56 protein-coding genes and 1 other RNA gene (2 of these 57 running past the window's edge) are annotated in these 54050 nt (G+C 66.5%); 19 read left to right on the top strand and 38 right to left on the bottom strand.

What is annotated here, in order from left to right; genetic code table 11:
* From XaplCFBP3123_RS04960 to XaplCFBP3123_RS04920, 9 genes are all read right to left on the bottom strand, one after another.
* On the bottom strand, nucleotides 1–424 hold the beginning of the coding sequence (locus XaplCFBP3123_RS04960) for a symmetrical bis(5'-nucleosyl)-tetraphosphatase (RefSeq protein ID WP_104532997.1). It extends 536 nt beyond the left edge of the window; the window shows 424 of its 960 coding nt (coding positions 1–424); the start codon lies at nucleotides 422–424; its stop codon lies off the left edge, out of view.
* A gap of 28 nt (nucleotides 425–452) precedes the next feature.
* Nucleotides 453–836, bottom strand: coding sequence for a Co2+/Mg2+ efflux protein ApaG (gene apaG / locus XaplCFBP3123_RS04955; RefSeq protein WP_104532996.1), 384 nt, complete (start codon nucleotides 834–836; stop codon nucleotides 453–455).
* Nucleotides 837–872: 36 nt separating this feature from the next.
* On the bottom strand, nucleotides 873–1661 hold the full coding sequence (gene rsmA / locus XaplCFBP3123_RS04950; RefSeq protein WP_104532995.1) for a 16S rRNA (adenine(1518)-N(6)/adenine(1519)-N(6))-dimethyltransferase RsmA: 789 nt from the start codon (nucleotides 1659–1661) through the stop codon (nucleotides 873–875).
* 114 nt (nucleotides 1662–1775) lie between these two features.
* A complete protein-coding gene (gene pdxA / locus XaplCFBP3123_RS04945; RefSeq protein ID WP_104533286.1) occupies nucleotides 1776–2744 on the bottom strand; it encodes a 4-hydroxythreonine-4-phosphate dehydrogenase PdxA in 969 nt (322 codons plus the stop codon).
* A gap of 4 nt (nucleotides 2745–2748) precedes the next feature.
* Nucleotides 2749–4149, bottom strand: a complete 1401-nt coding sequence (locus XaplCFBP3123_RS04940) for a peptidylprolyl isomerase (RefSeq protein ID WP_104532994.1) — start codon at nucleotides 4147–4149, stop codon at nucleotides 2749–2751.
* The gene (lptD, locus tag XaplCFBP3123_RS04935; RefSeq protein WP_104532993.1) at nucleotides 4146–6578 is read right to left on the bottom strand and encodes an LPS-assembly protein LptD; all 2433 of its coding nucleotides are present in this window, start codon (nucleotides 6576–6578) and stop codon (nucleotides 4146–4148) included. Before lptD ends, XaplCFBP3123_RS04940 begins: the two co-directional genes overlap by 4 nt.
* 126 nt (nucleotides 6579–6704) lie before the next feature.
* A complete protein-coding gene (locus XaplCFBP3123_RS04930) occupies nucleotides 6705–7613 on the bottom strand; it encodes a histone deacetylase family protein (RefSeq protein ID WP_104532992.1) in 909 nt (302 codons plus the stop codon).
* Between the two features lie 37 nt (nucleotides 7614–7650).
* A complete protein-coding gene (locus tag XaplCFBP3123_RS04925) occupies nucleotides 7651–8208 on the bottom strand; it encodes a cob(I)yrinic acid a,c-diamide adenosyltransferase (RefSeq protein WP_104532991.1) in 558 nt (185 codons plus the stop codon).
* A 1-nt stretch (nucleotide 8209) separates the two neighbouring features.
* Nucleotides 8210–8788 carry a hypothetical protein gene (locus XaplCFBP3123_RS04920; RefSeq protein ID WP_104532990.1) on the bottom strand — a complete coding sequence of 193 codons (579 nt, stop codon included), beginning with the start codon at nucleotides 8786–8788 and terminating at the stop codon, nucleotides 8210–8212.
* Between the two features lie 285 nt (nucleotides 8789–9073).
* Between XaplCFBP3123_RS04920 and ubiH the strand changes: the two genes are divergently transcribed.
* The 5 genes from ubiH (at nucleotide 9074) to XaplCFBP3123_RS04895 (ending at nucleotide 13982) form a co-directional block, all read left to right on the top strand.
* On the top strand, nucleotides 9074–10282 hold the full coding sequence (gene ubiH / locus XaplCFBP3123_RS04915) for a 2-octaprenyl-6-methoxyphenyl hydroxylase (protein WP_104532989.1): 1209 nt from the start codon (nucleotides 9074–9076) through the stop codon (nucleotides 10280–10282).
* Nucleotides 10279–11460, top strand: coding sequence for a UbiH/UbiF family hydroxylase (locus XaplCFBP3123_RS04910; RefSeq protein ID WP_104532988.1), 1182 nt, complete (start codon nucleotides 10279–10281; stop codon nucleotides 11458–11460). The genes ubiH and XaplCFBP3123_RS04910 overlap by 4 nt, the downstream gene beginning before the upstream one ends.
* Nucleotides 11461–11575: 115 nt before the next feature.
* Nucleotides 11576–12298, top strand: a complete 723-nt coding sequence (locus XaplCFBP3123_RS04905; protein ID WP_104532987.1) for an alpha/beta fold hydrolase — start codon at nucleotides 11576–11578, stop codon at nucleotides 12296–12298.
* Nucleotides 12299–12383: 85 nt separating this feature from the next.
* Nucleotides 12384–12815 carry a nuclear transport factor 2 family protein gene (locus tag XaplCFBP3123_RS04900; RefSeq protein WP_104532986.1) on the top strand — a complete coding sequence of 144 codons (432 nt, stop codon included), beginning with the start codon at nucleotides 12384–12386 and terminating at the stop codon, nucleotides 12813–12815.
* A 132-nt stretch (nucleotides 12816–12947) separates the two neighbouring features.
* The gene (locus XaplCFBP3123_RS04895; protein ID WP_104532985.1) at nucleotides 12948–13982 is read left to right on the top strand and encodes a SphA family protein; all 1035 of its coding nucleotides are present in this window, start codon (nucleotides 12948–12950) and stop codon (nucleotides 13980–13982) included.
* Nucleotides 13983–14149: 167 nt separating this feature from the next.
* Here XaplCFBP3123_RS04895 and XaplCFBP3123_RS04890 read toward each other — a convergent pair whose 3' ends face one another.
* Entirely contained in the window at nucleotides 14150–14824 is a 675-nt protein-coding gene (locus tag XaplCFBP3123_RS04890) for a GntR family transcriptional regulator (protein ID WP_104532984.1), read from the bottom strand.
* Nucleotides 14825–15059: 235 nt separating this feature from the next.
* Between XaplCFBP3123_RS04890 and XaplCFBP3123_RS04885 the strand changes: the two genes are divergently transcribed.
* From XaplCFBP3123_RS04885 to XaplCFBP3123_RS04875, 3 genes are all read left to right on the top strand, one after another.
* Nucleotides 15060–15965 (top strand): gallate dioxygenase, encoded by a 906-nt coding sequence (locus tag XaplCFBP3123_RS04885; protein ID WP_104532983.1) that lies wholly within the window; start codon nucleotides 15060–15062, stop codon nucleotides 15963–15965.
* A 10-nt stretch (nucleotides 15966–15975) separates the two neighbouring features.
* The gene (locus tag XaplCFBP3123_RS04880; protein WP_039523676.1) at nucleotides 15976–16335 is read left to right on the top strand and encodes a protocatechuate 3,4-dioxygenase; all 360 of its coding nucleotides are present in this window, start codon (nucleotides 15976–15978) and stop codon (nucleotides 16333–16335) included.
* A gap of 66 nt (nucleotides 16336–16401) precedes the next feature.
* Complete coding sequence (locus tag XaplCFBP3123_RS04875; protein WP_104532982.1) at nucleotides 16402–17403, top strand: LysR substrate-binding domain-containing protein; 1002 nt, start codon at nucleotides 16402–16404, stop codon at nucleotides 17401–17403.
* A 185-nt stretch (nucleotides 17404–17588) separates the two neighbouring features.
* Here the strand turns inward: XaplCFBP3123_RS04875 and XaplCFBP3123_RS04870 are convergent, their stop codons facing one another.
* The 7 genes from XaplCFBP3123_RS04870 to XaplCFBP3123_RS04840 all read right to left on the bottom strand — a co-directional run bounded on the left by XaplCFBP3123_RS04870 (nucleotide 17589) and on the right by XaplCFBP3123_RS04840 (nucleotide 24626).
* Nucleotides 17589–19067, bottom strand: coding sequence for an AMP-binding protein (locus XaplCFBP3123_RS04870; protein ID WP_104532981.1), 1479 nt, complete (start codon nucleotides 19065–19067; stop codon nucleotides 17589–17591).
* A 206-nt stretch (nucleotides 19068–19273) separates the two neighbouring features.
* Nucleotides 19274–20743 (bottom strand): aldehyde dehydrogenase, encoded by a 1470-nt coding sequence (locus XaplCFBP3123_RS04865; protein WP_104532980.1) that lies wholly within the window; start codon nucleotides 20741–20743, stop codon nucleotides 19274–19276.
* Between the two features lie 83 nt (nucleotides 20744–20826).
* On the bottom strand, nucleotides 20827–21654 hold the full coding sequence (locus XaplCFBP3123_RS04860) for a p-hydroxycinnamoyl CoA hydratase/lyase (RefSeq protein ID WP_104532979.1): 828 nt from the start codon (nucleotides 21652–21654) through the stop codon (nucleotides 20827–20829).
* 34 nt (nucleotides 21655–21688) lie between these two features.
* Nucleotides 21689–22162 (bottom strand): MarR family winged helix-turn-helix transcriptional regulator, encoded by a 474-nt coding sequence (locus XaplCFBP3123_RS04855; protein WP_104532978.1) that lies wholly within the window; start codon nucleotides 22160–22162, stop codon nucleotides 21689–21691.
* 144 nt (nucleotides 22163–22306) lie between these two features.
* On the bottom strand, nucleotides 22307–22702 hold the full coding sequence (locus XaplCFBP3123_RS04850) for a hypothetical protein (RefSeq protein WP_104532977.1): 396 nt from the start codon (nucleotides 22700–22702) through the stop codon (nucleotides 22307–22309).
* 217 nt (nucleotides 22703–22919) lie between these two features.
* Nucleotides 22920–23642, bottom strand: coding sequence for a hypothetical protein (locus XaplCFBP3123_RS04845; RefSeq protein WP_104532976.1), 723 nt, complete (start codon nucleotides 23640–23642; stop codon nucleotides 22920–22922).
* Nucleotides 23643–23723: 81 nt separating this feature from the next.
* Nucleotides 23724–24626 (bottom strand): SMP-30/gluconolactonase/LRE family protein, encoded by a 903-nt coding sequence (locus tag XaplCFBP3123_RS04840; RefSeq protein WP_104532975.1) that lies wholly within the window; start codon nucleotides 24624–24626, stop codon nucleotides 23724–23726.
* 259 nt (nucleotides 24627–24885) lie between these two features.
* Here XaplCFBP3123_RS04840 and XaplCFBP3123_RS04835 point away from each other — a divergent pair, with 259 nt between their 5' ends.
* Nucleotides 24886–25995, top strand: a complete 1110-nt coding sequence (locus XaplCFBP3123_RS04835; protein ID WP_104532974.1) for a Gfo/Idh/MocA family protein — start codon at nucleotides 24886–24888, stop codon at nucleotides 25993–25995.
* 302 nt (nucleotides 25996–26297) lie between these two features.
* On the opposite strand, the gene rlmM is transcribed toward XaplCFBP3123_RS04835, so the two are convergent.
* The 6 genes from rlmM to XaplCFBP3123_RS04805 form a co-directional block, all read right to left on the bottom strand.
* A complete protein-coding gene (gene rlmM, locus XaplCFBP3123_RS04830) occupies nucleotides 26298–27341 on the bottom strand; it encodes a 23S rRNA (cytidine(2498)-2'-O)-methyltransferase RlmM (protein WP_104532973.1) in 1044 nt (347 codons plus the stop codon).
* Between the two features lie 36 nt (nucleotides 27342–27377).
* Nucleotides 27378–27938: a nucleoside deaminase gene (locus tag XaplCFBP3123_RS04825; protein WP_104532972.1), complete on the bottom strand. Its 561-nt coding sequence runs from the start codon at nucleotides 27936–27938 to the stop codon at nucleotides 27378–27380.
* On the bottom strand, nucleotides 27938–28351 hold the full coding sequence (locus tag XaplCFBP3123_RS04820) for a hypothetical protein (RefSeq protein WP_104532971.1): 414 nt from the start codon (nucleotides 28349–28351) through the stop codon (nucleotides 27938–27940). The genes XaplCFBP3123_RS04825 and XaplCFBP3123_RS04820 overlap by 1 nt, the downstream gene beginning before the upstream one ends.
* Nucleotides 28352–28526: 175 nt before the next feature.
* Nucleotides 28527–28724, bottom strand: coding sequence for a hypothetical protein (locus XaplCFBP3123_RS21460; protein ID WP_172453015.1), 198 nt, complete (start codon nucleotides 28722–28724; stop codon nucleotides 28527–28529).
* 115 nt (nucleotides 28725–28839) lie between these two features.
* On the bottom strand, nucleotides 28840–29769 hold the full coding sequence (locus XaplCFBP3123_RS04810) for a DMT family transporter (RefSeq protein WP_104532969.1): 930 nt from the start codon (nucleotides 29767–29769) through the stop codon (nucleotides 28840–28842).
* A 220-nt stretch (nucleotides 29770–29989) separates the two neighbouring features.
* Nucleotides 29990–31729, bottom strand: coding sequence for a glutamine--tRNA ligase/YqeY domain fusion protein (locus XaplCFBP3123_RS04805; protein ID WP_104532968.1), 1740 nt, complete (start codon nucleotides 31727–31729; stop codon nucleotides 29990–29992).
* Nucleotides 31730–32042: 313 nt separating this feature from the next.
* Here XaplCFBP3123_RS04805 and XaplCFBP3123_RS04800 point away from each other — a divergent pair, with 313 nt between their 5' ends.
* A complete protein-coding gene (locus XaplCFBP3123_RS04800; protein ID WP_104532967.1) occupies nucleotides 32043–32684 on the top strand; it encodes a glutathione S-transferase family protein in 642 nt (213 codons plus the stop codon).
* Between the two features lies 1 nt (nucleotide 32685).
* The gene (locus XaplCFBP3123_RS04795; RefSeq protein ID WP_016900736.1) at nucleotides 32686–32916 is read left to right on the top strand and encodes a DUF2007 domain-containing protein; all 231 of its coding nucleotides are present in this window, start codon (nucleotides 32686–32688) and stop codon (nucleotides 32914–32916) included.
* A gap of 92 nt (nucleotides 32917–33008) precedes the next feature.
* On the opposite strand, the gene XaplCFBP3123_RS04790 is transcribed toward XaplCFBP3123_RS04795, so the two are convergent.
* The 3 genes from XaplCFBP3123_RS04790 to XaplCFBP3123_RS04780 are packed head-to-tail and all read right to left on the bottom strand — an operon-like array spanning nucleotide 33009 to nucleotide 36084.
* A complete protein-coding gene (locus XaplCFBP3123_RS04790) occupies nucleotides 33009–33473 on the bottom strand; it encodes a response regulator (RefSeq protein WP_104532966.1) in 465 nt (154 codons plus the stop codon).
* Nucleotides 33470–35380: an ATP-binding protein gene (locus XaplCFBP3123_RS04785; RefSeq protein WP_104532965.1), complete on the bottom strand. Its 1911-nt coding sequence runs from the start codon at nucleotides 35378–35380 to the stop codon at nucleotides 33470–33472. The genes XaplCFBP3123_RS04790 and XaplCFBP3123_RS04785 overlap by 4 nt, the downstream gene beginning before the upstream one ends.
* The gene (locus tag XaplCFBP3123_RS04780; protein ID WP_104532964.1) at nucleotides 35377–36084 is read right to left on the bottom strand and encodes a helix-turn-helix transcriptional regulator; all 708 of its coding nucleotides are present in this window, start codon (nucleotides 36082–36084) and stop codon (nucleotides 35377–35379) included. Before XaplCFBP3123_RS04780 ends, XaplCFBP3123_RS04785 begins: the two co-directional genes overlap by 4 nt.
* Before the next feature lie 124 nt (nucleotides 36085–36208).
* Here XaplCFBP3123_RS04780 and XaplCFBP3123_RS04775 point away from each other — a divergent pair, with 124 nt between their 5' ends.
* Together XaplCFBP3123_RS04775 and msrA are read left to right on the top strand one after the other, a co-directional pair.
* Entirely contained in the window at nucleotides 36209–36724 is a 516-nt protein-coding gene (locus XaplCFBP3123_RS04775) for an SgcJ/EcaC family oxidoreductase (protein WP_104532963.1), read from the top strand.
* 82 nt (nucleotides 36725–36806) lie between these two features.
* Nucleotides 36807–37457, top strand: coding sequence for a peptide-methionine (S)-S-oxide reductase MsrA (gene msrA, locus XaplCFBP3123_RS04770; RefSeq protein ID WP_104532962.1), 651 nt, complete (start codon nucleotides 36807–36809; stop codon nucleotides 37455–37457).
* A gap of 262 nt (nucleotides 37458–37719) precedes the next feature.
* On the opposite strand, the gene XaplCFBP3123_RS04765 is transcribed toward msrA, so the two are convergent.
* The 6 genes from XaplCFBP3123_RS04765 to ahpC all read right to left on the bottom strand — a co-directional run bounded on the left by XaplCFBP3123_RS04765 (nucleotide 37720) and on the right by ahpC (nucleotide 43934).
* On the bottom strand, nucleotides 37720–38289 hold the full coding sequence (locus tag XaplCFBP3123_RS04765) for a type 1 glutamine amidotransferase family protein (RefSeq protein WP_104532961.1): 570 nt from the start codon (nucleotides 38287–38289) through the stop codon (nucleotides 37720–37722).
* Between the two features lie 326 nt (nucleotides 38290–38615).
* Nucleotides 38616–39581: a transaldolase gene (locus XaplCFBP3123_RS04760; RefSeq protein WP_104532960.1), complete on the bottom strand. Its 966-nt coding sequence runs from the start codon at nucleotides 39579–39581 to the stop codon at nucleotides 38616–38618.
* A 75-nt stretch (nucleotides 39582–39656) separates the two neighbouring features.
* A complete protein-coding gene (gene rnk, locus XaplCFBP3123_RS04755; RefSeq protein ID WP_104532959.1) occupies nucleotides 39657–40079 on the bottom strand; it encodes a nucleoside diphosphate kinase regulator in 423 nt (140 codons plus the stop codon).
* A 459-nt stretch (nucleotides 40080–40538) separates the two neighbouring features.
* Nucleotides 40539–41480, bottom strand: coding sequence for a LysR substrate-binding domain-containing protein (locus XaplCFBP3123_RS04750; protein WP_104532958.1), 942 nt, complete (start codon nucleotides 41478–41480; stop codon nucleotides 40539–40541).
* Between the two features lie 79 nt (nucleotides 41481–41559).
* A complete protein-coding gene (gene ahpF, locus XaplCFBP3123_RS04745) occupies nucleotides 41560–43152 on the bottom strand; it encodes an alkyl hydroperoxide reductase subunit F (RefSeq protein WP_104532957.1) in 1593 nt (530 codons plus the stop codon).
* A 218-nt stretch (nucleotides 43153–43370) separates the two neighbouring features.
* Nucleotides 43371–43934, bottom strand: coding sequence for an alkyl hydroperoxide reductase subunit C (gene ahpC / locus XaplCFBP3123_RS04740; RefSeq protein ID WP_003488826.1), 564 nt, complete (start codon nucleotides 43932–43934; stop codon nucleotides 43371–43373).
* A 200-nt stretch (nucleotides 43935–44134) separates the two neighbouring features.
* Between ahpC and prmC the strand changes: the two genes are divergently transcribed.
* Nucleotides 44135–44986, top strand: coding sequence for a peptide chain release factor N(5)-glutamine methyltransferase (prmC, locus tag XaplCFBP3123_RS04735; RefSeq protein WP_104532956.1), 852 nt, complete (start codon nucleotides 44135–44137; stop codon nucleotides 44984–44986).
* A 4-nt stretch (nucleotides 44987–44990) separates the two neighbouring features.
* Here prmC and XaplCFBP3123_RS04730 read toward each other — a convergent pair.
* Nucleotides 44991–45053, bottom strand: a non-coding RNA gene (locus tag XaplCFBP3123_RS04730) — sX9 sRNA.
* A 169-nt stretch (nucleotides 45054–45222) separates the two neighbouring features.
* On the opposite strand from XaplCFBP3123_RS04730, the gene pip reads away from it, so the two are divergent.
* A complete protein-coding gene (gene pip / locus XaplCFBP3123_RS04725) occupies nucleotides 45223–46164 on the top strand; it encodes a prolyl aminopeptidase (protein WP_104532955.1) in 942 nt (313 codons plus the stop codon).
* A gap of 251 nt (nucleotides 46165–46415) precedes the next feature.
* On the opposite strand, the gene XaplCFBP3123_RS04720 is transcribed toward pip, so the two are convergent.
* From XaplCFBP3123_RS04720 to XaplCFBP3123_RS04705, 4 genes are read right to left on the bottom strand one after another with little or no spacing between them, the layout of a single operon-like run.
* Nucleotides 46416–47213, bottom strand: coding sequence for an N-formylglutamate amidohydrolase (locus XaplCFBP3123_RS04720; protein WP_104532954.1), 798 nt, complete (start codon nucleotides 47211–47213; stop codon nucleotides 46416–46418).
* Nucleotides 47194–47745, bottom strand: coding sequence for an NUDIX hydrolase (locus tag XaplCFBP3123_RS04715; protein WP_172453079.1), 552 nt, complete (start codon nucleotides 47743–47745; stop codon nucleotides 47194–47196). The genes XaplCFBP3123_RS04720 and XaplCFBP3123_RS04715 overlap by 20 nt, the downstream gene beginning before the upstream one ends.
* Nucleotides 47742–48737, bottom strand: a complete 996-nt coding sequence (locus XaplCFBP3123_RS04710) for a 5'-3' exonuclease (RefSeq protein ID WP_429001614.1) — start codon at nucleotides 48735–48737, stop codon at nucleotides 47742–47744. Before XaplCFBP3123_RS04710 ends, XaplCFBP3123_RS04715 begins: the two co-directional genes overlap by 4 nt.
* Nucleotides 48725–49300, bottom strand: a complete 576-nt coding sequence (locus XaplCFBP3123_RS04705) for a nitroreductase family protein (protein WP_104532951.1) — start codon at nucleotides 49298–49300, stop codon at nucleotides 48725–48727. The genes XaplCFBP3123_RS04710 and XaplCFBP3123_RS04705 overlap by 13 nt, the downstream gene beginning before the upstream one ends.
* Nucleotides 49301–49431: 131 nt before the next feature.
* Between XaplCFBP3123_RS04705 and XaplCFBP3123_RS04700 the strand changes: the two genes are divergently transcribed.
* On the top strand, nucleotides 49432–49743 hold the full coding sequence (locus XaplCFBP3123_RS04700; protein WP_253254132.1) for a DUF1631 family protein: 312 nt from the start codon (nucleotides 49432–49434) through the stop codon (nucleotides 49741–49743).
* A gap of 221 nt (nucleotides 49744–49964) precedes the next feature.
* Entirely contained in the window at nucleotides 49965–52319 is a 2355-nt protein-coding gene (locus XaplCFBP3123_RS04695) for a DUF1631 domain-containing protein (protein WP_104532950.1), read from the top strand.
* Nucleotides 52320–52365: 46 nt separating this feature from the next.
* Here the strand turns inward: XaplCFBP3123_RS04695 and XaplCFBP3123_RS04690 are convergent, their stop codons facing one another.
* Entirely contained in the window at nucleotides 52366–53229 is an 864-nt protein-coding gene (locus tag XaplCFBP3123_RS04690) for an alpha/beta hydrolase (protein ID WP_104532949.1), read from the bottom strand.
* A 137-nt stretch (nucleotides 53230–53366) separates the two neighbouring features.
* Between XaplCFBP3123_RS04690 and XaplCFBP3123_RS04685 the strand changes: the two genes are divergently transcribed.
* Together XaplCFBP3123_RS04685 and XaplCFBP3123_RS04680 are read left to right on the top strand one after the other, a co-directional pair.
* Nucleotides 53367–53963: a TetR/AcrR family transcriptional regulator gene (locus XaplCFBP3123_RS04685; protein ID WP_104532948.1), complete on the top strand. Its 597-nt coding sequence runs from the start codon at nucleotides 53367–53369 to the stop codon at nucleotides 53961–53963.
* 60 nt (nucleotides 53964–54023) lie between these two features.
* A protein-coding gene (locus XaplCFBP3123_RS04680; RefSeq protein ID WP_104532947.1) for an NAD(P) transhydrogenase subunit alpha crosses the window boundary here: on the top strand, nucleotides 54024–54050 show its beginning. Its footprint extends 1065 nt past the window's final position; the window shows 27 of its 1092 coding nt (coding positions 1–27); its start codon is at nucleotides 54024–54026; its stop codon lies off the right edge, out of view.

Here is a 54050-nt window from a genome sequence, read left to right as displayed (position 1 = left end):
CGACCTCGCGTGCATGTTTCTCGGCCATCTGCGTGGTCCACTTCGGCGCCAGTCCGGCATGGATCATCATCCAGCCCAGCTCACGGTCCACGTGCGCCAGCTTCTGCATCCGCAGCCAGTCGAGCAGCAGGTCGCGGTCTTCGGCCAGCACGATGCGCAGCAGATCCGGATTGACCTTGCGCTGTTCCTCTTCCGAACGCGCGCCGATCGCCAGCAGCGACAGATCATGGTTACCCAGCACCACCGCGCTATGCGCACGCAGCGAATGCACCAGACGCAGCGTTTCCAGCGATTGACCGCCGCGGTTGACCAGATCGCCGCAGAACCACAACGTGTCCTGCGCGGGGTCGAAGTTGATTTTTTCCAGCAGGCGCTGGGTGATGTCGTAACACCCCTGCAGATCGCCAATTGCCCAGACGCTCATCGCGTGCGCTCCATCAGTCCAGCATCCATCAGTGCAGTGTCCTGGGTACGCTCAGCACGAAGGCGGCGATCGGGGCGGTGAATTCGGTGCCATCGTCGGCCACCATGTCGTAGTGACCTTGCATCTGTCCCTGCTCGGTCTCCAGCAGCACACCGGAGGTGTAACTGAACGCCTCGCCGGGACGCAGCCAGGGTTGCTCACCGACCACGCCTTCGCCATCCACCCGTTCGGTGCGTCCGTTGGCGTCGGTGATCTGCCAGTGGCGTGCGACCAGGCGCGCAGGCACGGCACCCGCGTTCTGGATGCGGATGCTGTAGGCGAAGGCATAGCGGCCTTCGTCGGGGGTCGATTGATGGGCGAGGAAGCGGGGCGACACCTCGACCTCGACCCGGTAGCGCGGATCATCGTGCATGCGGAAAGTCTAAAGAAAACCGTGTGGGAGCGGCGCTCAAGCCGGCTCGACATTGGCCAGACGGATGAAATCCGCGACCTCGAGTTGTTCGGCGCGTGCATCCGGGCGCACCTGCGCGGCCTCGAAATGGGCGGGCTCGCAGACGCTGGACAAGGCATTGCGCAGGGTCTTGCGACGCTGGCCGAAGCCGGCGCGCACCACGTCGGCAAACCGCCGCCGATCCCTGATCAGCACCGTGGCCGGATCGCGCGGCACCAGCCGTACCACCGCCGAGTCCACCTTCGGTGGCGGCCGGAACGCGCCCGGCGGCACCACGAACAGCGCGGTCACCTCGCAGTACGCCTGCAGCATCACGCTCAAGCGCCCGTACACCTTGCTGCCGGGGCCGGCGGCCATGCGGTCGACCACTTCCTTTTGCAGCATGAAGTGCATGTCGGCCACCGCTGCGGCATGGTCCAGCGCATGGAACAGGATCGGCGAGGAGATGTTGTAGGGCAGGTTGCCGACCAGCCGGATCGGCGTGCCATCGGCCAGCGCGGTGAAATCCACACTGAGCACATCGCGATGGATGATGCTCAGCGCACCGATCGGTGCGGCGGCATCGGTCAATGGTGCGATCAGGTCGCGGTCGAATTCGATCACGGTCAGTGCGCCGTGCTTGCGCAGCAGCGGAAAGGTGATCGCGCCCTGACCAGGGCCGATTTCGACCAGGTGCTGGCCGGCGCGCGGGTCCACCGCCTGCACGATGCGGTCGATGTAATACCGGTCGGCAAGAAAGTGCTGGCCAAGCGACTTCTTGGCCGGTGCGCTGAAAGAATGATTCATGCGCGCAGTTTAACGTGGCAGCGCCTGCACGCGGCGCCGGTTACGTGCCTGCAAGACACGACAGATGGGCTGCGTGCACGCTGCGCACCGTCCAACGCGGCAATCGCCCCTCGCTCAGCCGCGTGCTGCCAGACGCGCGCACAGGTCGGTGGCCGCCATCAGGCTGGACGGGTCGGCGATCCCGCGCCCGGCCAGTTCCAGCGCGGTGCCATGATCGACCGCCACGCGCGGATAGGGCAGGCCGAGCGTGATGTTGACCGCCTGCTCGAAGCCGCTGTACTTGAGCACCGGCAGGCCCTGGTCGTGATACATCGCCACCACTGCATCGAAACCGGTGAGCTTCTGCGGCAAAAATGCGGTGTCGGCCGGCAGCGGGCCGATCAGCTGCATGCCGTCGCCGCGTAGCTGCTCCAGCACCGGGATGATGATGTCCAGTTCCTCGCGGCCCAGGTGCCCGTCTTCGCCGGCATGCGGGTTGAGGCCAAGCACCGCGATGCGGGGGCGTTCCAGGCCGAAGTCGCGTCGCATCGCGGCGTCGGTGATGCGCAGGCAGCGCGCAACGGCGTCGGCGGTGATCGCATCTGCCACTGCGCGTAGCGGCAAATGGGTGGTTACCAGGGCGACGCGCACGATGGCATTGGCCAGCATCATCACCACCTGGCAGCCCGCCTGTTCAGCCAACAGCTCGGTGGTGCCGGTGTAGGGGATGCCGCCGGCATTGATCACTGCCTTGTGCACCGGGCCGGTGACGATGCCCTGCAGCTTGCCGGACAGGCAGTCGCCGGCAGCGCCGCGCAGGCCGGTAATGACCGCTGCCGCATTGGCGGGGTCTGCGGTGCCGAAACGTGTAGGCACGGCTTGGCGAATCGGATGCAGCGGCAGGTCGCCGGGGGCATGCGCGCGCTGATCCGGATCGAGCAGCCGCACAGACAAAGACAGCGCCTTTGCGGCGCTGTGCAGGGTGTCCGGATCGGCGTAGGCGATCAGGTGGGCGTCGGAGCGCGGCCGCTGGGCGAGCCGGACGCACAGTTCCGGCCCGATCCCGGCCGGCTCGCCTGGCACCAGCGCGAGCGACGGGAGCATCGAATCAGCGCGTCGGCTGTGCCGGCGGCGGCGTCGGTGCGGCAGGCGCCGCAGGGTCGGCGGGCTTGGCTGGCGCAGCGCTGGCATCGCCATCGGCGCGGTCGCCGGTGCGGAAGCTCACATACGCTTCGCCACGCAGTTCCTGCAGGTAGCGGTTGTACTCTTCTTCCAGCTTGCGACGGCCGATCGTTTCACGGATCTGCGCACGCTGGCTTTCGGCACTGACGTCGGTCTGACGGCTACCCACGCGCTGCACGATGTGCCAACCCGCCTGGGTGCGGAACGGTTCGGACACCGCGCCGTCGGCCAGGCCTTCGACCTGCTTGCCGAAGTCCGGGCCGAACGCATCGGCCGGGAACCAGCCCAGATCGCCACCCTGACCACGGCTGTTGGTGTCTTCGGAGGACTCCTTGGCGGTGGCCTGGAAATCGGCGCCGCCGGTGATGCGCGCACGCAGCGTGTCGATCTTGGCCTTGGCCTGGGCCTCGGTCTGGTTGTCGCCGATGCGCACCAGGATGTGGCGCGCGTTGTATTCGGTGACCAGCTTCTTTTCGCCGCCGGCATTGGCGTCGCGCATTTCCACCAGCTTGAGCAACTGGAAACCGCTCGGACCACGCAGCGGACCGGCGATCTGGCCAGGCTGCATGTCGCGGATCAGCTGGGCGAATGCGTTCGGGATTTCGTCCAGGCTGCGCCAGCCCAGGTCGCCGCCTTCCAGCGCATTCGGGCTGTCGGAATACCGCACTGCCGCTGCCGAGAAGTCCAGCTCGCCCTTGTCGATCAATGCCTTCACGCCATCGACCTTTTTCTGGCCGGTGGCGATCTGATCGGCCGTCGCGCCTTCCGGCAGGCCGACCAGGATGTGCGCCAGGTGATATTGGCTGCCGGTGGTGGCCTGCTGCGCCAGCGCTGTGTCCACTTCACCTTCGCTCACGCTGATGCGGCTCTGCGCGAAGCTCTGACGCAGGCGCTGCACGATGATTTCGTCGCGCACCGAGGCGCGGAAGTCGCCATAGCCCATGCCGTCTGCCGCCAGCTTTTGACGCAAGCCGTCCACGGTAGTGCCGTTCTGCTGGGCGATGCTGGCGATGGCGCGGTTGAGTTCCTCGTCGCTGACGCGGATACCGCTGCCGTCGGCGCGGCCGACCTGCAATTTGACCAGGACCAGACGCTCGAGCACCTGACGCTGCAGGACATCGTCCGGCGGCAGCTGGTTTTCCCGGCCGGCGTACTGCGACTTGACGTTGCGCACGGCGCGATCGAGTTCGCTCTGCAACACCACGTCTTCATCGACGATGGCGGCAATGCGATCCAGCGGCTGGGATTGCTGCGCCGAGGCCAACGGCGAGAGCGTGCTGGTGAGTACCAGCAGCGAGGCGAGAACAACAGAGAAAGGCTTGGTCATGGAATCAAGTTCGGATCGTAATCGTCCGGATTAGTCGTGGTGTTGCTGGGCGGGACCAGGTACAGGTCGTCGCGGTAATAGCCGAGAATAGCACGGCGCAAAGTGCGGTCCGTGTTCTGGCCGAACGAGCTCAGGCCCTTCAATACGAACTCGAACTGGATGGAATTGTCCATCTCGCCATCGCGGTTGCGCACGAACCGGCGCACCAGCGCGCGCACCGCCAGGCAGCAGCTGTCCCACTGCACGCCGCCGATCATCTCCAGCGGTTTGCGATCCAGCAGCGAGTAGTAATAGCGGCCGACCGCACTCCAGGTGGGGTTGATCGGGTACAGGAACGAGAAGTCGGCCTGCTCGAGCTGGTCGCTGTTATTGGTCGGATTGCGGCGATAGCGATACGCCAGATTGATGATGCCGTCGTTATTGAGCAGATAGCGCGTGCGCAGGCTGGCCAGATCTTCCTTGCGCGAGTTGGGGTTCCACTGATACGTGGCACCCATCGACCAGCGGTCGTTGATCATGTAGTTGGCATCGGCCACCCAGGCGGACTTGCCCTGCTCGATGGGTTGTTCGCTGCCGGCGGCCGAATTGGTGCTGTTGTTGATGGTGACCAGCGAATCGTTGAAGTACAGGATCTGGCCTGCACTCAGCGACAACTTCTCGCGACCATCGTCCTGGCGCAGCCAGCGCGAGGTCACCGCCAGGGTCAGCTGGTTGGCATCGTTCTGACGGTCGGCACCGGTGTAACGCGAGTCACGAAACAGCTGCCCGTAGCTGAAGGTGAACGGACGCGTATCGAAGACCGGCAGGTCGTCCTGGTCGCGGTACGGCACGTACAGGTAGTACATCCGCGGTTCCAGCGTATTGAGATAGTTGGTACCGAACAGCGAGGTCTCGCGGTCGAAATACAGGCCGGCGTCCAGCGAGGCGATCGGCAGGCTGCGCGAGGGGGAACGATCACCGGTCAGCGGCGCGGTGTTGGCCAACGTCGAATCCAGCTGATACGTGGTGTAGCGCCATGCCACGGTCGGGGTGAAGAACCAGGCTGCGCCGGACAACGGCATCGAGATGTAGGGCTTGATGTCAAGGCGCGACCCGCTGCCGTACTCCTTGTTGCGGATGTTGGTGCGGACATAATCGTCGTCATCGTCATTACCGCTGGTGCTCCCGCTCAACGGGGGCCTGACGAAGTAAGAATCATCGTGAGTGAACCGCACCGCTTCGGCATACACGCCCGCCTCGAAGATGCCGAACGGCTTGTCCCAGGTGAAATACGCGCGCGGCTGGCGGTTGTAGGGCAGCGACTGCTCGTCCAGGGTGTAGTCGGTAAGCTGCCAGCGATCCGCCATCAGGCCGGCGGTCCAGGTCTCGCCGGTGCCGTAGATGCCCACGGTGCTCTGCAGGCTGGAGGCCGAGCCCATGCCGTTCAGGCGGCTGGTGAAGTCTTCCACATAGCGCGTATCGCTGACCCAGGAGATGCTGCTGCGCGCCTGCCAATATTTGTCGATGTCATGGTAGCCGCTGTAGAAGACGCTGCCACGGTCCTTGTCGCGCAACTTGTCGTTGGGCAGATAGTTGCCGGTGATCTCGCCGCGACCATTTTCGTACAGATAGCGGAACTCGGTGCCGAACATGAAACCGCGCTTGCTCATGTAGCGCGGCAGCAGGGTCGCGTCGTAGTTCGGCGCCAGGTTCAGGTAGATCGGCTGCAGGTAGTCGAAGCCGTTGCGGCCGGACAGGCCGAACTGCGGGAACAGCAGGCCGGTCTGGCGACGATCGTCGATCGGGAACTTGAACCACGGGAAATACAGCACCGGCACCTTGCCGATCTGCAGCACGGCGTTGCGTGCGGTGCCGAAGCCTTCTTCGTTGTCGACGTCGATCTCCGGCGCGCGTACCCGCCAGATCGGCTGCGAGGGATCGCAGGTGGTATAGGTCGAACGGTGCATCTGCCCGACCTGGCCCTGCAGATCCACCGAATCCGCGGCACCGTTGCCGCGCCGGTCCACCAGCTGGTACTGGATGTTGGTGACCTTGTGGGCGTCGGTGTCCTGATTGCCTTCGGCGCGGTCGGCGACCATGCGGAAGGAGGTGTCCTGATAGCGGACATTGCCTTCGGCGATGTAGTTGCCGGTCTCGGTATCCATGCGCAGGTTGTCCGCGCCCAGGAACTGGTCGCCGCGCTTGAGCGCCACATTGCCCTGGTACTGAGGGGTGGTGCTGGTGCCGGACAGCTGGTCGCCTTCGATGTCGGTCGGCAACTGCTGGCGCATCTCGGCGGCCTTGGCATCGGCGGCGGGGGCGCCGTCGAAGCCCGGCAGCGGATCCACGGCCGGGCACAGTCCCCAGTTCAACGGCTTGTCGGCAGCCATGGCCGGTAGGCAGATGGCGATGCTCAAAGGCAGGGGCAGCAGGCGGAGAACTCGGCGCACGCGTGATTCAACCAGTAAAATGGCGACTAGCTTGCCGTATACCCCGCATAGGGGCAATGAAAAGCTCCCTGGTCGGGAGGGCGAGGTTCATCGCAATGGGGGGCGCGAGCAACGCGCCGGCGGGGTTCAACGCAGCGCGGCCACGTGCGCCACGCTGCTTTCGCGCAAGGCCTGCAGGTCGTAGCCGCCTTCCAGCATGGACACCACCCGGCCACGGGCATGCCGCTCGGCCAGGGTGCGCAGCGCGCCGGTCAACCAGGCGAAATCGTCGGCATCGAGCATCAGATCGGCCAGCGGATCGCGCAGATGCGCATCGAAGCCGGCCGAGATCAGGATCAGCTGCGGGCGGAAGGCATCGATCAGCGGCAGCATCTCGTCCTCCCATACATTGCGGAAGCGCAGCCCGTCGCTGCCTGGTTGCAGCAGCAGGTTGTGGATATTGCCGATGCCGCGCTCGTAAACGCTGCCCGAGTGCGGATAGAGCCCGGACTGGTGGGTGCTGAGATACTGCACGCTCGGGTCGCGTTCGAAGATCGCCTGCGTGCCGTTGCCGTGGTGCACGTCGAAATCCACGATGGTGATCCGTTCCAGCCCATGCCGGTCGCGCGCATGCGCGGCGGCCACGGCAATGTTGTTGAACAGGCAAAAGCCCATCGACACCTGCCCGGTGGCGTGGTGGCCGGGCGGGCGGACCGCGCAGAAGGCGGTGCGGGTGGCGTCCTGCATGACCGCGTCCACCGCGGCGATGCCGGCACCGGCCGCGCGCAATGCCGCCGCGCGCGAGCCGGGCGACATCACGGTGTCCACGTCGAGCCGGTGATGGCCGTCGAAGGGGGTTTCCAGCACCGCATCGACCTGTTCGCGCTCGTGCACCCGGCACAGGTCGCCGAGCTTGGCCAGCGGCGCCTCGCGCCAGTCCAGATCCGGGAAGGCGTCGCGCAGGGCATCGACCACCGCTTCCAGGCGGGCGGGGCGCTCGGGATGCTCGGGGCCGGCGTCGTGGCCGAGGCAGGCGGGATGGGTAAAAACCAACATGGGGCAAATCTAGCCTGTCCGCCGTGCCATGTGCAGGTCAGCCGCGTCGGCGGTCGTGCCGCCACAGCACTTCCTGCCGGCCGTCGGCACGCGCCAGCACGCGCGCCAGCACGAACAGCAGGTCCGACAACCTGTTCAGATAGCCGATCGCCTCGCTGCGCACGGTCTCCTGGCGTGACAGCGCAACGGTCTCGCGCTCGGCCCGGCGCACGATGGTGCGGGCCAGATGGCAACGCGCGGCGGCCTCGCCACCGGCCGGCAGGATGAATTCCTTCAACGGGGGGAGCGTGTCGTTAAAATGATCCAGATGGCGCTCCAGCGCGTCGATATCGGCGCTATCGATCGCCGCATGGCCGGGGATGCATAGCTCGCCGCCCAGATCGAACAACTGGTGCTGGAGGGTGGACAGCAGCTCGGCGATCGGTTCCGGCACGCCGGGGGCGGCCAGCAGCACGCCGATGGCCGAATTGGCTTCGTCCACGGTGCCGTAGGCGTTGACGCGCAGCGCGTCCTTGCCGGTACGGCTGCCGTCGCCCAGGCCGGTGCTGCCGTCGTCGCCGGTGCGCGTATAGATCCGCGAGAGCCGGTTGCCCATCTCAGCCGGCCTGGATCTGGCCGGGCGCGCCGGTCAGGCGCTCGGCGGCCAGCTGGATCGCCGCGGCAGCCGCGACATACAGCGCGGCGCTGCGCAGATACGGCCCCAGCCAGTCGCTGTAGTTCTTGAACCAGCCGCCCACGCTCGGCTCGGACACGCTGGCGCTGATCCAATAGAAGCTGCCCTGAGCGATCAACTGGCATAGCGCCACGGAGAGCAACAGCGCCGGCACCAGCCTGGCCAGCGCGCTCCACTGCGCGCCGTGGTACTGCCGACGCAGCCACACGCCACCGGCCCACAGCGCGAAATACGCAGGGATCAGGCACCAGTACGCCGGCGACACGCAGTAATGCTGCCAGAAGCTCAGGCCCTGGTTGGTGATCACCAGCCAGTCCACCGCCACCGCCAGCAGCATCAGCAGCGGGAACGCCAGCCTGGTGCGCGCGGCCAGATGAAAGCCGCCGATGAAGAACACCGCCCAGGACGCGTCCGGGATCGGCGCGAAGTGATTGATCCGCGTGGCCGCCATCAGGACGGCGAGCAGGCTCAGAATCAGGGTGTCGTGCGAGCGAGGAGTCATGCGCGGATGTAGCCGGATCACAGGCTGGCGAGTGTAGCGTGGAACCCGGCACGCCCGCGCCATTGGCGGCCTTGCGGGAGCCGCCTGGCGCAAGCGACGCAGGCAGCGCTGCTGTTGCCGAACACCTCAGACGCAAACCGGTGGGTGCCTGGATGCGCCCTGCACCGCAAGGGTCGGACAGCGGTACTTGCGCGAGCAGCCGGCCGCGCCAGACCAGCCCGGGCGCGGCAAGCTGTCCCACCCGCTCGCGCCAACGGGGCATGAGCGAAGGCTTATCATGTGGCGATGACACATCCACATGACGTTCTGATCGTCGGCGGCGGCCTGGTCGGCTCCAGTCTGGCGATTGCGCTGGACCGCATCGGCCTGGATGTCGGGCTGGTGGAAGCCACCCCGGCCGGTACGCCGCCAGCGGTGTTCGACCAGCGCAACCTGAGTTTTGCCGCCGCCACCGTCAATGCGCTGAGCGTGCTGGGGGTGATGGCCAAGCTGCGCAGCGCCCCCGGGCCGATCCGACGCATCCATGTCAGCCGCGCCGGCGACTTTGGCCGCGTGCAGCTGGACGCGGCCGATTACGGCCGCGACAGCTTCGGCCAGGTGGTGGTGGCGCGCGATTTCGGCGAGGCGTTGCAGGCACGCCTGGACGTGCTGACCCGGTTGCGCCGCTACCGCCCGGCACGCTGCATCGGGGTCGAGCCGGTACAGGACGGTCTGCGCGCGCTGCGGATCGCCACCGATGACGGCGAGCAGCGCGTGCAGGCACGGCTGGTGGTCGGCGCCGACGGCACCCATAGCGCAGTGCGCGAGCTGCTGCATATCGGCAGCGACGCGCACGACTTCCTGCAGACCTTGTTCGTGGCGCGGGTGCGTGCCTCCCGCCCACCGGATGGCACCGCCTGGGAGCGCTTCGGCGAGCATGGGCCGACTGCGCTGTTGCCGCGTGGCGACCGCCATTACGGCGCGATCCACTGCGTGGCGCGCGCCGAGGCCGAGTCGGTGGCCGCGCTAGACGAGGCCGGCTGGCTGGCCCGGTTGCAGCGGGCGGCCGGATGGCGCGCCGGGCGCTTTGTCGCAAGCGGCGAGCGCAGCGCATACCCGCTGGTGCAGGTGCTGGCCAACGCGCTGGTCGCCGAGCGCGTGGTGCTGCTGGGCAACGCCGCGCAGACGCTGCATCCGATTGGCGCGCAAGGCTTCAACCTCGGCTTGCGCGATGCGCTGACGCTGGCCGAATTGATCGAGCACGATCGCAGCGATGCAGGGGCGGGCGCGTTGTTGGCCGAGTATCTGGCGCGCCGACGCGTGGACCGCGAGCAGACCATCGGCTTTTCCAGCGGTCTGGCGCGGCTCACCGGCAATCCGGCGCCGTTGCTGCGGCCGTTGCGCAGCCTCGGCCTGCTCGCCACCTCGCAGGCGGCACCGCTGCAGTCGATGCTGGTCGGCGGGGCGATGGGGTTCCGTGGCGATGTGCCGCAGTTGTGCAGGGGCGTCGCATGAGTCGCCGTGGTGCCCGCGATGCGTTGATCGTCGGTGGCGGTGTGGTCGGTGCCGCCTGCGCGCTGGCGCTGGCCGATGCCGGCCTGAGCGTGGCCCTGGTCGAAGGCCGCGAGCCTGCGCGCTGGCGGGCCGACCAGCCGGATCTGCGCGTCTATGCCTTTGCCGCCGACAATGCCGCGCTGCTCGACAGCCTGGGCGTATGGACCTGCGTGTGTGCTGCCCGCGTGCAACCGTACCGGCGCATGCGGGTCTGGGATGCGGCCGGTGGCGGCGAGCTGAGCTTCGATGCCGACACCCTGGGCCGCGAACAACTCGGCTGGATCATCGAACACGCGGTGCTGGTCGATCGCCTGTGGGCCGCCGTGCACGCGGCCGGCATCGAGGTGCATTGCCCGGCACGCGTGGTCGAGCTAGAACAGGATGCACACAGCGTGCGCCTGCGCCTGGACGATGGCAGCCGCCTGGAAGCGGCGATCGCCATCGCTGCCGATGGCGCCGCATCGACCTTGCGCGAGCTCGCCGGTCTGCCGGTGTCGCGGCATGCCTACGCGCAACGCGGCGTGGTCGCCTTCGTGGAGACCGAGCAACCGCATCAGGCCACCGCCTGGCAGCGCTTTCTGACCACCGGCCCGCTGGCATTCCTGCCGTTCGCCGATGGCCGCAGTTCGATCGTATGGACCTTGCCGGATACCGAGGCCGCGCGTGTGCTGGCGCTGGACGATACTGACTTCTCGCACGAGCTGACCCAGGCCTTCGCGGCGCGGCTGGGGCAGGTGCGCGTGGTGTCTGCGCGCGCGGCGTTTCCGCTGCAGCGGCAATTGGTGGAGCAGTACGTCAGCGGCCGCGTGCTGACCCTGGGCGATGCCGCGCACGTGGTGCATCCGCTGGCCGGGCAGGGCGTCAATCTGGGCCTGCGCGACGTCGCTGCGTTGCGTGATGAGGTGCGCAATGCGTTGGCAAAGCGTGCGGACTGGGCCGCCCCGCATCGGCTGCAGCGCTGGGCACGCACCCGTCGCAGCGAGAACGCCGTGGCCGCCTATGGCTTCGATGCGATCAACACGGTGTTCTCCAACGACGAGATGCACCTGACCCTGTTGCGCGGGTCGGTGCTCGGGCTGGCCGGCAAGTTGCCGCCGCTGGTCGATATGCTGTGGAAGCGCGCTTCCGGCAGCGCGTGATCGACGTGCCGGCCGACGCGAACGGCGTCGGTCGTGTCTTGGTATGTTGATTCGCTTATAGCGCAGGCAGCATGTTCCATACGACGGGCGCAGCCGGCCTGGCTACAGTCGAGCCATGTCATCTTCGGCCATCCGTTCGTCCAGACCCGGCCTGCTGCTGCTCTGCGGCCTGCTCTGCGATACCACCATCTGGCAGCGGCAACGCGAGGCGCTGAGCGATCTCGCCGAGGTGCAGGTGCTGGACTTCACCGGCTTCGACAGCATCGTGCGGATGGCCGCGCACGTACTGGCCCTCGCTCCGCCGCAGTTCGCAGTGGCTGGCCATTCGATGGGCGGGCGGGTGGCGCTGGAGATCATGCGCCAGGCGCCGCAGCGCGTGCAGCGCCTGGCCTTGCTGGACACCGGCATTGCGCCACGCGGTGACGGCGAGCGTGAGCAGCGCGCGGCGCTGGTGCGGCTTGCCCACACGCACGGCATGCAGGCGCTCGCACGGCAATGGCTGCCGCCGATGCTGCATCCGGACCGGCACGACGATGCCGAGCTGATGACCGCACTGATGGCGATGGTGCAGCGGCACAGCGTGCAGACCTACGCCGGCCAGATCGCAGCGTTGTTGGAGCGGCCCGACGCCGCGCCGGTGCTGGCGCAGATTCGCTGCCCGACCTTGCTGGGCGTGGGTCGGCAGGACGTCTGGAGTCCCCTGGCCCAGCACCAGCAGATGGCGCAGCAGATCCCGCATGCACGGCTGGTGGTCTTCGAGAACAGCGGGCATATGGCACCGCTGGAAGCGCCCGCGGCCGTCAGCGCAGCAATGCGCGACTGGCTGCAGGACGCGTGATGGCGATCCGGTCTGGCTGGCGGCGCGTGCGTTGTCGTCGTTGACCAGGCTTGTCGGTTTTTCAGCAACGACCCGAGGAGGCTGCGTGCACGACGATGCATCGATCATCATTGCCTGCGAGCAGGTGATTCGCCAATTCGCACTGCTCAACGATCGTCATGATCACGACGGTCTCGCCGCTTTGTTCACTGCCGATGGGGTATTCGCCCGCCCCAGCGCGCCGGAGGTACCGGTGCAGGGGCGCGAGGCGATTCTGCACGCGTTTCGCGCGCGTGCGCCGCGCACGACCTGTCATCTGATGCTCAACACGCTGGTCAGCGTCCAATCGCCGACCTTGGTGCATGCGCACAGCAAGGTCCTGCTCCATACCGCTGCAGACACCTCGGCTGCGCCGCCCTGGACGACCCAATCGCCTGCGTCGCTCGGCAGTTTCGACGACGTGCTGGTGCTGGAGCAGGGGTGCTGGTTGTTCAAGCAACGGCTTGGCGCCTTGCTGATGCGCATTGGAGCCGACTGATCGGCTGCCTCGAATCCGTTCATGGACGCACAGGCGGATGGCGCTGTCGCCGTCGCCGCCTACCGCAGGACCGCTTTCCTCCCCCCACGTCGCGCCCGCAGTCATCCATCCATCGCATTGGAGAATCGCCTAGTGGAACGCGTGAGCTCATCTGCCCGTTGTGCTGTTGCACTGCCACGGTTGTCGTCGCACCGGCATCGTGTCCTGACCTTGGTAACGCTGCTGGGTGCCGGAATGCCCGTTGCGGCATCCGCACAAGCGGTGCCGGAAACCGCTGCACCGCCGCAGGGCATCAATCTGGGCGGGACGAGTTTTCTCGATGGCTTCGGCTCCTCGACGCCGGGCTGGACGGTGATCGGGTATCTGCGCCATTACGGCTTCGACGCGATCAAGAACGCGCGCGGCGACGATGCGGCCGCCTTCCGCGATCCCAAGGTCGGTGTCAGCGTCCTGCTGACCCAGTTGATCTACGTCACGCCCTATCGTTGGAAGAGTGCGTCGCTGGGCTTCAATGCGATCGTGCCGCTGATCAATTACGACACGTCTTTCGCCGCAGACAGCCCAGTGCAGTTGCGCGGCAACGGGTTCGGGATGGGCGACATCTCGTTCGGGCCGGCGCTGCAGATCGACCCGGTGATGCGCAACGGGCGAGTCCTGTTCTTCCAGCGGTTCGCGATCGATGCGTTCGCTCCCGTGGGCAAGTTCGATCGCGCTGTCGCGATCAACCAGAGCACCGGGTTCTGGTCGGTGGCACCGCATTGGGCGTTCACCGTGCAGCCCAGCGACAACTGGGAGATCAGCATGCGGCTGAACTATCTCTACAATTTCCGCACCGATCGCGCCGGCGGCGTACCGCCGATCCCGGGGTTCCGTTTTCGCAATGGTCAGGCCGGCGATCTGGTGTGGGCCAATCTGGCCAGCTCGGTGAAGGTCGGCGAACAACTGCGCCTGGGTATCAACGGATATTACCTGCAGCAGCTGAAGGACAATCGCACCAACGGGCAGCGTGTGCCGGACAGCAAGCGCATGCAGTTCTATCTCGGGCCGGGGCTGTCCTGGCGCCTGGATGCCAACAACTTGCTGAATTTCAATGTCTATCTGCCGGTAGAGGTAAAGAACTCGGTGGCCGGCACCAGCGTCAACCTGATGTTCGTGCACTCGCTCTAGCGTGGACACGCGTCAGGATCCGCAGCGCGCGCTGACACGTCCGCGTGCGCGCTGCGGCGGCGGATGCATCGCGCTGATGCAGACAACGAGGCATGCAGCGCAGGCCGGGCCACCTGGCTGCCGAGGTCCGAAGCTGTGCAGGCTGCCGCGTCAGGCAGGTGCGCGCGTCACAGCCCCATGCTGTGGCGTTGGGTATTGGCGTGTTCGCGGAACAACAGCTCCGCACGCGCGCCATCGCGTTGTTCGATGGCCGAGACGATGGCGCCGTGCTGCCGATGTCCGTAGTACAGATCGTCATAGGCCAGGGTGGGCGAGCGTTGGCCGAACACCACATTGACCGGGCTGACGAAGGGCACCAAGGTGCACCGGTCCACGGTCTCGGTCAGGATCGGCTTGTTGGCGGCCACCACGATGGCGCGGTGGAAGCGGGCATTCATCGCGCCGTAGGCCTGCTCGTCGTCGGCATTCAAGCTGCGCGTGGCCAGGATCCGGTCGCCTTCGTCGAGACAGGCATGCAGGGAGGCCAGCAGTGCGGCGGAGGCGCCCTGTTCTGCGACGGCGCGTGCGGCCATGCCTTCCATCAAGGCGCGCACCGCCAGTGCGTCCAGGCTTTCCTGCTGGCTGAAACGTCGCACCGCGTAGCCGCGGTTGCCGGTCTGCACCAGCAGCCCTTCCTGGCACAACGCCGGCAGGGCCTGACGGATGGGGGTGCGCGAGATGGCCAGTCGCTCGGCCAGCGCGGCCTCGGTGATGCGGTCACCGGGGGCGAAGGTGCCGCACAGGATCAGTTCGCGCAGCTGCTGGACCGCTTGCAATCGGTGGTTGTTCGCCATTGGCTCCATTCTCTCGCGCCGTACTGCAGCGCACGTTCCTTCGAAGGGGAAAACTCGCAATCCCGGTATAAAAGCCTTGCAGATGAGATCGCTTGGTGGCACTTTGGATCCCAAGGATACCGTTTTGGCGGTCCGGAGTGGTCGGTCGACGTTGTTGGGATCCCATGGCGGGAGGGATTTCGACTCAATCAATGATGCGCGATCGGTCGCTACCAGTGGCCGGCACGTATCGCAGGAGTGCAGCATGGCAAGCATCATCGGCGGCATCGGAACCTCGCACGTTCCCACCATCGGGGTGGCCTACGACAAGGGCAAGCAGCACGATCCGTTGTGGAAGCCGTTGTTCGACGGCTATACACCGGTAGCTGCCTGGTTGGCCGAGCGGCAGGCAGACGTGCTGGTGTTCTTCTACAACGACCATTGCACGACGTTCTTCTTCGACCTGTATCCGACCTTCGCCTTGGGCATCGGCGAGCGCTTCCCGGTGGCCGACGAAGGCGCAGGGCTGCGCAATCTGCCGCCGATCCGCGGCGATGTGCAGCTGCAGGCGCATATCGCCGAATGTCTGGTCAACGACGAATTCGATCTGACTGTCTTTCAGGACAAGCCGATCGACCACGGCTGCGCGGCGCCGCTGCCGTTGCTGTGGCCGCACGTGCCGGACTGGCCGGGCACGGTGGTGCCGATCGCGATCAACGTGCTGCAGTACCCGCTGCCGACCGCGCGCCGTTGCTACCGCCTGGGCCAGGCGGTGCGGCGGGCGATCGAATCCTATCCGGAGGATCTCAAGGTGGTGGTCGTGGGTACCGGCGGGCTGTCGCATCAGATCCACGGCGAGCGCACCGGTTTCAACAACACCGACTGGGACATGGAATTTCTGGACCGCTTCCAGCACGCACCGGAAACGCTGACCGATCTCACCCACACCGATTACGTGCGCCTGGGCGGCGCCGAGAGTGTGGAGCAGATCATGTGGCTGGCGATGCGTGGCGCGCTGGGCGGGCCGATCCGCAAGCTGCATCAGAACTACTACCTGATGACCACCACCGCGATGACGGTGGTGCTGTACGAGCCCGGCGTCGAAGCCGCTGACGCGCCGTCTTCGGCGCAGTTGCTCGCGCACTCCACGCATACCGCGAACGCGGCATGAGGGCCGGCCGATGAATCCGCAAGTACAGGGCATGGACCAGATCGGCGGCACTTACCTGTTCGACCTGCGTACCAGCAACCGCGCGTTGCGCATCAACCGATTCTTCTGGCATATGATCCGCGCCCCATGGCGCGATCGCTTTCTTGAAGATTCCGAAACCCTGATGCAGGAAGCCGGCCTCACCGAGCATGAAAAGGCGCTGATCCGTGCACGCGACTGGCTCGGCCTGGTGCAGTACGGCGCCAACTTCTTCGTTATCGAGAAATTCGCCCGCGTGGTGCGGATGACCAATCTGCAGGTCTACGCCATCATGCGTGGCGAATCCTTCGAAGATTTCATGCAGACCCGGCGTGTGCCCGATGCGCGCTGATCTGCAGGCGGCGGTCAGGTGTCGTGCCGCCGCATTACCCGACTTCCCAACGTAAGGTCCCCCCCCATGACCATGTCCTCCGTGTTCTTCGAGCACCGCATCAAGGTCCGGCATCTACGTGTCATCGAGGCGCTGGACCGGCAGAAAAGCCTGCTCCGCGCCTCACGCGTATTGAACGTCACCCAGCCCGCTTTGACGCGTGCCCTGCAGGAGATCGAAGAGATCGTCGGCGCGCCGCTGTTCGAGCGTCATTCGCGCGGTGTGCGCCCCAACGCGATGGGCGAGGTGCTGGTACAGACTGCGCATGTCGTGCTCGGCCAGTTGCGCCGCGCGCAGGATACCTTCGAGGGTCTGCTGCAGGACGACGCGCTCACCATCACCGTAGGCGCGTTGCCGGTCGCGGCGAGCGGGCTGTTGCCGGCCGTGCTGGCCGCGTTGTATCGCGCCGAACCCACGCTGCGGGTGCGCCTGCTGCATGGGCGCACCGACGAACTGCTGCCCAAGCTGGCCGGCAACGAGATCGACCTGGTGGTGGGCCGGCTGTATCCGCTGGCCCGCTACGACGCGTTGATCCGCAAGGTGCTGTACCAGGATCCGATCGCGCTGGTGGCGCGCAGCGATCACCCCCTGTTTGCCAACGGCCAGATGCGCATCGCCGAAGCCGCTGCGTATCGCCAGGTGCTGCCGACGCTGAGCCAGCATGTCGAGCGCGACGTCGCGCAGGTCATGCGCGAGCACGGGCTGGCCACGCGCGATCAGCTGCGTTCCAGTTCGGCCAGCTTTACCCGCGAGATCCTGCTCGGCACCGACAGCATCGCCGTGATGCCGAGCATGATGGTGGCCGGGGATATCGCACGCGGCGAGCTGCGGGCCTTCCAGCTGCAACAGCCATCGCAGGCGCGCGCAGGCGGGGTGATCTATCGCGATGGCAGTGCCATCCACAAGCCCGGCGTGCGCTTGCTGATGCGCGAGCTGGAACGCCAGCTGGCGGTCATGGCCGAGCAGGGAGCGGTGTGGGTGGACGACCAGATCAGCGAGGACAACCTGTTGCTGGACGAATCCGCGTGATCGATTGAGCGCGGTATGCGCGACACACGCCGCTGCTGCGTCGGAATGACGCTGGAGCCAGACATGCACACAACGGGCAGCTCAGGCTGCCCGTGATGCTGTCGGGCATCGGTCGCCGCCGTGGCTGGGCAGCGCCTCGCGGCTTGCTGCCAGCTGCTCGCGGCGCGATCCAGATCCCGGGTGCGTCACGCCCCGGTGGCCAGGGCGTCTTTCAGGCGCGCTTTCTGCAGCTTGCCGGTCGCGGTGCGCGGCAGCGCCTGGACCATGCGCAGATGCTTGGGCACCTTGTACTTGGCCAGTCGTTCGATCAGATAGGCGCGGATCTGCTCCAGATCCGGCGCGTCGTCGGCCGGCACGATCGCCAGGTAGCCCACTTCCCCCCATTGCGGGTCGGCGATACCCACCACCGCGCATTCGCGCACCTGCGGATGATCGGCGAGCACCGCTTCGATCTCGGCCGGAAACACGTTCTCGCCGCCGGAAATGAACATGTCCTTCTTGCGATCGACGATCCAGAAGAACCCATCGGCATCGCGCCGCACGATGTCGCCGGTGCGGAACCAGCCGTGGTCGTCGAGCGCGGCGGCGCTTGCCTGCGGGTCGCGCCAGTAGCCGGGGCTGAGGTTGGGGCCGCGCAACAACAGCTCGCCGGGTACGCCGACCGGGCAGTCGTTGCCATCGCCATCGACCACGCGCGTCTGCACCGCAGGGGTCGAAATGCCGACCGCACCCAGCTTGTCGCGGATCACCGCGCAGTCCACCGACATGCCGAACACCGTGCCGGCCTCGCTCATGCCGAAGCCGCTGACCATCGGGACGCCGTCGTCCAGCCAGCCGAGCAGGTCATCGCTGGCGTGCGGTGCACCTCCGCTGACCAGCGCGGTGAGGTGCCGCAGCGATGCCGCATCGAAACCGGGCTGGCTGCGGAAGGCCTGCATCATCTGCGGCACGCCGACGTAATGGGTGATGCCCAGCGACCGATTGCTCAGCCAGCCCAGGGTACGTTCGGGCTCGAAGCCGTTGGAGACCTGGATCGAGCCGCCTACTGCGAGCGCGGGGCGCACGTTGGTGGCCAGACCGATGATGTGGAACATCGGCGCTTCGCACAGGAAACTGCTGCCCGCATCCACCCGCGTGGTGACACCGAAGTTCTGCGCCACCTGCTGCAGGTTCTGCTCGCTCAACATCACCCCTTTGGGCTGGCCGGAGGTGCCTGAGGTGAACAGGATCAGGCTGATGCGTTCGGGTGGAATCGACGCAGTGTCTGCCGGTTCGAGCGCGTTCGCCGCGTCGACGAAGTCGGCCAGCGACGCGACATCGGTACGCCCTGCAGCAACGTCGTCGCCCAACAATAGGCGCGGCTCTGCGCGTTGTAGCAATGCATCGAGTTCGGTCGCACTCAGCCGCCAGTTGAGCGGCACGTAAATCGCGCCGACGCGTCCGCAGGCGAAATGCAGCGCCACCTGCCAGACCGAATTGCGGGCCAGCACGGCGAGCCGTTCGCCATCGATGCAGCCGCGTGTCTGCAGTAATGCGGCCAGACGGCCGATCAACGCGTCCAGTTCTGCGTACGTCCATTGCTGGACCAGCAGCAGGTCGCGGGCGGCAAGCCGGTGTGGGGTGAGGCGGGCGTGGAAGGAGATCGAGTCGGTCGGCATGGTCATGGCGCTGTCTTCCGAATGCAGATGGGGGAGTGACTGGCGTGAGTGCGATGGCTGCGGCTGAAGGTTGACGCTTGCGCCCGAACCCCTGGCGAACGCTCACCAGAGAGTACGGACGCGCCGCAGGAGACGATGGACGACGCAGTGCTTGTCGCAGCATTACAGCCGCGCCTTCCTCCGTTGGCTGCGCGGTCGGTATGCTTGAGGACTTAACTGAGATAGATGGTCTTGGTCTCCAGGAAGGCGTGCAGTCCTTCGATGCCGCCTTCGCGGCCGATCCCGGAGTGCTTGACCCCGCCGAACGGCATGTCGAAGTCCACCCACATGCCATTGATCGAATGACTGCCGCTGCGCACGCGGCGGGCGATGCGGTAGGCGCGATCGGGATCTTCGCTGTAGACCGTGCCGTGCAAGCCGAAGTCGCTGGCATTGACCTTGGCGATCAGGTCGGCCTCGTCGTGATAATCGATAAAGCTCATCACCGGGCCGAAGATCTCTTCTCGGGCGATGGTCATGTCCGGGGTCACCTCGGCAAACACCGTCGGCTCGATGAAGAAGCCGCGCGGCAGATGCGTCGGGCGGCCGCCGCCCATGACCAGGCGTGCGCCCTCGGCGCTGCCTCGTGCGATGTAGGACTGCACGCGCTCGAGCTGGCGGCCAAGCGCCAACGGGCCCATGCCGGTCTCGGCCGCGAACGGGTCGCCGAGTTTGAGCGCGCCTACGGCCGCGCAGTACGCCTGCAGCATTTCTTCGCGTCGCTGCGCCGGCACCAGGACGCGGGTGAGTGCGAAGCACACCTGGCCGGTGATCGGCATCGAGTAGGGCACCAGGCTGGGCAGCAGCTTGGCGATGTCTGCATCGTCCAGCACGATTGCGGCCGACTTGCCGCCCAGTTCCAGCCCGACCCGCGCCAGACGCTCGGCGCAGGCCACCCCGATCAGCCGCCCGGCCTGGGTGGAACCGGTGAAACTCACCTTGTCCACCTGCGGATGGCGGATCAGCTGTTCGCCGACCTCGCGACCGCCCGGCAGCAGATTGAACACGCCATCGGGCACGCCGGCGGCGCTGATGCACTCGGCCAGAATGTAGGCATCGATCGGCGTTTCCGGCGAGGGCTTGGCTACCACCGTGCAACCGGCCGCCAAGGCCGCAGCGACCTTGTAACAGAGCAGCACCAGCGGTGCGTTCCAGGGGGTGATCGTGGCGACCACGCCCACCGGCTCCTGCACGATGTGCACGCGGCCGCCGTTGGCGCGTGCACGGGGCTCCACGAACGGGTGGGTCGCAATCAGGTCGCCGTAATAGTCGAACAGGCCGGGCGCCTGTTGCGAGGCGTGGCGACTGAAGCCGATGGTGGCGCCGACCTGTCCGGTCCAGGCTTCGGCCAGCTCCGGCATGCGCGCACGCAACTGCGCGGCGACGCGCTTGAGCACAGCGCCACGCTCTTGCGGCGATAGCTGCGGCCAGGGGCCGGTGTCGAACGCGGCACGCGCGGCGGCAATGGCCGCCTCGGTGTCTGCGGGCGAGGGCTCGGTGTAGCGCAGCAGGCGTTCTTCGGTATGCGGAGCAATCACATCCACGTCGCGATCGCCGCTGCTTGCGCGCCACTGGCCGCCGATGAACAGGCCCAATGGCCCACGCGCAGCGATTCCGCGCAGGGTTGCGGACAAGGCTTCCATACTCCCTCCTCGGTGCAGAAAACCACTGGCAGCGCCAGCGATGCGCGTATCGCACGCATCGCTTCGGGCGCCTCAGGAGCTGCTCAGGCGCTGTTTTTGGTCAGGTCGTATTCGCCCAGGCCGGGCTTGTAGCTCTTCTCGTCGATGAACTGACGGATGCCTTCCTTGCGGGCACTGTTGTCGAACGAATTGGCCGCTTCCTGCATGCGCACCAGATAATCTTCGGCTTCGTCGTAGGTCATGGTGCCGACGCGACGCACGGCATCCTTTGCGTATTTCAGCGCGACCGGATTCTTCTTGAGCAGTAACTGGGCCACCTCGCGGGTCCGTGTCTCCAGCCGTTCCAGCGGCACGCTTTCGTTGACCAGGCGCCATTCGGCGGCCTTCTTGCCGTCCACCATTTCGCCGGTCAGCGTCATCCACATCGCATCGCGCATGGACAGCAGTTCCACCGCAACCTTGGTGACGCCGCCGCCGGGCAGGATGCCCCAGTTGATTTCCGACAGGCCGAACTGCGCCTCGTCGGCGGCGATCGCCAGATCGCAGGCGAACAACGGCCCGAAACCGCCGCCGAAACACCAGCCGTTGACCATCGCGATGGTGGGCTTCTGGTACCAGCGCAGGCGGCGGAACCAGCCGTAGGATTCGCGCTGCGAGCGACGCACGCCGCGCAGGCCCTGGGCTTCGGTCTCGCGGAAATATTCCTTCAGATCCATGCCGGCCGACCAGGCAGTGCCTTCGCCACCGAGCACCAGCACGCCGACGTCGTCGTCGAATTCCAGCTCGTCCAGCACGTCCATCATGCGGCGGTTGAGCGCCGGGCTCATTGCGTTGCGTTTGTCGGGGCGTGCGAACTTCACCCAGGCAATGCGGTTTTCGATGCGGACCGATACCACGTCATGCTCGTTCAAGCGGCGTCTCCTTTGAGTCGGTATAGAGTGGAAATCACAGTTCTTCGGCGAGCGCGGTGTCCGGCACGCCGGCCCGTTCCAGCGCGGCGCTGGCGTTCAATTTGCAGAGCAGGCGCAGCAAGGTCTGCTGCTCGCTGGCCTGCAGGCCGGTGCAGGTACGCGCGACCGCCCGCGCCAGGCAGCCCTGGGCAGTGCCGAGCGTGCGCTCGCCAAGCGGGGTGAGGTACAGGCCCTTGCTGCGTCGGTCGCGGCCGGCCAGGCGTTCGATCAGGCCCTGCTCGGCCAGTGCGTTGGCGATCTTCATCCCGGCAGCGCGATTGACCAGCAGGCGGTTGCCCAGTTCGGTCTGGTCGCAGCCGGGCTGGTCGCGGATGTGGATCAAGGCGGTGACGCGCGCCGGGGTCAGATGCAGTTCGGCCAGTTCCTGGCGCGCGGCGTGGTTGGACGCCAGGGTCGCCAGTTGCAATTGATAGCCAAGGTCTGCGGCAAGGGCCATGCGAGCGGTCATCGATCCGTCCAAATTGTATCCGTTAAATACAATCTAGCCGACCGAAGCGGGCACTGCAAGAGGTTGTGGCGGGCACGCAGGAAGCACGGTGCGTGCCTGCGTAGGGCGGGCGCGCGGGGCCCGCTTTCGCTATCGCCGAGTGACTTACTGAATCAGCCAGCCGGCCAGCTGTTCGCGGCTCAGGTGGCCGCTGTGATGGGTGTCGAGCGCGTCGAATTCATCTGCCAGTGCCGGGTTGGCCTGTGCCTCGGCGCGACTGATGCTGCCGTCGCCGTCGGTATCCATGGCCTGAAAGTCGATGCGGTAGCTGCCGACCACGCTGTTGGGCTGGATCGAGCGCACGATCACGCTGGACTCGTCCCGCGGGCGCTCCAGCTGCGCCTGATGGGTGACCTCGCCGCTGGACAGCGGTTGGGTGCGAATCACATTGGGCACCTCGATCAGCGGCATGCTGCTGGCCGGCGTCGGTGCCTGTTGCGCGAGCGCGTGGCCGGCGAGCAGCAGCAAGACGGAAAACGAGACGATACGAACGGCGGCCATCAGATCCCCCTGAAGTGGAACAGCCCGCAAGCATAGAGGCTGCCGGGCGCCTTGAGGTGCGTGCCAACGCCTGCTCGGCGTCTGGCGACAGTGCCTGCGTGCGCTCAGGCTGACGTCAGTCCGGCGTACGCGATCGCGATGCGGCATCAGCCAACCGGGACCGGAGCCGGAATCCATCGCCGCACCGCAACGTCGTACGCCGTTGCGGTGCGGCGGATCAGCCGGGAATGAACGGAAACACGATCTTCAACAAGCCCTTCAGACCGCCCTCGGCAGTGCTGGCCACGGCCTTGGCACCGAGGCTGTTGAGTGCGCGCCGTACGTCTTCCCAACGCAGTTGCGCGATGTCCTTCTTCAGCAGGTCCGCCACTTCTTCGGCGGTGGGCGTGAGCTTTTGCAGTTCGTGTACGGTGGCCTGCGGATCCTGCTGCAGATAGCCCCAGCGCTCGGCGACTTTCAGCAGCGTGTCGAAGCGCACCGCGACCACGTCGCGATTGCGCTCGTACACCGGCAGGGCGCCGACATCGAGAATGGCCTGTTCGAATTGCTGCGCATCGTCCGGGTGTTCGATGCGCACCGCCAGAAAGCCTTCCTTGCGGCTGCGCTCGCTGACGTGCTTGGCACCGGAGCGCAGATTGTCTTCGGTGAGTACGTTGGCGACGATGCGCTGCATCGCCGCGTCGCCTTCCTCGGGCACCAGCGAGCGCCAGCGCGCATAGCCGTCGCGACGCAATGCCTTGACCTTGGCCGAGGTCACCCGCAGCTGCAGCGCGACCATCGCGTTGGAGCTGTTGCGCGAGATGGCGCCGTCGCGTTCGAGCAGCACGAAGATCAGCAGTTCCAGGTCGCGCTTGGTCAGCGATTGGAATCCCTGCAGCAGGGTCAGGCGCAGGAATTCGTTGCCGAAGGCAGCCGCGTCCTTGAGTTCGATCGGTTGCATGGGGAGTCCTCCACGGGTGACCTGCAGGATGCCAGGACGCTGTTGCGCGACTTGAGAACCGTTGCGACGTGCGCAGCAGTTTCAGCGTCCGGTTTCGCGCCCCGGGCGATCGGACCTGAACGTTTCAACTGCGCCACGATCCTGCAAGGTGACGAACACCTGTTTGCCATCGGTGCCGCCGAACGCGACATTGCTGGCCTTGCGGCCCTTCAACGCGACCGTGCGCAGCAACGTGCCCTGCGGCGAGACCACCGCGATCTGCCCGGCATCGTAGCGGGCGATATAGAGATTGCCGTCGGCATCGCAACGCATGCCATCCATGCCGAAGTCGGGGAAGCTGATCAGCAGGCGTTTGTTGCGCAGGCCGCCATCGACGCGGTCGTACACCCACACCTTGCGCGACATGCTTTCGTTGACGTAGAGATGCGCCCCGTCGGGGCTGACGTCCAGCCCGTTGGGCGTGGTCATGCCGGACTCCATCAACTGGACGACGCCCTCGCGACTGATGTGCCACAGGCGCCCGCTGTTGTCCTTCCAGTTCGGGTCGCTTGCATAGAAACCGCCATCGGGCGCAATCGCCAGATCGTTGGGACCATCGGCGTCGGGCAGCGAGGCGAACGTGCTGACCGCACGCGTGCGCAGGTTCACCTGCAATATTTTGTGGCCGGTGTAATCGGCCACGTACATCGTCCCGTCGCGGAAGCGGATGCCATTACCGGTGCTGCCATCGGGCAAGGTCACGAAGACCTCAGCCTTTGCAGTGCCATCAGGGTTCAGGGCGATACGCGCGATGGTGCCGTCCTTGCCCAGATTCACCGCATAGAGCGCGCCGTCCGGTCCTGCCGCAGGACCTTCGGCATTGTGGGTGAAGGCGCCATCGCCGATCAGGTCGCGCGCAACGAAGGGCGCATCGGCAGCGATCGCCAGCGAGCTGGACAACAGCAACGCCAAGGGCAGGAAACGACGGCGGGCGACAGCGATCATGCGGCATGCTCCAGAGGGGATCGTTGCCAGTGTGCCAGAACGTGCGCGGCGGCCATGGCGGTGATCACGCGCGATCAAGTAAGGTGCCCGGGCGGCATCGGCCGACCAGCGACCAGCACCACCAATGCGCCCACCTGCGGGCAGGGCGATTGGGACGTGGTGCGGCATGTATCCACCGACACTCCGGTACGAGTGCGTCGTCGGCTGACGACTGCATGCAATGGTGTCAGCCGCTCTCAATCTTGCCAAGGAGGTTTGCATGTCCGTGGAATCGATCACACGTCGCCGTTTGCTTGCCGCGTTCGGCGGTGCAGGCATCCTGCTGGCTGCGCCCGGCTGGGCATTGCCGAAGAAAAAGCCTGGCAAACCGCTCAACGTGGCGTTGGCCGGCCTGGGCAGTTATGCCAGCGAACAGCTCGCGCCGGGTCTTGCGTTGACCAAGCATTGCAGACTGGCCGGCATCGTCACCGGTACGCCCTCGAAGATTCCGCAGTGGCAGGCCAAATACGGCATCGCCGATCGCAACGTCTACAACTACGAGAACTTCGACCGGATCGCCGACAACGACGACATCGACGTGGTGTACATCGTCACGCCCACCCACCTGCATGCGCCGCTGACCCTGCGCGCGGCGGCGGCCGGCAAGCATGTGTGGTGCGAAAAGCCGATGGCGATGCATGCCGCCGAATGCGAGGCCATGATCGCGGCGTGCAAGCGCAACAAGGTGGCGCTGGCGATCGGTTACCGCATGCAGCACGAACCCAATACGCGCCGCCTGATCGCGATGGCCAGCGAGAAGCCGTTCGGCGCGATGCGACGCGTGCGTGCCGAGGCCGGGTACAACGGCTATCACGATGCGACCAAGGCCGAACGTCCGTGGCGGTTGCGTTCCCAGTTCGGCGGTGGAGCGATGTACGACATGGGCGTGTATCCGCTCAATGCCGCGCGCTACACGGTGGGCAGCGAGCCGTTGGCCGTCACCGCCAAGCGCTGGACCGATCGTCCCGAGCTGTTCGACGAAGTCGACGAACATATGGATTTCACCCTGGAATTCCCGAATGCGCTGCGTGCCGAGTGCAAGACCAGCTTCGGGAAGAACATGAATGTGCTACGCGCCGAATGCGAGCGCGGCTGGTACGCGTTGTCGCCGTTCCAGAGCTACCAGGGCGTGACCGGCAAGGCCAGCGACGGGCGCGTGTTCGACGCCAGGGTGCCGCACCAGCAGGCACTGCAGATGGACGAGGACGCGCTGGCGATCATCAACGGCACCCCGCTGCGCGCGCCGGGCGAAGAAGGCCTGCGCGACATCCGCATCGTCGATGCGATCTACCGCTCGGCCCGCGAGGGCAGCAAGCGCATCGTGCTATGACCGCGGCCCGCTCCGTCGATCGACGGAGCGGGCCCACCCCAGCCAAGCGAGCACGCTGGCGCGCACCAGCCTGCCACGATGAAGTCCCCACGAACATGCAGTCCAGCGCCGAAAGCGGCTGCCCAGCAATTACACCGGACTGCCATCAGCGCGACTGGCGCAGGTGAATCACCACACCAACTCACGCGACACCCGCCAGCACCCACCGCAATAACAACGCCACCAATCCGCGCTTTTACGATTCCCGATTCCCGAATCCCAGCTCTTACGATTCCCCAATCCCGATTCCCGATTCCCGGCTCTCAACCCCGCATCGCCAGCACCGTGATCTCCTCACGATCGTGATACAGCTGCTTGGCACGCACGATCAGCGATTTTTCGGCCTGCTGCTCGAACAGGTCCAGGCATAGCCGGGTTTCGTCCCAGCGCTTTTTCATTGGCAGCTTGAGGTTGAAGATGGTGTTGCGGCACCAGCCTTCGCGGATCCAGGTGGCCATGCGTTCGGCCACGCGGCGCGGTTGCTCGACCATGTCGCAGACCATCCAGTCCAGCGCTTGCGCAGGCTTCCAGTGAAAGCCGTCGGCGCGCAGATGCTCGACCAGGCCGGTCTCCAGCACGTGCTCGCGTAGCGGGCCGTTGTCGACGCTGGTGATATGCACGTGTTGGCGGGTGAGCACCCAGGTCCAGCCGCCTGGGGCCGCGCCCAGATCGGCAGCGCGCATGCCGGGCTTGACCAGCACTTCGCGTTCTTCCGGTGTGAGCAGGGTGAGCAGGGCTTCGTCGAGCTTGAGCGCCGAGCGCGATGGCGCCTCCGGCAACAGCTTCAGGCGCGGAATGCCCAAAGGCCACGGTGCGCTGTCGGCGCTGTCGGCCACCGCCAGCAAGGCGTAGTCGCCATCGAGAAAACAGATATGCAACCGCGCCAGGCGCGGCTGCGGTTTGTCGGTGAGCAGGCCGGCCTTGCGCAGGGCCGGACGCAAGGCGTTGCCGAAACTGCGTGCCAGCCCGGCCAGCGGCTTGCCCGCGTCCGAATCCGGGTGTTCCACCCACAGGTCGCCGAAGCGCGGCTGGCCTTCCAGTGCGGCCAGGATCGGCGTGATGCGGTCCTTCGGGTCGATGCCCTTGAGTTCGGCGATCACCACCAGCTTCTGCCGCGCGAAGATCAGCTCGCGCCAGTGCAGCTTGGCAGCCAGTTGCGCGGCCTCATCGCAGACGAACAGCACATAGCCGTCGTTGCGCTGGGTACGTGCATAACCGGCGATGCCGACGAAGGCGGCGCGCGCGCTCAACTCGGCAGCCAGCTCCGGCTCGAAGCCCTGGCGGCAGTAACACAGCAGGCCGCTCATCGCAGGGCCTGGCGTGCGTCGCTAAGGCGTGCAAGATCAATAATGGTCACCGCCGCCCTCGCCATAGTTGCGCAGCACCGCGCAGGCCTGCTCGCGATGCACGTCGCGCACCACGTCGATGCCGCGGCGGGTGAGCTCGCCCACCCAGTCGGCTGGCAGGGGACCTTCGTCGAATTCGGTCAGTGCCATCACGTCTTCGGCGCGTGCGCCGATCACCAGGCGGTCGATGCCGGCCCACACCGTGGCGCCGTAGCACTGGCAGCACGGCTGCGCCGAGGTGGCCAGCGTCACCGGCGACAGCACATCGTTCAGGCGCGGCGTCTGCAGGCGTTGCTGGGCGAGCATGTAGGCCATGTTTTCGGCGTGTGCCAGCGAGGTGGTCTGCGGCACCACGCGGTTCACCGCTGCGGCGATGATGCGGTGATCCGGGCCGAACACGACCGCACCGAACGGGCCGCCGCTGCGCTCCTGCACGTTCATCCGCGACAGTTCGATCGCCAGCGCCACCTTGTCCTCGTCGCTGGGATAGGCGCGGCTGTCGTCGACATGCGCGTGGATCCAGTCGGGCAGCGTGAGGTGGACTTGCGCGTAAAGCATCAGTGGACCATTTCCGTAGAGGGGGGAGCGGGGCGCAGTGTATCGGCCTGGGCGTCCTTTGCGGCACATTGCCCGGCCACGCACTGGCAGGCGCTGATCTCGCGGAAGCCGCACACGCTCATCATGCCGCTGGCCTGGCACTGCGCCTGCACGCCCTTGGGGTCGGTGGCACTGTTGACATTGACGCAGGCCGGGAATGCGCCGCAGCAGTTACCGACGTTCTTCACCGTGCAATCGGCGTCGGTGCGGCAGGTGGTGGTCACGGTGATCGGCTTGCCTTTTGACGGGCTGGTTGCCGAGCCGGTCGCCGCAGGCGGCGTGGCCGTATCGGCCGGCGGTGCGGCGCAGCCGACCGACACCAGACAGGCCAGCAACAACATCGAGCTCAGACACCGGGACAAAAGACGGGACATGCGGCCGCTCCGATCAGGACAGGTGAGCGGCCATGGTAAGCCCCGGATGCGCGGAATGTGGCGAGCGCTGGATCAGCTACGGAGAACCTGGGTATCCAAGCCCTGCGCGCGTCGCGATTGATGGCGCTGGCCGGTGCCCGGCGTGTGACCGAAACACGCCGGCAGTTTCATGCAGTCAACGCGGTCTGCGCAGCGCCCAGTGGCAGCGCGTGGCAAGGTCCAGTTGCTGCATGCTTTCGTCGCGGCGATCGCTGGGCAGTTCGTCATCTGGCCGACTCGGGAGCAGCGTGCAGAACGCCTCGGCCGGGGTCGCCGCGTTCGAGACGGGCGGCTGCGGCGAGCAGGCCGCCAGACCGATCGACAGCGAAAACACCGCGCTCCGCAGCGTGTGTGCAGGCGAGCGTGAACATGGTTGGGGGAGGCACATGGCGGCGTTGCTGACGGACACAGCCTGCAATCTAGGCCGATGCGTGCATCAGCTGCCGGCGTCATTTCGCTTCCGCATGCAGTGCTGCGCACCACAGCACGCCGACCAGCAGGCACGCGATGGCGGCCAGCTCCAATGGCGTGGGCAGGCGCATTTCCCAGGCAAAGCCGTACAGCAGCGCAAAGACCGTTTCGAACACGATCATCTGGCCCACCAGGGTCAGCGGCAGCACGCGGCTGGCCCGGTTCCACAAGGCGTTGCCGATCACCGAGGCCAGGATGCCCAGCAACAGCGAAATGCTCCAGAAACTCACCCAGTCGCTCGGCGCATGTGGCGCGCTGCCGAGCAGTGTGGCCGGCGCCAGCAACAGCGCCAATGCGCCGGTGACCACGCCGGTCAGCAGCGACCAATCGCCTCCGGACAGGTCCGGACGCCGCCGCAGCCAGTGCGCATTGCCGATGGAATAGGCCGACCACGACGCCAGCGCACCGAATGCGCAAAGCAGGCCGGCGATGCGGGTGGCGCGATCGCTGGCGTGGTGACCGGCATCGTGTTGCAAGGTGTCCAGGGCGACCAGCGCCACGCCGATGACGCACAACACGCACGGCGCAGCCAGGCGTCGCAGTTGCACCGCGCCTGCTGCACGCGTGCCGATCACGGTGACTACCACCGGCAACAGGCCGATGATCAGCGCGGTCGCCGCGCTGCCGGCCCACTGCACCGCGCTGCCGAGCAGCACGTAATAGATCAGGTTGCCCAGCACGCTCAGACGCACCAGCGCCCACCATTCGGCGCGCCCCAGCCGTGCAGCGGTCTGGCGCGCGCGCGGTGCCAGCACCAGGGCGGCGACCGCGCCATAGGACAGATAACGGGCAACGGCCAGTTGCAACGGCGTAAATGCCGCCAGCAACTGCGGCGCCAGAAACACCAGTCCCCATAACGCGCCTGCGCCGATGCCGCAGGCAACACCCACCATCATGCGCTCACGCATCGTGCTGCTCCCTCATGCCGTGCAGCATGCAACGAAGTGCGGCACGCAGTCTCCATTGCGCTTGTTCATTACTTCAAGAGACAACGCGCTGAGGTGGCTTTGCGCTGCTTGCCTGATCTGCGGTGACAGCCATCAGTGGCCGATCGCGGCAGCCAGGCCGGCTTGGTTGCCTGCCGCCATATCCGCGCCGGATGGCTGGGGCCCCCGGCACGGTTCCGACTCACTTGGCCCAGGTGTCGCGCAGGGTCACGCTGCGGTTGAACACCGGCGTGGCGGCGCTGTGGTCGCGGCGGTCGGCAACGAAGTAGCCGGTGCGCTCGAACTGGAACGACTGCTCGGGCGCCGCCTGTGCCGCGCTCGGCTCCACATAGCCGCGCACGCTGCGCTTGGAGGCGGGGTTGAGATAGTCGCGGTAGGTCTTGCCCTCGGACTCGTCGTCGGGCTTTTCCACCGAGAACAGGCGGTCGTACAGACGGATTTCCGCTTCCACCGCATGCGCGGCGCTGACCCAATGGATGGTGCCCTTGACCTTGCGGTTGGAACCGATCATGCCCGGACGCGATTCCGGATCCAGCCAGCCACGCAGCTCGACGATCTCGCCCGCGTCGTTCTTGATCACCTCGTCCACGCGCGCAATACCGGCGCCGCGCAGGCGGATCTCGCCACCGGGCACCAGCCGCTTCCAGCCCTTGGGCGGAACCTCGGCAAAATCCTCGCGCTCGATCCACAGCTCGCGCGCGAACGGCACCTGGCGGGCACCGAAGCTCTCGTCCTTGGGATGATTGGAGAAGCTCAGCGTCTCGCTGTGGCCTTCCGGCAGATTGGTCAGCACCAGCTTGAGCGGCTCGACCACCGCCATGCGGCGCGCCGCGGCCGCATCCAGATCCTCGCGCAGGCAGCCTTCCAGTACCGAGAAATCGATCAGCGAATTCTGCTTGCTGATGCCGACCCGGTCCACGAACAACCGCATCGCTGCCGGCGTATAGCCGCGCCGGCGCAGGCCCTGCAGCGTGTACATGCGCGGGTCGTCCCAGCCATCCACCAGCTGTTCTTCCACCAGCGCGGTGAGCTTGCGCTTGCTCATCACCGTGTAGTTGATGTTCAGGCGCGAGAACTCGATCTGGCGCGGCTTGGCGGCCTCGCGCGGCAGGCCCTTGTCCAGCAGCGGCTGCAGCAGCTCCGGATGCGCGGCCAGGTCCACCTTGTCCACGCACCAGTCGTAGAGCGGGCGATGGTCTTCGAATTCCAGCGTGCACAGCGAATGGGTGATGCCTTCCACCGCATCGCCCAGCGAATGCGCGAAGTCGTACATCGGGTAGATCGGCCAGGCGTTGCCGGTGTTCTGGTGCTCGACATGCTTGATGCGGTACAGCGCCGGATCGCGCAGGTTGATGTTGCCGCTGGCCATGTCGATTTTGGCGCGCAGCGTGCGCGCGCCATCGGGGAATTCGCCGGCGCGCATGCGCCGGAACAGGTCCAGGTTTTCCTCGACGCTGCGTTCGCGGAACGGCGAATTGCGGCCGGGCTCGGTCAACGTGCCGCGGTACTCGCGCACCTGTTCGGCGGACAGGTCGCAGACGAAGGCATGGCCGTCGCGGATCAGTTTTTCCGCGGCCAGGTAATACACCTGGAAATAATCCGATGCGTGGCGCAACTGCGCCCACTCAAACCCCAGCCAGCGCACGTCGTCCTGGATGGCGACCACGAACTCGGGGTCTTCCTTGGCCGGGTTGGTGTCGTCCAGGCGCAGGTTGCACAGCCCGCCGAACTCCGAGGCCAGGCCGAAATCCAGGCAGATCGCCTTGGCGTGGCCGATATGCAGATAGCCGTTGGGCTCGGGCGGGAAGCGGGTGCGGATGACCGTGTGCTTGCCGCTGGCCAGATCCTCGCGGACGATCTGGCGGATGAAGTCTTTCTTCTCCGCCGGGGCGGTGGCGTCGGTGGCTAGGGTCTCGGACATGCGCGCATCAGCAATAGGTAAACCGCAAGTTTAGGCGGTGGCACCGGTTAGGGGTAGGCGGCGGGGGATGTTGCGTGGTGGGCTGGTGCTTTCTGGTGCGGCGTGGAGCGCCAGCAGGCCCTTTGGCCAGTGCCACCAACGCCATCTAGTGGTGCCATGGGCATCCTCAAGGCCGCTATTGGCTGCAACGCGTGACTGTCGGTGAGGCGGTCGCGCCGGTGGGTGAAGGCGTGCCGGGAGCGCCCATCGGCCCCTGCTGGCGGTCGCCGGCCCCGACGCGTACGCTGCCCCGACCCTCTGCAACGAGCAGCGCATGCCTTTGCCCCGCTTGGTGATCGGCGACAAGACCCTGTCCTCCTGGTCGCTGCGCCCGTGGCTGCTGCTGCGGCATTTCCAGGTACCGTTCCAGGAAGTCTGTCTGCCGCTGGATACGCCCGAGTTTCAGGCGCGTATTGCCGGATATTCGCCCACCCGCAAGGTGCCGGTGCTCTGGGACGGTGCCCTGCACGTGTGGGACTCGCTGGCGATCTGCGAATACGTCAACGAACGCTGGCTCGCTGGCCGCGGCTGGCCGGCCGAGCTGTCCGTGCGGGCGCAGGCGCGTGCCGCGGCGGCGGAAATGCATGCGGGCTTCGCGGACTTGCGCACCCAGCTGCCGATGAATCTGGCCCGCGCTCCTGGCCCCGCCCACTGGGACGCGGCTGCCGAGCGCGACATCACCCGCATCCAGGCGCTGTGGGCCAGCCTGCGCGCCGAGCACGGCCATGCCGGGCAGTTCCTGTGTGGCGACTTCGGCATCGTCGATGCCATGTTCGCCCCGGTCGCGTTGCGTTTTGCCAGCTACGGCGTACCGCTGTTCGAGACTGCCGGCGATTACCTGGCCGCACTGGATGCGCTGCCGGCACTGCGCGAGTGGAAGCAGAGCGCCGAGCGCGAACGCCTGGAGCGTGGCTGACATGCAGATCGCGTATCGCGCCAGTCACATCATCGATGCGCATCTGGCCAAGCACGCGCTGGAAGATGCCGGCATCACCGCGTTCGTGTTCGGCGAATCGCTCTTGGGCGGTGCCGGCGAGCTGCCCGCATTCGGCGTGCTGCAGGTCTGCGTGGCCGACCTGCACCTGAGCCAGGCGCAGGCGGTGCTGGCGGAGATCGGATTGTGCGGCGAGGTCACCCGCGCGCTGTAGCGTTGCACCAGTCGTAGGAGCGCACCGGGGCGCGACGGGCGTTACCGGGAAAGCCTCGTCGCGCCCGGGTGCGCTCCTACGACGTGCACGCATCATTCTGGCTGACGCCACCCGGGCGGCACGGCCTCCGGTGCCGCCAGCGCCCGCAGGCGCTTGAACAGCACGGTGGTTTCGGCCACGTTCCAGACCCGTAACGCGACCTCGAAGGTGTCCAGGGGCTTGGTCAGAAAATCCTTGGCGCCCAGGCCCAGGGCGCGATGGCGCGCGCTGCGGCTGGGGTCGGCGGTGAGCACGATCACCGGCAAAAAATGGCCGGGATCGGACAAGCGCGCCAGTTGTTCCAACAGCGCGTAGCCGTCGAGCTCCGGCATCTTCAGATCCAGCAGGATCAGGTCCGGCGCGAATGCCGACACCAGCCCCATCACCCGTAGCGGGTCGGTGGTGGCGATGACCTGCTGGAAGCCTTCGCGCTGCAGCAGGTCTTCGAGCAGCCGCACATTGGCCGGCTCGTCGTCGACGATGAGGATGCGCGAGCCCAGGATTTCGTCGCGTGTCATGCCAGCAGCCCGTCGATCACAGTGAAGAATTCCGCCACGTCGAGCGGCTTGGTCAGATACGCGCGCACGCCCTGGTTGCCGACGCGCGCCAGGGTGGCGGTGGTGGCGTCTGCACTGATCACCACCACCGGCAAGCCGGCCGTGGCCGGCTGCGCCTGCAGCTCGCGCAGCAGGTCTTCGCCGTTGCCGTCGCTCAGATGCAGATCCAACAGGATCAGATCCGGCACGCCATGCTGCAGCAGCGCGCGTGCCTGTGCCAGGCTGGCCGCTTCCAGCAGCTGCCATTGCGGGCGACGTTCGCTGAGGGTACGGATCAGGGCCTGGTTGGACGGGTTGTCTTCGATGCTCAGCAGCCGGCATACGCCCGTGCCCGCATTACTCGGCGGCACGATGGTGCGCGCCGGCTCGCTGCGTTGCGGTTCGCCCTGCGGCAGCGAGATCCAGAAGCGTGCGCCATCGCGGCTGCTGTCCACGCCGATGCGCCCGCCCATCGCTTCGATCAGCCGCTTGCTCAGTGCCAGGCCCAACCCGGTGCCTTCCACCGCCGAGCGCTCCGCACCCAGCCGCTCGAACGGCGTGAACAGCCGCTCGATCTGTGCCGGCGTCAGGCCCGCGCCCTGGTCGGCGACCGTGATGCGCACCTGCTCGCCATCCGGCTGCGCGCTCACCTGCACCTGCCCGCCGGTGCGATTGAACTTGACCGCATTCGACAGCAGATTGAGCAGCACCTGGCGCAGGCGCTGCGCATCGGCGCGCACCGTCCACGGCCCGTCGATGGCCGCCGGTTGCAGCGCGATGCCGTGCTTGTCCGCGTCCGGGGCGATCAGGCCCAGGGCCTCGTGGACGGCCGCACGCACCGAGATCGGCTCCGGGCTCAGATCCAGTTGCTCGGCCTCGATGCGCGCGATGTCCAGCAGCTCGGTGATCAGCCCGAGAAGGTGCCGGCCGGCGCCGAGAATATGCTGCAGATGACGGCGATGCCCGGGCTCGGGCAGATCCATTTCCAGCACCTGCGCATAGCCCAGGATCGCATTGAGCGGCGTGCGCAGTTCGTGGCTGCTGCGCGACAGGAATTCGGTCTTTGCGCGGTTGGCGGTTTCTGCCTCGCGCCGTGCCAGTTGCGCTTCGGCCCCACGTGCGGCGAGCAGTTCGCTGGCCTGCGCCAGGCGCTGGCCGACCTGTCCCAGCTCATCGCCGGCACGCGGCTGCGGTGCCAGCGGCAGGCCTTCGCCCAGCCGGTCGGCATTGGCGGCCAGCGTGCGCAGGCGCCCGGAGAGCGCCGAGGCGAACCACGCCACCGCAAACACCGCGCCCAGGCCGCCGAGCATTGCCGCACTCAGGGTAATGATGAGATTGCGCTGGCGCAGTCCTTGCGCCTTGGCGGTACGTACCTGCAACTGCGCGGTTTCGTAATTGCGCAGTTCGCGCAGTTCGGCACGCAGGATGTCGAGCTTGTACTTGCCGTCCCACAGCTGGCGGATCTCTTCTTCGCGGCTCAGATCCGGCGCCAGCAAGCGGCGCCAGCCCTGCATCTTTTCCGCAAACAGCGGTTTGATGCGTGCAAACCGCTGCGCCTGCCCCGGCTCGGTGATGCGTTGCGACAGCCGCTCGGCCACCCGTTGCAGGCGCGGTTCGGCATCGCGGTACGGGGTGAGGAATTCATCGCGGCGCACCAGCCGATACCCGCGCACGCCGGCCGCGGTTTCAGCCAATAGCGCGTGTGCTTCGTACAGATCGCTCAGCACTTCCAGCGTCTGCCGCACATCGTTTTCGGCGGCGATGTTCTGCCGCTCCACGCTGTAGATCGCCATCAAGGCGACCGCCAGCAGCAGCAGGGGCAGGGTCACCACCGCCAGGCTCTTGCGGGTGATCGGCCAATCGTTCCAACGCACCGCCAATGCATTCATAGCGCCAGTCCGGCTTGGACCGCGTACACCGCAGCCTGGGTGCGATCTTTTACCTCAAGTTTCTGCAGGATCCGCTCCACATGCACCTTGACCGTGCCGGGAGAAATCCCCAGTTCAGCTGCCAGCGTGGCATTGGTGAGGCCGCGCGGCAGCAGTGACAACACCTGTTTCTCGCGCTTGCTGAGCGTGCCGAGGCGGTCGTCCTGCACCGGCTTGCGCCGACGCGTGGCGAGCGGTCTGGCCGGCTCGGCCACCATCGCCGGCAGCAGCAATGCGAAGGCCTGCAGCGCCTGGACGTCATCGTTGCCGGGGGCGGGACGGTTGTCGTTCCAGGCCACGCACAGCATGCCGAGGGTGCTGCCCAGCGCATGGATCGGCACCCTGGCCTCGCGGATATCGGCCGGGCGCGGTGGCATCAGCCAGGCCGCTTCATGGCCGTCGCCGGCAGCGCTGGCTCCGGGCGGCAATGCGCGGCCGCGGCTGGCCAGCACCTGTGCGCGTGGCCCGCGCTGTGCCAGCACCGCGCCATGTTCCAGGCCCAGCAACAGCAGCACCCGGCCCAGCACCGCGTCGCAGGCCTGCTCCGGCGTCTGTGCCTGGCGCAGCGCCACCGCGGCCTCCCAGAGCGCCTGCCAGCGTGCGCTGTCGGATGCTTCGCGGCGTAGCGTCAGGCGCCAATCGCCAGCATTGGTAGGGGTTTCCATACGTTCGCTCTAGGCCGATCAGCATATTTGAGTATATGCCACCCGGCAGAATTTTTGGGGCCGCTTGGTTTCGATACTGCGCTTGCCCGATGAGGCACCCCCATCCACCACACGGAGATTTCCCATGCGTCGCACTCTGTTCTCTCTGGTTATGGCCCTGGTTGCCGCCCCGGCGCTGGCTGGCGGCGTGATCCACTACACCGACAAGGCCACGTTGCCTGCGGGCGGCGAAGAACGTGAAGTCGCCGCGCTGTTCGACACATGGAACGCGGCCCTGGCCACCGGCAATCCGCACAAGGTGGCCGATCTGTACGCGCCGGACGGTGTGTTGCTGCCGACCGTTTCCAACGAAGTGCGCGCCTCGCGCGAGCAGATCGAAAAGTACTTCGAGATGTTCCTGACCAAGAAGCCGCAGGGCGTGGTCAACTACCGCACCGTGCGCGTGCTCGATGACGACAGCGCGGTGGATGCCGGCGTGTACACCTTCACGCTGACCGACAAGGACGGCAAGAAGAGCAAGGTGCAGGCGCGTTACACCTTCGTGTACGAAAAGCGCGACGACACGTGGCTGATCATCAACCACCACAGCTCGGCGATGCCGGAAGTGGACACAGCCACCGCCTCGGTGACCCGGAAGTAACGCCGCATCGGCCGTAGTGGCTTGAAAGCCGCTACGGCAGGCGCCATCCAGCAGGCAATCCTCACGATTGCGGAGTTGCACCATGCTGGGAATCGGCGCTTTCAAACAACGCATGCCACGTCCGGGCGAGGCGTTACCCGGACGCGAGCAGGCACTACCGCTCCACAACACGCACCTGATCAACGGCCATCCGTTGCGCGGGGAGTTCACCGGCCTGGCCCAGGTGCAGTTCGGGCTTGGCTGCTTCTGGGGTGCAGAACGCAAGTTCTGGAACCTGCCAGGGGTGTACACCACGGCGGTGGGTTATGCCGGCGGCGAAACACCCAACGCCACCTACGGCGAAGTGTGTTCCGGGCAGACCGGCCATACAGAGGCGGTACTGGTGGTCTATGACGCAGAGACGGTGTCGTTTGCGCAATTGCTGCGTACGTTCTGGGAAAGCCACGACCCCACCCAGGGCATGCAGCAGGGCAACGATGTCGGCACGCAGTACCGCTCTGCGATCTATTGCACGACACCGGCGCAATACGACGCCGCGCTTGCCAGCCGCGATGCGTATCAGCAGCAACTGGATGCAGCCGGGTATGGCGCGATCACCACGGAGATCCGTTTCCCGGCGCCCACGTTCTATTACGCCGAAGACGATCACCAGCAATATCTCGCCAAGCATCCCAATGGCTACTGCGGGCTTGGCGGAACGGGCGTGAGTTGCCCGATCGGGCTGGATGCCTGACGGAAAGGCGGGCCGGATTGAAGCGCTGTCATCCACGTGATCGTGGCGGCGTGCCGATGGCCAACAGTGACCGGCAGGATTATCACGATCAGGCAGCGCATGGCAGTGCATGCCAGGCCACTTGAATGGCGACGTCGGAGACGACGTGGCCATCTTTTTGCGTACAGCGGTCGCGAGGGCGTGCGTGCGGCGGATCTGCAATGCAGATCAGTGCGGCGAACCGAATGCGTCGCTCCAGATACGCCGCATCAGCTCGGCTGAATCAGACGAACTCACCGGCGAACATGCCGCGCAACTGGGCGAGCATGTCGGTGCGTTCCGGATGCAGCAGCCGCATGCAGGCAAGCGCAAAGCCGACCGGACTGGTGCCGGGTGCGGTGATCACGCCATCGGCGGTCACGACCTTTTCGTGCCGGTATTGCGCAGCACCGGCGTAAGGCACCACGTGTTCCTGCAAGAAGGCCAGCGCGTTGCTGGTATGCGCGCGTTCGTCGAGCAGGCCGGCATAGGCCAGGGCGATGGTGGCACCGCAGATCGCGGCGACCGGCCGCTGGTGCTGCACGCGCTCGACCAGCAGGCCGCTCAGGCCGGGGATTTCGCCGGCCTGCCAACGCTCGCTGCCGGGCAGGATCCAGAGATCGGCGTCCAGCGGCGCCAGATCGGAGAGGGCGAAGTCCGGGGTGATGCGCAGCCCGCCGATCGACTGCACCGGCTGACCATCGATGCTGGCGATGGCGACCTGGTCGCCGAACCATTCGCGCGCCGCCGGCAGGACGACGCCAATTTCCCAATCGGCCACGCCGTCGACCATCACCACTGCAATGTTTGCCATTGTCCGCTACGCCAGTTGAGAAACCCCGGATTCTAGGCAGTGCCGGTCCGATGGATGTAAGCGAAGTGTGGAGAGCGGCGTCGATGCGCGCGCCGATCAGACCAAAACGGGCGCATGGCAGCTCAGTGGCGGCTGCGCAGGCGTCAACGCGCCCACGAGCTCAGCGGTGCCTAGCGAGTACTAGCCGCAGTTCCCAACGCCAGCATCGCCGGCCCGCGTTGCTTGCGCGTCGTGGCCGCAGCTTGCTGCGCAGCCAGACTGCAAAAACCAGAACGCCTACAGCAGATAGGCTGCAGGCGTCGTTGGCGCGAACCGCGGCGCTGCAATCAGCCGGCGAGCTTGTCGGTGATGGTCTTGCGCAGTGCCTGCAGATCCTTGGCGAAGGCGTCGATGCCGCTGGCCAGCTTTTCGGTGGCCATCGGGTCGGCCGCCAGATCGGTAGCGAAGCTGTCGCTGTCGATCGGGGTGATCTGCGCGTTGCCGGCCTGCGCAGGCGAGAGCTTGCGCGGCAGCTGCCCGTGTTCGGCGTCGAGCTTTTCCAGCAGCTCCGGCGAGATGGTCAGACGATCGCAACCGGCCAGCGCTTCGATCTGCGCGGTGGAGCGGAACGAGGCGCCCATCACCACGGTGGACGAGCCACGCTGCTTGAACTCGGTGTAGACCGTGCGCACGAACACCACGCCCGGGTCTTCGTCGATGCTGGCCGGGGTCTGCCCCTGGGCAACGTAGTAATCCAGGATGCGGCCGACGAACGGCGAGATCAGGAACACACCTGCTTCAGCACAGGCCAGCGCCTGCGACCGGTTGAAGATCAGGGTCAGGTTGCAGTCGATGCCTTCGCGCTGCAGCTGGCGGGCCGCTTCGATGCCTTCCCAGGTGGCCGCGATCTTGATCAGGATCTTGTCCTTGGACACGCCACGCTCGGCGTACATCGCGATGAACTTGCGCGCCTTGGCGACGGTCTCCTCGGTGTCGTGTGCCAGATCGGCATCGACTTCGGTGGAGACCCGGCCCGGCACCAGTTCGGCCAGCTTGACACCGACGCCAATGGTGAGGCGGTCGGCCACTTCGTTGACGGTGGCTGTGCGGTCTTCCCCGCCGTGTTCGCGGCCCCAAGCCAGTTCGCGCTCGATCAGATCGGCATACACCGGCAGGTCCAATGCTTTCTTGACCAGGGTGGGGTTGGTGGTGCAGTCGACCGGCTTCAGACGCTTGATGGCGTCGTAGTCGCCGGTGTCGGCAACGACAACGGACAGGTCACGCAACTGAGCAAGCTTGGAGGGAGCAGTCATGCGGGTTCTCTCGAATCGTGGAACGGGTCGTGGATAGGACGCAGCGCGCTACGGTAGCGCGCCTGGCGTGGGAAGTCAGGCGCCGGCCAATGCATGTTGATCGTGCACGGCGCTGACACGCAGACGCAGGTCACGCCCGTCGGGCGTGCGCCAGTCGATGCGCTGACCGACTGACAGGCCGAGCAGCGCACTGCCGACCGGCGCCAGCACCGAGATGCGGCCGTGCTGCACATCGGCTTCGTGCGGATACACAAGGGTGAGCGTATGCCGTTCGCCATGCAGCTCATCTTCGCAATCGATGCGGGAGTGCATGGTGACGACATCGCCTGGAATCTGGTCGGGCGGCACGACGCGTGCGCGGCCCAGTTCATCACTCAGCGCGGTGGCGGCCGGGTGCTTGTTGAAAGCAGGGGAGTCGAGCAGGGCCTCAAGCCGGGCGAGGTCATGGCTGGAAACCAGGATGGACGGCGGCAAGCCGCTATGGTGCTGCGAAGTCATGGCAATCTCCTTGACGATGACGGCTCGCCAACATGGCAAGCCTCACTGCCCAGATGAGGGCGCCGCTGCCCGATCGCAATGCATGGCGAGATGGCGCAGTGCACGGCATGGGTCGGGCGAGGCAGGCGCGGCACTACCAGTTGCGGGCCGTGGCCAGGGCATCAGGCAAGCACGGCAGGGTTGCAGCGCCCGGGTGCGCGCCACCACCCAGCGACAAGCTGCTGACTTGAAGTTGCCCGTCTGAGTCCGCCGCGCGCCAATGACGCCGCAGCCGCCATGTGCTTCCAGAGACATCGCGCCGTCACCATCAGCGAAACAAAAAACGACGCTTGCGCGTCGCTTATGTCCGAGAAGCAGGTGAAAAAACATCACGCAAAGCGACCGCAGCCGTGAAACGATTTCCCGATTCCCGATTCCCGATTCCCGACTCCCGACTCCCGACTCCCGACTCCCGACTCCTCAGGCCGCAACCGCCTTGGGAGCGGTCGCCAGCTGGTCCAACGTGAACAGGCTGTCCGGCAGTTCCTTGAACAACTGCGCCAGGTGCTCGAGAAATGCGGTCATGGCCGAGCTGCGGCGCCAGGCCATGGCGATGCGGCGGCTGGGTTGCTTGTCTGCGCGGAAACGGATCAGGCGAATGTTTTCCGAGCGTGCGACCGGCGGTTTGACCGCCAGCAGCGGCAGCAAGGTCACACCGACGTTGGCGGCCACCATCTGGCGCAGCGTCTCCAGGCTGGTGGCCTGGAATTCGGATTTTTCCAGGGCACCGGCAAGATGGCAGACATCCAGTGCCTGTTCGCGCAGGCAGTGGCCATCTTCCAGCAGCAACAGCCGCTGCTCGGACAGATCGTCCAGCGTCATGCTGTCGTGGCGCGACAGCGGATGACCTTCCGGCACGGCCAGCACGAAGGGCTCCTCGAACAGGAATTCGGCATGCAGCTGCTCATCCTGCAACGGCAGTGCGAGCAGCGCCGCGTCCAGACGGCCTTCGCGCAGCTGGTGCACCAGTTGATCGCTTTTTTCCTCGATCAGCAGCAGTTCCAGGCGCGGGAACCGCTCGCGGATCTGCGGCACCACGTGCGGCAACAGATACGGCGCCAGGGTGGGAAAGATGCCCAGCCGCACGGTGCCCGCTTCCGGATCCTGGCTGCGCCGCGCGGCTTCCTTCATCTGTTCCACTTCGGCCACGATGCCGCGTGCGCGCATCGCCGCTTCGCGGCCGGCGGGGGTCAGCATCACCTTGCGCGGCGCACGTTCCACCAGCGGTACGCCGAGCTCGTCTTCGAGTTTCTTGATCTGTGTGGACAGCGTCGGTTGACTGACGAAACAGGCCGTCGCAGCGCGGCCGAAATGCTTGTGGTCGGCCAGGGCGACCAGATATTTCAGGTCACGCAGATTCATGTGCAGCAGCCCTCATTGCGGTGACGGGGTAGGCCTGGAGCTTAGCGCCCGGCGTGGCCGGGCGGTGGCTCCAGTGCGCTTACGCAGCCTGGGCGACATTGTCGGCGCTGACCGGTGCGCTGGAGCGGATCAGGTAATCGAACGCGCTCAATGCAGCCTTGGAACCTTCGCCCATCGCGATCACGATCTGCTTGTACGGCACCGTGGTGGCGTCGCCTGCAGCGAATACACCCGCAACATTGGTCTGGCCGCGGTCGTCGACGATGATCTCGCCGCGCGGCGACAACGCCACCGAGCCCTTGAGGAATTCGGTGTTGGGCAGCAGGCCGATCTGTACGAACACGCCTTCCAGATCCACGTGCTGGATGTCGCCGCCGGTGCGGTCCTTGTAGACCAGGCCGGTGACCTTCTGCCCATCGCCCAGCACTTCGGTGGTCTGCGCGCTGGTGATGATGCGCACGTTGTGCAGGCTGCGCAGCTTGCGTTGCAGCACTTCGTCGGCGCGCAGCTTGTCGTCGAACTCCACCAGCGTCACATGCGCCACGATACCGGCCAGATCGATCGCGGCCTCGACGCCCGAATTGCCGCCGCCGATCACCGCCACGCGCTTGCCCTTGAACAGCGGGCCATCGCAATGCGGGCAATAGGCGACGCCCTTGTTCTTGTACTGGTCTTCGCCCGGCACGTTCATCTGCCTCCAGCGCGCGCCGGTGGACAGGATCACGGTCCTGCTCCTGAGCGAGGCGCCATTGGCCAGCTTGATCTCGATCAGGCCATCGGCACCGGCCGGGATCAGCTGCTCGGCGCGCTGCAGGTTCATGATGTCTACGTCGTACTGGCGCACGTGCTGCTCGAGCGCGGCGGCCATCTTCGGGCCCTCGGTCTCCGGCACCGAGATGAAGTTTTCGATCGACATGGTGTCCAGCACCTGGCCACCGAAACGCTCGGCCGCCACGCCGGTGCGGATGCCCTTGCGTGCGGCATAGACGGCTGCTGCCGAGCCGGCCGGGCCACCGCCGACCACCAGCACGTCGAAGGCGTCCTTGGCCGCGATCTTGGCGGCGTCGCGCTTGGCGGCATTGGTATCGAGCTTGGCGACGATCTGCTCCAGCGTCATGCGGCCCTGGTCGAACAGCTCGCCGTTCAGGTACACGGTGGGCACTGACATGATCTGGCGGGTCTCGACCTCGTCCTGGAACCACGCGCCGTCGATGGCCACGTGCTTGATGCGCGGGTTGAGCACGGCGGCAAGATTCAGCGCCTGCACCACGTCCGGGCAGTTCTGGCACGACAGCGAGAAGTAGGTCTCGAACTGGTAGTCGCCATCCAGATGCTGCACCTGCTCGATCACATCGGCGGCAGCCTTGGACGGGTGTCCGCCCACCTGCAGCAGCGCCAGCACCAGCGAGGTGAACTCGTGGCCCATCGGCAGGCCGGCAAAGCGCAGCGAGATGTCCTGGCCAGGCGTGGTCAGCGCGAACGAGGGCTTGCGCTGGTTGTCGTCGCGGTGGAGGTCCAGGCTGATCTTGTCCGACAGCAGGACCAGATCCTCGAGCAGGTCGAGCATCTCGCGCGAGCCGGCGCTCTCGTCGATCGAGGCATTGATCTGGATCGGCCGGGTGACCCGTTCCAGGTAGGCGGTCAGCTGGGTCTTGAGGTTGGCATCCAACATGGAAAACTCCTGGGAATGGGCAAGGGGAGGGCGTGGCGTCGCTGCGGTGGGGCAGGTCGCCGGGGAGGAGGGGATGAACCGCAGCCGGCGCGATGTCGGGAATGCGTGCTGGCGATGGCTGGCGGGCAGCCCGGCACCGGCTCCGGTTCACCCCCGGCCCAGTGCTGGGCCGGAGATGTCCTTCCGGCCTGACGACAGGCCGGAAGGGGATGGTCGGTTTAGATCTTGCCGACCAGGTCCAGCGACGGAGCCAGGGTCTTGGCGCCTTCCTTCCACTTTGCCGGGCAGACCTGGCCAGGGTTGTTGGCGACGAACTGGGCAGCGGTCAGCTTGCGCAGCGTCTCGGTGACGTCGCGGGCGATCGAGTTGTCGTGGATCTCGAGGGTCTTGATCACGCCTTCCGGGTTGATGATGAAGGTGCCGCGCAGGGCCAAGCCTTCTTCTTCGATATGCACGCCGAACGCGCGGGTCAGCTTGTGGGTCGGGTCACCGATCAGCGGGAACTGCGCCTTGCCCACGGCCGGGGAGGTTTCGTGCCACACCTTGTGCGAGAAGTGCGTATCGGTGGTGACGATGTAGACCTCGGCGCCTGCCTTCTGGAACGCGGCATAGTTGTCGGCGGCGTCTTCCACTTCGGTCGGGCAATTGAAGGTGAAGGCGGCCGGCATGAAGATCAGCACCGACCACTTGCCCTTCAGGCTGGCTTCGGTGACTTCGATGAAGTTGCCGTTGTGATACGCATTGGCCTTGAACGGCTGGACCTGGGTGTTGATGAGAGACATTGAGTTTCCTCGTGCGATGAAGGGGGCGGGGGATGGAACAGTCGCCATGGTAGGTAGGATCGATAGATTTCTCAAATCGATTGATGGAATTGTATAGATAGGCTGTGACTATCGAGTCCGCAGACGGCGTCTGCTGCTGCAGGGGCCGATTCCATCTCCGATAATGGTGGGCCGATGTTGCGCATGAGTGAATGATCCGTATGAGCGAAGACCCCGCCGGTCTTGCCGCCGAGCAGCTGTTGCGGCGGGCAGTCGAACGGATCGACCGCAGCGATGCCGAGCCGCTGCTGCTGCACGCGCTCGGCCGCGACCGCGCGTGGCTGTTCGCGCATGGCCGCGATCCGGTCGACATGTCTGTCGCGCAGGCGTTCGAGGCGCTGGTACAGCGGCGCCAGGCCGGCGAACCGGTGGCGTATCTGACCGGCACCCGTGGGTTCTGGACGCTGGAGCTGGCGGTCTCCGCTGCCACGCTGATCCCGCGCGCCGACACCGAGCTGCTGGTCGAGCTGGCACTTGAGCGCCTGGACGGCCTGCCTGGCCGCCGTGTCGCCGATCTGGGCACCGGTAGCGGCGCGATCGCGCTGGCGATCGCCAGCGAGCGGCCGCAGGCACAGGTGATCGCCACCGATGCCAGTGCGGCGGCGCTGGCGGTTGCCCGGCGCAATGCCGACAGCCACCTGTTGCGCAATGTCGACTGCCGGCAGGGCAGCTGGTTCGCGCCGCTGGCCGGAGAGCGCTTCGATCTGATCGCCAGCAACCCGCCGTATATCGCCGCGCAGGATCCGCATCTGGGCGAGGGCGATCTGCGTTACGAGCCGGCCAGTGCGCTAGCGTCCGGCCCCGATGGGCTGGACGACATCCGCCTGATCGTCGCCGATGCGCCTGCGCATCTGCTGCCCGGCGGCTGGCTGCTGCTCGAACACGGCTGGGACCAGGGCGCGGCGGTGGCGGGGCTGCTGCGGGCGCGTGGTTTCGATGCAGTGGCAACCCATCGGGACCTGGAACAGCGCGATCGGGTGACGTTGGGGGGCTGGTCGCCCTCTGCGGGCTAGGCGCGGCCGACAACGCTTAGCAAGCGGTCGTCGGTGTGGACGGGCCCGGAGTGCACGCGTGGGACATGCCGATTCCGAGCGCCGACCGTGCCTGCCTGGCGGTGCGCGCAGGAGTCTTGTTAGTCGCTCCAAGCCTTCGCGCATCGCCGTGCGCCAGGCCTCGGTCGAGCACGTGGGGGCGTCCGCGTGCGTGCGCCGGCTGCCGATACACTAGCGGTTTCCCGCAGGACCGACGCATGCGCACGCTCTATCCCGAGATCAGCCCTTACGACCACGGCACCCTCCAGGTCGACGACCGCCACACCCTGTATTTCGAACAGTGCGGCAATCCGCAGGGCAAGCCGGTGGTGATGCTGCACGGCGGCCCCGGCGGCGGTTGCAACGACAAGATGCGGCGCTTCCACGACCCGGCCAAGTACCGCATCGTGCTGTTCGATCAGCGCGGCGCAGGCCGCTCCACCCCGCATGCCGATCTGGTGAACAACACCACCTGGGACCTGGTCGCCGATATCGAGCGCTTGCGCGAACACCTGGGCATCGCGCGCTGGCAGGTGTTCGGCGGCAGCTGGGGCTCGACGCTGGCGCTGGCCTATGCGCAGACCCATCCGCAGCAGGTCACCGAGCTGGTGCTGCGCGGCATCTTCCTGCTGCGCCGTTTCGAGCTGGAATGGTTCTATCAGCAAGGCGCCAGCCGGCTGTTTCCCGATGCCTGGGAGCATTACGTCAACGCCATTCCGGCGGTGGAACGCGCCGATCTGATCTCGGCCTTCCATCGCCGCCTGACCAGCGACGACGAAGCCACGCGTCTGGCCGCGGCCAAGGCGTGGAGCGTGTGGGAAGGTGCCACCAGCTTCCTGCATGTGGACGCCGATTTCGTCACCGGGCATGAGGACGCGCATTTCGCACTGGCGTTCGCGCGCATCGAGAACCACTACTTCGTCAACGGCGGTTTCTTCGAGGTCGAAGACCAGCTGTTGCGCGACGCGCACCGCATCGCCGACATCCCCGGCGTGATCGTGCACGGCCGCTATGACGTGGTCTGTCCGCTGCAAAGCGCCTGGGACCTGCACAAGGTGTGGCCGAAGGCGCAGCTGCAGGTCAGCGCAGCCTCCGGCCATTCCGGATTCGAGCCGGAAAATGTCGATGCGCTGGTGCGCGCAACCGATGGCTTTGCCTGAGCGCAACCGGGAGCGTGCACGGGAAGCTGCAGCAGCGCTCGCGCGCCAGCGGTAGGAGCGCACCCGGGCGCGACGTAGGGTAACGGGACGGCCTGTCGCGCCCGGGTGCGCTCCTACGAGGCAACCGTCGTCACCGAGGCTGCGGATCAGCGCGGCCGCCGCATGCCCCGTAGGAGCGCGCTTGCGCGCGATAAGGCGTTACCGATAACGCCCCATCGCGCGCAAGCGCGCTCCTACGGTGATTGCCGGTTTCAGTGCGGCAGCAGCGCATCCGCCAGCGGCGGCAGGATGCGTGCCAGGCGCTGTGCCCACGCCTGTTGCCCAGCCGCATCGGCAATCAGGTCCTGGCGCAGTTCTAGCTCCACATGCAGCAGGCCGCGGCCTTCGCCGTGGACCGGAATCGCGTAGTCGCTGGTGTCGCTGATTGCGTAGGGCTGGTTGTCGCCGACCACCAGATCCGGCTCGTTGCGCAATGCCTGTAGTAGCCGGTGCGCCAGCCGGGTGTCGCGGTTGTACAGCACGCCGGCATGCCAGGGCCGCGCATTGCCGGCCATGATCGGTGTGAAGCTGTGCATCGATACCAGCACGGTCGGTTGCTTGCGCTGCGCACGTGCATCCAGTTCCGCCGCGATGCGCGCGTGGTACGGCGCGAAGATCGCGTCGATGCGCTGCTGCCGATCGTTTGCCGACAGCTGCAGATTGCCGGGAATCGATGTGTCGTCGCTGACCTCGGGCATCAGCGTGGCCGACCCATGCGGGCGATTGCAGTCGATCACCAGGCGCGAATAGGTCTGCGCGATGGCGATGGCATCCAGCGCGTCGGCCAGCAAACGGGTGACCTCGGCAATGCCGATATCCCAGCCGATATGGCGGTCCAGTTCGTGCTGCGGCAAGCCGAGACTGGCCAGCCGCGCCGGCACGCGCTGACCGGCGTGGTCGGCGATCAACAGCCACGGCGAGGCGGCCTGCGGGTTGTGCACGCTGAATGTTGCGGGATCTTCGGCGCCCAGCAGGCGGGCGACTGTCGCTTCAGCCACGCGGGGTGCCATCCAGTGCGTGATCGACCAGATACAGCCCGGCCCACAGCTTGGGGTCCATCTGATAGCCCTCGGCCATCTTCTGCACCAGCCATGCGCCGACCTGGGCGCGCGGGATCTGGTGCACGGTGATGTCCTCGCTGGCATCGCCGCCGCCTGCACCGACCTTGCGCAGGCCGGTGGCGCGCACGAAGGCGATCTTCTCGCTGCTGGCGCCGGCCGAGGTCGGGCCGATCATCAGCACTTCGGCATGCTCGGCGGTCCAGCCGGTTTCTTCTTCCAACTCGCGAATGGCCGATAGTTCGATCGACTCGTCGGCATGCACGTCGCCGACCAGGCCGGCCGGCATTTCGATGGTGCGTGCCTGCAGCGGCACGCGGAACTGTTCGACGAACAACATCGCATCGTCCGGGGTCACCGCCACGATGATCGCTGCCAGGCCGCCGGCATGCACGCGTTCGGAATATTCCCAGGTGCCGCGCACGACCATGCGCTGGTACTTGCCTTCGTAGACCACGGTGGGCGGGGTGTCGTGTCGGTTCATGGATGCAGACCTTGTTCCAGGGAAACGGGAGTGCGCGGTGCCGGCGCGCCGCCGCACGCGGCCAGCAACCGGCGCCGGGTGAGCGGGCCGAAGCGCAGGCTTTCGCACAATCCGCCCAGCATGTCGGTATCGGCTTGCGCGCGCGTGAAACCGGCATCGGTCAGCGCCAACGGCGCGTCGAGTGCGATGGTGGTGAGCTGACGCCACAGCAGGGCGTGTTCGCGTTGCTCGCGCAGGCGCGCGGCCATCTGCGCCGCGCCGCGCAGGCGCAGGAACGGGATTTCGTCGATGCGTTCCAGCAAGGCGTCCAGGCTGCCGAAATGCGCCAGCAGCACCGCCGCGGATTTGGCGCCGATGCCGGTGACGCCGGGAATGTTGTCGATCGCATCGCCGCACAGCGCCAGGTAGTCGGCGATCTGATGGGCATGCACACCGTGGCGCGCCTTGACCCCGTCCATGCCCCAACGCAGGTTGCGCGCGTAATCCCATTGCTCGTCGTGCTCGAGCAGCAGCTGCGACAGATCCTTGTCGGCCGACACGATCACTCCGCGCAGGCCGTGCGCACGCACGCTGTGCAAGGCGCTGCCGATCAGATCGTCGGCCTCGTAATCGCGGTGCGCCAGCACGTTCAGGCCCAATGCCGCGCACAGCGCCTTGCAATGCGCGAACTGGCGCCGCAACGCATCCGGTGCCGGGGTGCGATTGCCTTTGTAGGCCGGGTAGAGCGCATGCCGAAAACAGCTGTCCAGGGCCTCGTCGAAGGCGATGGTGATGTGCTCCGGGTCCTCGCGTTCGAGCAGGTCGAGCAGGAAGCGCGCAAAGCCGTGCACGGCATTGGTCGGCCAGCCTTGCGCATCCTGGAATTCGTCCGGGATCGAATGCCAGGCGCGGAACACGTATAGGCTGGCATCGACCAGATACAGCGGCGTCGGGCGACTGATCGCCAGCGGCGCGCCCGCAAGCGTAGTGGTGTGCGTGGTCACGGGGTCCAGTCGCGCAGCAGCGCACGCGGGTCCGGGCGCTCGCGCTCGGGCACCTGCATGCGCGGGGTGCCGATATGGATGAAACCGGCGATGCGCTCGTTCTGCTCCAGGCCCAGGTAGCCGGTCACCGCCGGATCGTAGGCCATCCATGCGGTCAGCCACTGCGCGCCGAAGCCATGCGCCTGCGCGGCCTGCAGCAGCGCAAAACACACGCAGCCGGCGGTGAGCAGCTGTTCCTGCTCGGGCACCTTGTGCCCGGGGCGCAGCGCGGCGATCACCACGATCACCAGCGGCGCATCGTTGAAACGGTTGCGGTCTTTTTCGACCGCTGCGGGCGGCGTCAGCGGGTCGGCGGCCAGGCTGCGCTCGGCCAGGAAATCGCCCAGTGCCTGGCGTGCATCGCCGCCGATGCGCAAGAAGCGGAACGGCACCAGCTTGCCGTGGTCGGGCACGCGCACTGCCGAGGTGAGCATGCGCAGCAGGGTGTCGTCATCCGGGCCGGGTTCGCCCAACTGTTTGGAGGGGACCGAGCGGCGCGCGTCCAGCGCCTGGAGCGAATACGGTGCGTGCATAATTCCGGGTCGAGGCGAGGATGCGGGCAATTATAGACGGGCCCTTCCCAACGCCTGCCGCATCATGGGCGGCGGGGCCGGTGCCGGCCCGGCCGTGACATCCATTCCGTGTTCGTCCTGTGCGCTGCCCGATGACCCAGTTCGTTTCCACTCCAGTGCTCTCCAGCCACAATCCACACCTGCTCGATCAGGTGCGCGAGAGCGTGCTGGTGCCGCTGGCCGCTGCATTTGTCCAATTCCAGGATGCATTGGCCGAGGCGCTGTTCCGGCCGGCGGCCGATGCCGACGTGGCCCAGAACGACGTCCTCGAAGCCATTCATGCGCTGTGGCAGCGGCGCGAGCCGATCACCGCGCGTTTTTTCGCGGGCATCCGGCCAAGGTCTGGCAGCGCGATGCAGGACGTGGTCGATGTGCTGAACCTGCCGCATAGGCTGAAGACTTAACCCCCGCAGGCGATGAACGCGCTTTGACAAGCGCCACCGCAGCGATGCAGCTAGGATGTTGGCTTGACACGCAAACCTTGGGCGGCCACTAGTAAAGTGCTAACGGCGTCACACTTAACAAACGAGCGAAACGCCTACCATGCGATGGCGGAAGTCGGGGCCGCGTCTGTTTTTTCTCGTTTGAATATTTTCACGCCTGCAGGGGCGGGGAGCCTTTGCGCATGACTGTTCAGCCCAGTCCGTCAGGACATCCGGGCCGTGACCAACGCTTGCTCGAACAGGCGCACGCCGTGTTCGTGCCCGCACTCGCGCAGGTTTTCGCAGCTGCAGTCGCACACTTCGACGATGTGCTGTTCGATCGCGCCGAATCCGCGGGCGCATCGCAGCTGCTGTTTCTCGATGGCATGCGCGAATTGCGCCGCAAGCGCGACGCAGTGGCCGCGCAGTTCCGCCAGCAGCTGGACGACGGCTGGCAGGCGCTGCTGCTGGGCGAGCCCTTGTCGGCCGAGGTGGTCCTTGCAGGCGACATCGGCACCGGCCCGCTGAGTCTGGTGCCTGAACACGTGCTCGAATCGCGGCTGGCGGTGCGCAATCTGGCCACCGTGCTGCTGCGCGACTTCAAGCAGGTGCTGGCGCGGGTGGACCGCCGCCTGGGCTGGATTGCCGGCGGCCTGGAGCTGGTGGCCGATACCAATCCGCTCGGTCCGGAACATCTGGGCGTGGCGATCCACGAGGCCTTCGCCACCTGCGATCTGGCGCCGGAAGTGCGCCTGGTGCTGATCAAGCTGTGCGAGCGCGACCTGGCCGAGCCGATCGGCAAGCTGTATGCGCGTCTGGACGAGACGCTGGTCAAGGCTGGCGTCATGCCGGAAATCTCCCAGCCCAAGCGCCCGCCGCCGCGCGTGCAGCCACGTGGCGACACGCCAGAAGAGCGCGCGCAGGCCGAGGCTCACGGCGCAGCTGCCCAGATGGGCGGCGACGACCTTAACGACCAATACGCACCGGCCTGGGCCAACCGCTTTCTGGACCGCTGGGCGCATAGCCGCGGCCGCATGCAGGCCGCCGCTCAGCGTGGTCAGGCCGGCGGCGCTACCGGCGGCATGGAGGGGGGCGAGGCCGATCACCCCGGCGGCAGCCAGGGCATGTTGCTGGAAGCGCTGCACGAACTGCTGCAGCAGACCCGCAGCGTGCGCGACAATGCCGCCTCTGCTGCATCGGTGGCGGTGGGCCAGCAACGCCCATTGAGCCAGCGCGAAATGATGTCGGTGCTGTCGTTGCTGCAGGCCACGCCGAGCGCGACGCTGCAGGCGGCCATCGGCGACGACACCGAGTCGCTGGCCCAACGGCTGAAGAACGAAGTGCTGTCCAGCGCCACGCGGCTGGGCGTGGATCCGGCGACCGCGCGTCTGGACCCGATGGACGAGGATGCGATCGATCTGGTCGGCATGCTGTTCGACGTGATGCTGGACGAACGCGATCTGGAAAACCGTTCGCGCGAAACGATCGGCCGGCTGGTGGTGCCCTTCGTCAAGGTGGCGCTGCTGGATCGCAAGATGTTCGTGCAGAAGACCCATCCCGCGCGGCGCCTGCTCAATTCGCTGGCCGAGGCCTGCGAAGGCAACAACGGCGACAGCGCTGCCGAGCGCGTGTTGATGGGCAAGGTCGAGGAAATCGTCGACCGCCTGGTGGCCGAGTTCAACGAGAACCTGGCGATCTTCCTGACCCTGGAAGAGGAATTCCGAGATTTCCTGTCGCAGCACCGGCGTCGGGTGGAAATCGCCGAGCGGCGCGCCACCGAAACCCAGCGCGGCCAGGAAAAGCTCGAACTGGCACGCAGCCGCGCGTTGTCGGAGCTGGAACAGCGCACGCAAGCCGGCACGCCGCTGCCCAGGGCCGTGGAGGATTTCCTGCGTCAGCCGTGGCTGCACCATCTGACCATGGCGATCCTGCGCGACGGCGACGAAGGTCCGGGCACCATCGAGGCACTGGCCCTGGCCGATGGCGTGCTGGAGGAACTGGCCGAGGCGCGTCGCCACATCGTCGGCAAGCCGTGGCTGCAGGTCTGGCAGCCGGCCCTGCACCGCGCGTTCGCCAGCGTTGGTCTGCATGGCGATGCGGTGGTGGTGGCGATCGGTGCGCTGCACGACACCCTGCAGGCGATCGCCGAAGCGCGTCCCGAGCTGGAAAAGGCCTTGCCGGAGCTGCCGCAGGTCAACCTGCCACCGCCGGCTGCCGAAAGCGTCAGCGTGGTGCTGGGTGCCGAGGCGGTGGCGCAGAGCATCGACAGTGCCGACGCCGAGCGTTTTCGCGCGATGGATATCGGCACCTGGCTGGATTTTGTCGACAAGGACGGCAAGGTGCAGGCGGGCAAGCTGTCCTGGGTGAGTCCGATCTCGCAGCGGCTGCTGTTCGTCAATCGCCGCGGCGTGCGCTTCTGCGTCGCCTCGCCGGAGGAGCTGGCGGTGATGGTGCGCCTGGGCCGGCTGCGCGAACACATCAACGACGGTGCCTTCGACAGCGCCATGCAGGGCGTCATCGACCGCCTGGATCCGCTGCACAACAGCACCGTGCATTAGCGGATGTCGGGTGATGCGGCGATGCGCTCGACGTATCGCCGTACGGTCAGGCCTGCACGGGGCCGATAAAGCGCAGCGCCGCCTCGATCACCGAGGCATGGTCGACCATGCGGTTGTGCCCCAGCCCCTCGGTGGTCACCAGTTGCGCCTGCGGCCATAGCGCCGCAAAACGCGCGCCTTCGTCCCAGGGCGTCTCGCGGTCGCGGCGGTCGTGGATGACCAGGGCCGGGCGCTGGAAACGCGGCAGGTGGGTGGACGCATCGAAATCGGCAAAGCGCTTGCCGGTGATCGTGTGCAGCAGATTCTCGAACGGAACGAAAGTCTTGGCCGCGATGCCGAAAGCGCGGAACTGGCGGTGGGCGGCGTCGGCCGGGGCCAGCAATGGCGCGATCAGCACGTAGCGCGCCGGCTGCCAGGCGGCTTCGTCGGCGAACACGATCGACGCCGAACCCAGCGAATGGCCGATGAAGGCGGCCGGTCGGCCGAACCGTCGCCCGATCTGGCGCAGCACCTCGACAAAGTGCGGCATGTAACTGATGCGTCCACCGCTCAACCCGTGCCCGGCCTGGTCGAAAGCCACCACCGCATAGCCCAGCGCCTGCAGCCGTGGCACCCAGGCGGCAAAGCGCAAGCCATAGCTGGACCATCCGTGTGAGAGCAGCACATACGGTTGCCGGGCCGGATCGCCCCAGACATACACCGCGATGTCGATGCCATCGATGCTTAGGCTGTCGCGGCCGACGTCGGACAGCGTGGCCAGGGTGGAGGCGGCATGCCGGCGCGATGCCGCATCCGGCGTTACGAAACGTCGTGCCAGCAGGCGGCCGGTCGGGCCGGGGGCCAGGCGGCTGGCCAGCCCGAACAGCGTGCGGGTCAGGCGCATGCGCCACCGGGAGGAAGCCTTAGCCATGGGGAGAGCTCGCTGGAGGAGGGGCTGCATCCGCCGCCAAATTTTGACCCTGGCAAGATGCGGCTCGAGTCTGCATCGCCAATCTTGTCAACGTCAAGATTCCCTGCTCCAATGGAATCCCGTATTGTGAAGCCTCCATGTCCCAAGCGCCCAGGTCAGCGACCTATCACCACGGCGATCTGCCCGCCGCCCTGCGCCGGGCCGCCTGGGAGATCGTCGGCGAATCGGGTCCGCGCGGACTGAGCCTGCGCGAGTGCGCCCGCCGCGCCGGTGTTTCGCACGCCGCGCCGGCACATCACTTCGGCTCGTTGGAAGGCCTGGTGGTGGAATTGGTCGCGGACGGTTACGAATGCATGGTCGAGTGGATCGTCCGGGCCCAGCGCGAGGTCGCCCCACTGCTGGGCGGCGGTCTGGGCTATATCCGGTTCGCCATCGCCTACCCGCAGCAGTTTCGCCTGATGCAGAGCCTGGAGCCGCAGCGACGCAGCCTGCCGCGCCTGCTGGCAGCCACCGATGCTGCGTTGGCCTGCCTGCGCGATGCCTTGCATGCGGCCTGGCTGGCCCGGCACGGCAGTGCACCGGATGCGCAGCTGCTGCATCAACGGGTGTTGCTGGCCTGGAGCGCGGCGCATGGTTATGCGTGTCTGGCCATCGACCACCGTACCGACGCGGTGGCGCTGGCGCCGCCCGAGCAGTTGCTCGCCCCGATGCTGGCGGCCTTGCTGACGCCCTGAGCGTGGCTGCCGCGCTCTGCTAGCATCGCCGCGACTAAAGGCGCGCGAGCGGAGCAATCCATGGCTGTGCAGGTGCTGGTGCTGAAA

Origin of the sequence: Xanthomonas arboricola pv. populi (assembly GCF_002939945.1) — a bacterium.
In the GTDB taxonomy this organism is placed as follows: Bacteria; Pseudomonadota; Gammaproteobacteria; order Xanthomonadales; family Xanthomonadaceae; genus Xanthomonas; species Xanthomonas arboricola_A.
This window is presented reverse-complemented; position numbering and strand designations above follow the sequence as displayed.

What these genes read in the sequence shown, in the direction of transcription:
- XaplCFBP3123_RS04780 (WP_104532964.1), bottom strand. Translation starts at nt 36,084, where the DNA reads ATGGAAACCCCTACCAATGCTGGCGATTGGCGCCTGACGCTACGCCGC.
- XaplCFBP3123_RS04855 (WP_104532978.1), bottom strand. Translation starts at nt 22,162, where the DNA reads ATGACCGCTCGCATGGCCCTTGCCGCAGACCTTGGCTATCAATTGCAA.
- rnk (WP_104532959.1), bottom strand. Translation starts at nt 40,079, where the DNA reads ATGACTTCGCAGCACCATAGCGGCTTGCCGCCGTCCATCCTGGTTTCC.
- XaplCFBP3123_RS04925 (WP_104532991.1), bottom strand. Translation starts at nt 8,208, where the DNA reads ATGGGCAACCGGCTCTCGCGGATCTATACGCGCACCGGCGACGACGGC.
- XaplCFBP3123_RS04775 (WP_104532963.1), top strand. Translation starts at nt 36,209, where the DNA reads ATGCGTCGCACTCTGTTCTCTCTGGTTATGGCCCTGGTTGCCGCCCCG.
- ahpC (WP_003488826.1), bottom strand. Translation starts at nt 43,934, where the DNA reads ATGTCTCTCATCAACACCCAGGTCCAGCCGTTCAAGGCCAATGCGTAT.
- XaplCFBP3123_RS04865 (WP_104532980.1), bottom strand. Translation starts at nt 20,743, where the DNA reads ATGGAAGCCTTGTCCGCAACCCTGCGCGGAATCGCTGCGCGTGGGCCA.
- XaplCFBP3123_RS04790 (WP_104532966.1), bottom strand. Translation starts at nt 33,473, where the DNA reads ATGACACGCGACGAAATCCTGGGCTCGCGCATCCTCATCGTCGACGAC.
- pdxA (WP_104533286.1), bottom strand. Translation starts at nt 2,744, where the DNA reads ATGCTCCCGTCGCTCGCGCTGGTGCCAGGCGAGCCGGCCGGGATCGGG.
- XaplCFBP3123_RS04690 (WP_104532949.1), bottom strand. Translation starts at nt 53,229, where the DNA reads ATGGCTAAGGCTTCCTCCCGGTGGCGCATGCGCCTGACCCGCACGCTG.
- XaplCFBP3123_RS04840 (WP_104532975.1), bottom strand. Translation starts at nt 24,626, where the DNA reads ATGATCGCTGTCGCCCGCCGTCGTTTCCTGCCCTTGGCGTTGCTGTTG.
- XaplCFBP3123_RS04715 (WP_172453079.1), bottom strand. Translation starts at nt 47,745, where the DNA reads ATGAACCGACACGACACCCCGCCCACCGTGGTCTACGAAGGCAAGTAC.
- XaplCFBP3123_RS04850 (WP_104532977.1), bottom strand. Translation starts at nt 22,702, where the DNA reads ATGGCCGCCGTTCGTATCGTCTCGTTTTCCGTCTTGCTGCTGCTCGCC.
- XaplCFBP3123_RS04750 (WP_104532958.1), bottom strand. Translation starts at nt 41,480, where the DNA reads ATGAATCTGCGTGACCTGAAATATCTGGTCGCCCTGGCCGACCACAAG.
- XaplCFBP3123_RS04920 (WP_104532990.1), bottom strand. Translation starts at nt 8,788, where the DNA reads ATGACTCCTCGCTCGCACGACACCCTGATTCTGAGCCTGCTCGCCGTC.
- pip (WP_104532955.1), top strand. Translation starts at nt 45,223, where the DNA reads ATGCGCACGCTCTATCCCGAGATCAGCCCTTACGACCACGGCACCCTC.
- XaplCFBP3123_RS04805 (WP_104532968.1), bottom strand. Translation starts at nt 31,729, where the DNA reads ATGTCCGAGACCCTAGCCACCGACGCCACCGCCCCGGCGGAGAAGAAA.
- prmC (WP_104532956.1), top strand. Translation starts at nt 44,135, where the DNA reads ATGAGCGAAGACCCCGCCGGTCTTGCCGCCGAGCAGCTGTTGCGGCGG.
- XaplCFBP3123_RS04905 (WP_104532987.1), top strand. Translation starts at nt 11,576, where the DNA reads ATGTCATCTTCGGCCATCCGTTCGTCCAGACCCGGCCTGCTGCTGCTC.
- XaplCFBP3123_RS04695 (WP_104532950.1), top strand. Translation starts at nt 49,965, where the DNA reads ATGACTGTTCAGCCCAGTCCGTCAGGACATCCGGGCCGTGACCAACGC.
- XaplCFBP3123_RS04835 (WP_104532974.1), top strand. Translation starts at nt 24,886, where the DNA reads ATGTCCGTGGAATCGATCACACGTCGCCGTTTGCTTGCCGCGTTCGGC.
- XaplCFBP3123_RS04940 (WP_104532994.1), bottom strand. Translation starts at nt 4,149, where the DNA reads ATGACCAAGCCTTTCTCTGTTGTTCTCGCCTCGCTGCTGGTACTCACC.
- XaplCFBP3123_RS04845 (WP_104532976.1), bottom strand. Translation starts at nt 23,642, where the DNA reads ATGCAACCGATCGAACTCAAGGACGCGGCTGCCTTCGGCAACGAATTC.
- XaplCFBP3123_RS04885 (WP_104532983.1), top strand. Translation starts at nt 15,060, where the DNA reads ATGGCAAGCATCATCGGCGGCATCGGAACCTCGCACGTTCCCACCATC.
- XaplCFBP3123_RS04685 (WP_104532948.1), top strand. Translation starts at nt 53,367, where the DNA reads ATGTCCCAAGCGCCCAGGTCAGCGACCTATCACCACGGCGATCTGCCC.
- rsmA (WP_104532995.1), bottom strand. Translation starts at nt 1,661, where the DNA reads ATGAATCATTCTTTCAGCGCACCGGCCAAGAAGTCGCTTGGCCAGCAC.
- XaplCFBP3123_RS04785 (WP_104532965.1), bottom strand. Translation starts at nt 35,380, where the DNA reads ATGAATGCATTGGCGGTGCGTTGGAACGATTGGCCGATCACCCGCAAG.
- XaplCFBP3123_RS04795 (WP_016900736.1), top strand. Translation starts at nt 32,686, where the DNA reads ATGCAGATCGCGTATCGCGCCAGTCACATCATCGATGCGCATCTGGCC.
- XaplCFBP3123_RS04810 (WP_104532969.1), bottom strand. Translation starts at nt 29,769, where the DNA reads ATGCGTGAGCGCATGATGGTGGGTGTTGCCTGCGGCATCGGCGCAGGC.
- msrA (WP_104532962.1), top strand. Translation starts at nt 36,807, where the DNA reads ATGCTGGGAATCGGCGCTTTCAAACAACGCATGCCACGTCCGGGCGAG.
- ahpF (WP_104532957.1), bottom strand. Translation starts at nt 43,152, where the DNA reads ATGTTGGATGCCAACCTCAAGACCCAGCTGACCGCCTACCTGGAACGG.
- XaplCFBP3123_RS04825 (WP_104532972.1), bottom strand. Translation starts at nt 27,938, where the DNA reads ATGCTTTACGCGCAAGTCCACCTCACGCTGCCCGACTGGATCCACGCG.
- XaplCFBP3123_RS04875 (WP_104532982.1), top strand. Translation starts at nt 16,402, where the DNA reads ATGACCATGTCCTCCGTGTTCTTCGAGCACCGCATCAAGGTCCGGCAT.
- XaplCFBP3123_RS04930 (WP_104532992.1), bottom strand. Translation starts at nt 7,613, where the DNA reads ATGTTGGTTTTTACCCATCCCGCCTGCCTCGGCCACGACGCCGGCCCC.
- apaG (WP_104532996.1), bottom strand. Translation starts at nt 836, where the DNA reads ATGCACGATGATCCGCGCTACCGGGTCGAGGTCGAGGTGTCGCCCCGC.
- XaplCFBP3123_RS04760 (WP_104532960.1), bottom strand. Translation starts at nt 39,581, where the DNA reads ATGACTGCTCCCTCCAAGCTTGCTCAGTTGCGTGACCTGTCCGTTGTC.
- XaplCFBP3123_RS04800 (WP_104532967.1), top strand. Translation starts at nt 32,043, where the DNA reads ATGCCTTTGCCCCGCTTGGTGATCGGCGACAAGACCCTGTCCTCCTGG.
- XaplCFBP3123_RS04890 (WP_104532984.1), bottom strand. Translation starts at nt 14,824, where the DNA reads ATGGAGCCAATGGCGAACAACCACCGATTGCAAGCGGTCCAGCAGCTG.
- XaplCFBP3123_RS04910 (WP_104532988.1), top strand. Translation starts at nt 10,279, where the DNA reads ATGAGTCGCCGTGGTGCCCGCGATGCGTTGATCGTCGGTGGCGGTGTG.
- XaplCFBP3123_RS04700 (WP_253254132.1), top strand. Translation starts at nt 49,432, where the DNA reads ATGACCCAGTTCGTTTCCACTCCAGTGCTCTCCAGCCACAATCCACAC.
- XaplCFBP3123_RS04870 (WP_104532981.1), bottom strand. Translation starts at nt 19,067, where the DNA reads ATGACCATGCCGACCGACTCGATCTCCTTCCACGCCCGCCTCACCCCA.
- XaplCFBP3123_RS04705 (WP_104532951.1), bottom strand. Translation starts at nt 49,300, where the DNA reads ATGCACGCACCGTATTCGCTCCAGGCGCTGGACGCGCGCCGCTCGGTC.
- XaplCFBP3123_RS04820 (WP_104532971.1), bottom strand. Translation starts at nt 28,351, where the DNA reads ATGTCCCGTCTTTTGTCCCGGTGTCTGAGCTCGATGTTGTTGCTGGCC.
- XaplCFBP3123_RS04880 (WP_039523676.1), top strand. Translation starts at nt 15,976, where the DNA reads ATGAATCCGCAAGTACAGGGCATGGACCAGATCGGCGGCACTTACCTG.
- XaplCFBP3123_RS04765 (WP_104532961.1), bottom strand. Translation starts at nt 38,289, where the DNA reads ATGGCAAACATTGCAGTGGTGATGGTCGACGGCGTGGCCGATTGGGAA.
- rlmM (WP_104532973.1), bottom strand. Translation starts at nt 27,341, where the DNA reads ATGAGCGGCCTGCTGTGTTACTGCCGCCAGGGCTTCGAGCCGGAGCTG.
- XaplCFBP3123_RS04720 (WP_104532954.1), bottom strand. Translation starts at nt 47,213, where the DNA reads ATGGCACCCCGCGTGGCTGAAGCGACAGTCGCCCGCCTGCTGGGCGCC.
- ubiH (WP_104532989.1), top strand. Translation starts at nt 9,074, where the DNA reads ATGACACATCCACATGACGTTCTGATCGTCGGCGGCGGCCTGGTCGGC.